This window comes from Amycolatopsis sp. NPDC005232 (assembly GCF_040607795.1).
Taxonomy (GTDB): domain Bacteria; phylum Actinomycetota; class Actinomycetes; order Mycobacteriales; family Pseudonocardiaceae; genus Amycolatopsis.
Genome location: NZ_JBEXHL010000009.1, coordinates 222,677 through 277,739 on the forward strand (window position 1 = coordinate 222,677; position 55,063 = coordinate 277,739).

General features: G+C 70.3%; 59 protein-coding genes (2 of these 59 cut by a window edge). 40 read left to right on the forward strand and 19 right to left on the reverse strand.

Translation table 11 applies throughout. The annotated features are described in order from the left end of the window. The 8 genes from ABZU76_RS19740 to ugpC all read left to right on the forward strand — a co-directional run. Positions 1-825: the 3' portion of an acyl-CoA dehydrogenase family protein gene (locus tag ABZU76_RS19740; protein WP_354871372.1), read on the forward strand. Its footprint begins 372 nt before the window's first position; only the last 825 of its 1,197 coding nucleotides appear in the window; its start codon lies beyond the left edge, outside the window; the stop codon is at positions 823-825. 59 nt (positions 826-884) lie between these two features. Next, positions 885-1,820, forward strand: coding sequence for a sigma-70 family RNA polymerase sigma factor (locus ABZU76_RS19745; protein WP_354871375.1), 936 nt, complete (start codon positions 885-887; stop codon positions 1,818-1,820). Positions 1,821-1,886: 66 nt separating this feature from the next. Further along, positions 1,887-2,771, forward strand: coding sequence for an alpha/beta hydrolase (locus tag ABZU76_RS19750; RefSeq protein WP_354871378.1), 885 nt, complete (start codon positions 1,887-1,889; stop codon positions 2,769-2,771). Positions 2,772-2,867: 96 nt separating this feature from the next. After that, positions 2,868-3,389 carry a general stress protein gene (locus ABZU76_RS19755; protein WP_220247373.1) on the forward strand — a complete coding sequence of 174 codons (522 nt, stop codon included), beginning with the start codon at positions 2,868-2,870 and terminating at the stop codon, positions 3,387-3,389. Between the two features lie 385 nt (positions 3,390-3,774). Further along, positions 3,775-5,091: an ABC transporter substrate-binding protein gene (locus ABZU76_RS19760; RefSeq protein ID WP_354871381.1), complete on the forward strand. Its 1,317-nt coding sequence runs from the start codon at positions 3,775-3,777 to the stop codon at positions 5,089-5,091. Next, on the forward strand, positions 5,088-6,065 hold the full coding sequence (locus ABZU76_RS19765; protein ID WP_354871383.1) for a sugar ABC transporter permease: 978 nt from the start codon (positions 5,088-5,090) through the stop codon (positions 6,063-6,065). The genes ABZU76_RS19760 and ABZU76_RS19765 overlap by 4 nt, the downstream gene beginning before the upstream one ends. After that, complete coding sequence (locus ABZU76_RS19770; RefSeq protein WP_354871386.1) at positions 6,065-6,907, forward strand: carbohydrate ABC transporter permease; 843 nt, start codon at positions 6,065-6,067, stop codon at positions 6,905-6,907. Before ABZU76_RS19765 ends, ABZU76_RS19770 begins: the two co-directional genes overlap by 1 nt. Before the next feature lie 3 nt (positions 6,908-6,910). Further along, the gene (gene ugpC, locus ABZU76_RS19775) at positions 6,911-8,092 is read left to right on the forward strand and encodes a sn-glycerol-3-phosphate ABC transporter ATP-binding protein UgpC (RefSeq protein ID WP_354871389.1); all 1,182 of its coding nucleotides are present in this window, start codon (positions 6,911-6,913) and stop codon (positions 8,090-8,092) included. A 55-nt stretch (positions 8,093-8,147) separates the two neighbouring features. Here ugpC and ABZU76_RS19780 read toward each other — a convergent pair whose 3' ends face one another. Then, a complete protein-coding gene (locus tag ABZU76_RS19780) occupies positions 8,148-9,062 on the reverse strand; it encodes a hypothetical protein (RefSeq protein ID WP_354871391.1) in 915 nt (304 codons plus the stop codon). Positions 9,063-9,287: 225 nt separating this feature from the next. Between ABZU76_RS19780 and ABZU76_RS19785 the strand changes: the two genes are divergently transcribed. Then, complete coding sequence (locus ABZU76_RS19785) at positions 9,288-9,482, forward strand: PspC domain-containing protein (protein WP_354871394.1); 195 nt, start codon at positions 9,288-9,290, stop codon at positions 9,480-9,482. 119 nt (positions 9,483-9,601) lie between these two features. Here the strand turns inward: ABZU76_RS19785 and ABZU76_RS19790 are convergent, their stop codons facing one another. Further along, positions 9,602-10,306, reverse strand: coding sequence for a TetR/AcrR family transcriptional regulator (locus tag ABZU76_RS19790; RefSeq protein WP_354871396.1), 705 nt, complete (start codon positions 10,304-10,306; stop codon positions 9,602-9,604). Between the two features lie 103 nt (positions 10,307-10,409). Here ABZU76_RS19790 and ABZU76_RS19795 point away from each other — a divergent pair, with 103 nt between their 5' ends. Both ABZU76_RS19795 and ABZU76_RS19800 read left to right on the forward strand, forming a co-directional pair. Further along, positions 10,410-10,538 carry a hypothetical protein gene (locus ABZU76_RS19795; RefSeq protein ID WP_354871620.1) on the forward strand — a complete coding sequence of 43 codons (129 nt, stop codon included), beginning with the start codon at positions 10,410-10,412 and terminating at the stop codon, positions 10,536-10,538. A gap of 253 nt (positions 10,539-10,791) precedes the next feature. After that, positions 10,792-11,955, forward strand: a complete 1,164-nt coding sequence (locus ABZU76_RS19800) for an alpha/beta hydrolase family protein (RefSeq protein ID WP_354871399.1) — start codon at positions 10,792-10,794, stop codon at positions 11,953-11,955. A gap of 88 nt (positions 11,956-12,043) precedes the next feature. Here ABZU76_RS19800 and ABZU76_RS19805 read toward each other — a convergent pair whose 3' ends face one another. The 4 genes from ABZU76_RS19805 to corA form a co-directional block, all read right to left on the reverse strand. Continuing rightward, positions 12,044-12,418 (reverse strand): ClpX C4-type zinc finger protein, encoded by a 375-nt coding sequence (locus tag ABZU76_RS19805; protein WP_354871401.1) that lies wholly within the window; start codon positions 12,416-12,418, stop codon positions 12,044-12,046. A 68-nt stretch (positions 12,419-12,486) separates the two neighbouring features. After that, positions 12,487-13,329, reverse strand: a complete 843-nt coding sequence (locus ABZU76_RS19810) for a chromosome partitioning protein ParB (RefSeq protein ID WP_354871403.1) — start codon at positions 13,327-13,329, stop codon at positions 12,487-12,489. Next, positions 13,326-13,976: a metallophosphoesterase gene (locus tag ABZU76_RS19815; RefSeq protein ID WP_354871405.1), complete on the reverse strand. Its 651-nt coding sequence runs from the start codon at positions 13,974-13,976 to the stop codon at positions 13,326-13,328. Before ABZU76_RS19815 ends, ABZU76_RS19810 begins: the two co-directional genes overlap by 4 nt. 207 nt (positions 13,977-14,183) lie before the next feature. Next, positions 14,184-15,272 carry a magnesium/cobalt transporter CorA gene (corA, locus tag ABZU76_RS19820; protein ID WP_220246437.1) on the reverse strand — a complete coding sequence of 363 codons (1,089 nt, stop codon included), beginning with the start codon at positions 15,270-15,272 and terminating at the stop codon, positions 14,184-14,186. A 347-nt stretch (positions 15,273-15,619) separates the two neighbouring features. Between corA and ABZU76_RS19825 the strand changes: the two genes are divergently transcribed. Beyond that, positions 15,620-16,735: a DUF2332 domain-containing protein gene (locus ABZU76_RS19825; RefSeq protein WP_354871409.1), complete on the forward strand. Its 1,116-nt coding sequence runs from the start codon at positions 15,620-15,622 to the stop codon at positions 16,733-16,735. A 243-nt stretch (positions 16,736-16,978) separates the two neighbouring features. On the opposite strand, the gene ABZU76_RS19830 is transcribed toward ABZU76_RS19825, so the two are convergent. Next, the gene (locus ABZU76_RS19830; RefSeq protein WP_354871412.1) at positions 16,979-17,380 is read right to left on the reverse strand and encodes an NUDIX domain-containing protein; all 402 of its coding nucleotides are present in this window, start codon (positions 17,378-17,380) and stop codon (positions 16,979-16,981) included. Between the two features lie 170 nt (positions 17,381-17,550). Here ABZU76_RS19830 and ABZU76_RS19835 point away from each other — a divergent pair, with 170 nt between their 5' ends. From ABZU76_RS19835 to ABZU76_RS19850, 4 genes are read left to right on the forward strand one after another with little or no spacing between them, the layout of a single operon-like run. Next, positions 17,551-17,715, forward strand: a complete 165-nt coding sequence (locus tag ABZU76_RS19835; RefSeq protein ID WP_204091374.1) for a hypothetical protein — start codon at positions 17,551-17,553, stop codon at positions 17,713-17,715. A 19-nt stretch (positions 17,716-17,734) separates the two neighbouring features. Beyond that, positions 17,735-18,295, forward strand: a complete 561-nt coding sequence (locus ABZU76_RS19840; RefSeq protein ID WP_220246440.1) for a PH domain-containing protein — start codon at positions 17,735-17,737, stop codon at positions 18,293-18,295. A gap of 55 nt (positions 18,296-18,350) precedes the next feature. Beyond that, entirely contained in the window at positions 18,351-19,223 is an 873-nt protein-coding gene (locus ABZU76_RS19845; RefSeq protein WP_220246441.1) for a PHP domain-containing protein, read from the forward strand. Position 19,224: 1 nt separating this feature from the next. Next, entirely contained in the window at positions 19,225-19,854 is a 630-nt protein-coding gene (locus tag ABZU76_RS19850) for a MarC family protein (RefSeq protein ID WP_354871416.1), read from the forward strand. On the opposite strand, the gene ABZU76_RS19855 is transcribed toward ABZU76_RS19850, so the two are convergent. Further along, positions 19,835-20,275, reverse strand: coding sequence for a MarR family transcriptional regulator (locus tag ABZU76_RS19855; RefSeq protein ID WP_354871418.1), 441 nt, complete (start codon positions 20,273-20,275; stop codon positions 19,835-19,837). The genes ABZU76_RS19850 and ABZU76_RS19855 overlap by 20 nt on opposite strands. 87 nt (positions 20,276-20,362) lie before the next feature. Between ABZU76_RS19855 and ABZU76_RS19860 the strand changes: the two genes are divergently transcribed. The 4 genes from ABZU76_RS19860 (at position 20,363) to ABZU76_RS19875 (ending at position 23,499) form a co-directional block, all read left to right on the forward strand. Beyond that, complete coding sequence (locus ABZU76_RS19860; RefSeq protein ID WP_354871421.1) at positions 20,363-21,196, forward strand: NAD(P)H-binding protein; 834 nt, start codon at positions 20,363-20,365, stop codon at positions 21,194-21,196. A 70-nt stretch (positions 21,197-21,266) separates the two neighbouring features. Further along, positions 21,267-22,127 (forward strand): PD-(D/E)XK nuclease family protein, encoded by an 861-nt coding sequence (locus tag ABZU76_RS19865; RefSeq protein ID WP_354871424.1) that lies wholly within the window; start codon positions 21,267-21,269, stop codon positions 22,125-22,127. Positions 22,128-22,168: 41 nt separating this feature from the next. Next, positions 22,169-22,726 (forward strand): hypothetical protein, encoded by a 558-nt coding sequence (locus tag ABZU76_RS19870; RefSeq protein ID WP_354871426.1) that lies wholly within the window; start codon positions 22,169-22,171, stop codon positions 22,724-22,726. Continuing rightward, the gene (locus ABZU76_RS19875) at positions 22,717-23,499 is read left to right on the forward strand and encodes a class I SAM-dependent methyltransferase (RefSeq protein ID WP_354871428.1); all 783 of its coding nucleotides are present in this window, start codon (positions 22,717-22,719) and stop codon (positions 23,497-23,499) included. The genes ABZU76_RS19870 and ABZU76_RS19875 overlap by 10 nt, the downstream gene beginning before the upstream one ends. Here the strand turns inward: ABZU76_RS19875 and ABZU76_RS19880 are convergent. Continuing rightward, entirely contained in the window at positions 23,438-24,817 is a 1,380-nt protein-coding gene (locus tag ABZU76_RS19880) for a hypothetical protein (protein WP_354871430.1), read from the reverse strand. The genes ABZU76_RS19875 and ABZU76_RS19880 overlap by 62 nt on opposite strands. A gap of 35 nt (positions 24,818-24,852) precedes the next feature. After that, positions 24,853-26,640, reverse strand: a complete 1,788-nt coding sequence (locus tag ABZU76_RS19885) for a DEAD/DEAH box helicase (RefSeq protein ID WP_354871433.1) — start codon at positions 26,638-26,640, stop codon at positions 24,853-24,855. Between the two features lie 289 nt (positions 26,641-26,929). Here ABZU76_RS19885 and ABZU76_RS19890 point away from each other — a divergent pair, with 289 nt between their 5' ends. After that, the gene (locus tag ABZU76_RS19890; RefSeq protein WP_354871435.1) at positions 26,930-27,583 is read left to right on the forward strand and encodes a ferritin-like fold-containing protein; all 654 of its coding nucleotides are present in this window, start codon (positions 26,930-26,932) and stop codon (positions 27,581-27,583) included. Between the two features lie 97 nt (positions 27,584-27,680). Next, on the forward strand, positions 27,681-27,911 hold the full coding sequence (locus ABZU76_RS19895) for a DUF3107 domain-containing protein (RefSeq protein WP_220246448.1): 231 nt from the start codon (positions 27,681-27,683) through the stop codon (positions 27,909-27,911). A gap of 119 nt (positions 27,912-28,030) precedes the next feature. Here the strand turns inward: ABZU76_RS19895 and ABZU76_RS19900 are convergent, their stop codons facing one another. Then, positions 28,031-28,351: a DUF4873 domain-containing protein gene (locus tag ABZU76_RS19900; protein ID WP_354871438.1), complete on the reverse strand. Its 321-nt coding sequence runs from the start codon at positions 28,349-28,351 to the stop codon at positions 28,031-28,033. Between the two features lie 32 nt (positions 28,352-28,383). Continuing rightward, entirely contained in the window at positions 28,384-29,172 is a 789-nt protein-coding gene (locus tag ABZU76_RS19905; protein ID WP_220246450.1) for a TetR/AcrR family transcriptional regulator, read from the reverse strand. 68 nt (positions 29,173-29,240) lie between these two features. Between ABZU76_RS19905 and ABZU76_RS19910 the strand changes: the two genes are divergently transcribed. Next, entirely contained in the window at positions 29,241-30,149 is a 909-nt protein-coding gene (locus tag ABZU76_RS19910; protein ID WP_354871441.1) for a diiron oxygenase, read from the forward strand. Between the two features lie 44 nt (positions 30,150-30,193). After that, entirely contained in the window at positions 30,194-31,060 is an 867-nt protein-coding gene (locus tag ABZU76_RS19915; RefSeq protein ID WP_354871599.1) for an alpha/beta hydrolase, read from the forward strand. Here ABZU76_RS19915 and ABZU76_RS19920 read toward each other — a convergent pair. Further along, positions 31,023-31,724 (reverse strand): alpha/beta hydrolase, encoded by a 702-nt coding sequence (locus tag ABZU76_RS19920; RefSeq protein WP_354871443.1) that lies wholly within the window; start codon positions 31,722-31,724, stop codon positions 31,023-31,025. The two genes, ABZU76_RS19915 and ABZU76_RS19920, sit on opposite strands and share 38 nt — an antisense overlap. A gap of 5 nt (positions 31,725-31,729) precedes the next feature. Then, entirely contained in the window at positions 31,730-32,356 is a 627-nt protein-coding gene (locus tag ABZU76_RS19925) for a TetR/AcrR family transcriptional regulator (protein WP_354871445.1), read from the reverse strand. Between the two features lie 189 nt (positions 32,357-32,545). On the opposite strand from ABZU76_RS19925, the gene ABZU76_RS19930 reads away from it, so the two are divergent. The 11 genes from ABZU76_RS19930 (at position 32,546) to ABZU76_RS19980 (ending at position 46,772) form a co-directional block, all read left to right on the forward strand. Beyond that, a complete protein-coding gene (locus ABZU76_RS19930; RefSeq protein WP_354871601.1) occupies positions 32,546-33,466 on the forward strand; it encodes an alpha/beta fold hydrolase in 921 nt (306 codons plus the stop codon). 80 nt (positions 33,467-33,546) lie between these two features. After that, complete coding sequence (locus tag ABZU76_RS19935; RefSeq protein WP_354871448.1) at positions 33,547-34,755, forward strand: DUF3152 domain-containing protein; 1,209 nt, start codon at positions 33,547-33,549, stop codon at positions 34,753-34,755. Between the two features lie 123 nt (positions 34,756-34,878). Next, a complete protein-coding gene (gene moeZ, locus ABZU76_RS19940; protein WP_220246455.1) occupies positions 34,879-36,060 on the forward strand; it encodes an adenylyltransferase/sulfurtransferase MoeZ in 1,182 nt (393 codons plus the stop codon). Between the two features lie 153 nt (positions 36,061-36,213). Next, on the forward strand, positions 36,214-37,011 hold the full coding sequence (locus ABZU76_RS19945) for a TIGR02569 family protein (RefSeq protein WP_354871450.1): 798 nt from the start codon (positions 36,214-36,216) through the stop codon (positions 37,009-37,011). Positions 37,012-37,138: 127 nt separating this feature from the next. Next, the gene (locus ABZU76_RS19950) at positions 37,139-39,193 is read left to right on the forward strand and encodes a molybdopterin oxidoreductase family protein (RefSeq protein ID WP_354871453.1); all 2,055 of its coding nucleotides are present in this window, start codon (positions 37,139-37,141) and stop codon (positions 39,191-39,193) included. Continuing rightward, positions 39,190-40,605: an FAD-dependent oxidoreductase gene (locus ABZU76_RS19955; RefSeq protein ID WP_354871455.1), complete on the forward strand. Its 1,416-nt coding sequence runs from the start codon at positions 39,190-39,192 to the stop codon at positions 40,603-40,605. The genes ABZU76_RS19950 and ABZU76_RS19955 overlap by 4 nt, the downstream gene beginning before the upstream one ends. Positions 40,606-40,637: 32 nt before the next feature. Further along, on the forward strand, positions 40,638-41,975 hold the full coding sequence (locus ABZU76_RS19960) for a nitrate/nitrite transporter (RefSeq protein WP_354871458.1): 1,338 nt from the start codon (positions 40,638-40,640) through the stop codon (positions 41,973-41,975). Continuing rightward, complete coding sequence (nirB, locus tag ABZU76_RS19965) at positions 41,975-44,479, forward strand: nitrite reductase large subunit NirB (RefSeq protein ID WP_354871461.1); 2,505 nt, start codon at positions 41,975-41,977, stop codon at positions 44,477-44,479. Before ABZU76_RS19960 ends, nirB begins: the two co-directional genes overlap by 1 nt. After that, positions 44,476-44,814, forward strand: coding sequence for a nitrite reductase small subunit NirD (gene nirD, locus ABZU76_RS19970; protein WP_220246461.1), 339 nt, complete (start codon positions 44,476-44,478; stop codon positions 44,812-44,814). The genes nirB and nirD overlap by 4 nt, the downstream gene beginning before the upstream one ends. Further along, complete coding sequence (locus ABZU76_RS19975) at positions 44,811-45,914, forward strand: uroporphyrinogen-III synthase (protein ID WP_354871464.1); 1,104 nt, start codon at positions 44,811-44,813, stop codon at positions 45,912-45,914. Before nirD ends, ABZU76_RS19975 begins: the two co-directional genes overlap by 4 nt. 21 nt (positions 45,915-45,935) lie before the next feature. Further along, positions 45,936-46,772: a DUF3626 domain-containing protein gene (locus tag ABZU76_RS19980; RefSeq protein ID WP_354871466.1), complete on the forward strand. Its 837-nt coding sequence runs from the start codon at positions 45,936-45,938 to the stop codon at positions 46,770-46,772. 36 nt (positions 46,773-46,808) lie between these two features. Here the strand turns inward: ABZU76_RS19980 and ABZU76_RS19985 are convergent, their stop codons facing one another. Further along, a complete protein-coding gene (locus tag ABZU76_RS19985) occupies positions 46,809-48,008 on the reverse strand; it encodes an FAD-dependent monooxygenase (protein WP_354871469.1) in 1,200 nt (399 codons plus the stop codon). Positions 48,009-48,119: 111 nt separating this feature from the next. On the opposite strand from ABZU76_RS19985, the gene ABZU76_RS19990 reads away from it, so the two are divergent. Then, positions 48,120-48,593 (forward strand): MarR family transcriptional regulator, encoded by a 474-nt coding sequence (locus ABZU76_RS19990; RefSeq protein ID WP_354871472.1) that lies wholly within the window; start codon positions 48,120-48,122, stop codon positions 48,591-48,593. Here ABZU76_RS19990 and ABZU76_RS19995 read toward each other — a convergent pair whose 3' ends face one another. Continuing rightward, complete coding sequence (locus tag ABZU76_RS19995) at positions 48,594-49,712, reverse strand: winged helix DNA-binding domain-containing protein (RefSeq protein WP_354871475.1); 1,119 nt, start codon at positions 49,710-49,712, stop codon at positions 48,594-48,596. Between the two features lie 11 nt (positions 49,713-49,723). After that, positions 49,724-50,122 carry a DUF3224 domain-containing protein gene (locus ABZU76_RS20000; RefSeq protein WP_354871478.1) on the reverse strand — a complete coding sequence of 133 codons (399 nt, stop codon included), beginning with the start codon at positions 50,120-50,122 and terminating at the stop codon, positions 49,724-49,726. 61 nt (positions 50,123-50,183) lie between these two features. Between ABZU76_RS20000 and ABZU76_RS20005 the strand changes: the two genes are divergently transcribed. The 3 genes from ABZU76_RS20005 to ABZU76_RS20015 are packed head-to-tail and all read left to right on the forward strand — an operon-like array spanning position 50,184 to position 52,439. Beyond that, positions 50,184-51,161, forward strand: coding sequence for a YafY family protein (locus ABZU76_RS20005; protein WP_354871480.1), 978 nt, complete (start codon positions 50,184-50,186; stop codon positions 51,159-51,161). Beyond that, the gene (locus ABZU76_RS20010; RefSeq protein ID WP_354871482.1) at positions 51,154-51,948 is read left to right on the forward strand and encodes a uroporphyrinogen-III synthase; all 795 of its coding nucleotides are present in this window, start codon (positions 51,154-51,156) and stop codon (positions 51,946-51,948) included. Before ABZU76_RS20005 ends, ABZU76_RS20010 begins: the two co-directional genes overlap by 8 nt. Beyond that, a complete protein-coding gene (locus ABZU76_RS20015; RefSeq protein WP_354871483.1) occupies positions 51,948-52,439 on the forward strand; it encodes a DinB family protein in 492 nt (163 codons plus the stop codon). The genes ABZU76_RS20010 and ABZU76_RS20015 overlap by 1 nt, the downstream gene beginning before the upstream one ends. 17 nt (positions 52,440-52,456) lie before the next feature. Here the strand turns inward: ABZU76_RS20015 and ABZU76_RS20020 are convergent, their stop codons facing one another. Both ABZU76_RS20020 and ABZU76_RS20025 read right to left on the reverse strand, forming a co-directional pair. Beyond that, positions 52,457-53,278 carry a siderophore-interacting protein gene (locus ABZU76_RS20020; protein ID WP_354871486.1) on the reverse strand — a complete coding sequence of 274 codons (822 nt, stop codon included), beginning with the start codon at positions 53,276-53,278 and terminating at the stop codon, positions 52,457-52,459. 27 nt (positions 53,279-53,305) lie between these two features. Next, positions 53,306-53,632 (reverse strand): MGMT family protein, encoded by a 327-nt coding sequence (locus ABZU76_RS20025; RefSeq protein ID WP_354871488.1) that lies wholly within the window; start codon positions 53,630-53,632, stop codon positions 53,306-53,308. Between the two features lie 139 nt (positions 53,633-53,771). Between ABZU76_RS20025 and ABZU76_RS20030 the strand changes: the two genes are divergently transcribed. Next, positions 53,772-55,063, forward strand: the start of a protein-coding gene (locus ABZU76_RS20030; protein WP_354871603.1) for an ATP-dependent DNA helicase. The gene runs 1,882 nt beyond the window's last position; only the first 1,292 of its 3,174 coding nucleotides appear in the window; the start codon lies at positions 53,772-53,774; its stop codon lies beyond the right edge, outside the window.

Here is a 55,063-nt window from a genome sequence, read left to right on the forward strand (position 1 = left end):
GGCGCGTTCTCGATGTCGGAGCCGGACCTGGGTTCCGACGTCGCCGCGATCAAGACCCGAGCACGTCGCGACGGCGACGACTACGTGATCGACGGCGCGAAGATGTGGCTCACCAACGGCGGCACCTCTAACCTGATCGCGCTGCTGGCAAAAACCGATGAGGGCGCGCCGAAGGCCCACCACAACCTGACGACGTTCCTCGTCGAGAAGCCCGAGGGCTACGGCGAGGTGCTGCCGGGCCTCACCATCCCGGGGAAGATCGAGAAGATGGGTTACAAGGGCGTCGACACCACGGAGGCGGTGTTCGACGGCTTCCGCGTCGGCGCCGACCAGGTGCTCGGCGGCGCGCCCGGCGAGGGCTTCGCGTACATGATGGACGGTGTCGAGGTCGGCCGCGTGAACGTGGCGGCGCGGGCGTGCGGCATCGCGATCCGCGCGTTCGAGCTGGCGGTGGAGTACGCGCAGCAGCGCAAAACGTTCGGCAAGCCGATCGCCGAGCACCAGGCGATCGCGTTCAAGCTCGCGGAGATGGCGACGAAGGTCGAGGCCGCGCACCTGATGATGGTGAACGCCGCGCGGCTCAAGGATTCCGGCGTCCGCAACGACGTCGGGGCCGGCATGGCGAAGCTGCTCGCGTCGGAGTACTGCGCCGAGGTCACGCAGGACGCGTTCCGCATCCACGGCGGCTACGGCTACTCCAAGGAGTACGAGATCGAGCGGCTCATGCGCGAAGCACCCTTCCTGCTGATCGGCGAAGGCACCAGCGAGATCCAGAAGACCATCATCAGCCGTGGTCTGCTGCGCGAGTACAAGTCGAAATCCTGAGCGGCTCCGAGTACCCGGGTTCACACCGAAGTGTGCGAAACCGCTCGTAGGCTGGAGTGGTGAGCGAGCTTTCGGACACCGAGCTGACGCGCGCCGCGCAGTCCGGTGACGTGACGGCGCTCGGCGCGCTGCTCGCGCGCCACGAAGCCGGCATGCGCGGCGTCGCGATCGCGCTGCTCGGCTACACCGCCGAGGCCGACGACGCCGTGCAGGACGCGGCCGTGGTCGCGCTGCGCCGGATCGGCGACGTCCGCGACCCGGCCGCGGTCGGCGCGTGGCTGCGGATGGTGGTGCGCAACGCCTGCCGCGCGCGGCTTCGGTCCACACTCGACATTCCCGTCGCCGACGGCTGGGACCTCACCGCGTCCACGCTCGCCACTCCCGAGCAGCTGCTCGACGACCACGCGCTGCGCGACTGGGTCTCCCACGCCGTCGAACAGCTCTCGCCGCCTGTGCGGCTCGTGATGCTGCTGCGGCACTTCTCGCTCGGCGTGACGTCGTACGAGCAGATCGCGCGGGCGCTCGGCATCCCCGTCGGCACCGTGCGCAGCCGGCTGAACCAGGGCCGCGCCAAGCTCGCCGAAGCCCTGCGCGCCACCGCGGATTCGGCCCACGACGACGCCGGCGCGCTCGTCGCGGGCAGCAAGCTCGACGCGCTGGACACCCTGGCCGCGGCCGAACGCGGCGAGTTCACCCGGGTGCTCGCCGACCGGTGGGCCGAGGACGTCGTGCTCACCGCGGGCGACGTCCGGGGTGTGGGCCACGACTTCCTGCTGCGCGGCATGGAGGGCGACCTCGCCGCCGGCGTGCGCCAGCGGCCGGTGCACATCGTCGCGAGCCGCGAGGTCGTGGTGTGGGAGATGGACCTGCTCAACCCACCCGACAACCCCACGCACTGCCCGCCCGGCGTCGCCTGGCTGATGAGGCTGGACGGCGGCCGCGTCGCAGATCTGCGGCTCCACCACGCGCCTATGGCCGCCGTCACAGCGAACTGATCGAACCAACGGTCGTCGCTGCGCATCGTGCGGGTGTCCAGACACCCGTACGAGACGGAGCACCCCGTGACCGACCACCTCGCCCCCGGCACCCACACCGTCGAGCTCGACGGCCTCGTGCAGCGCTACCACGTCCACGGCTCCGGCCCGGTGTGCGTCGCGCACTCCGGCGGCCCCGGCATCGACTGGGAGTACCTGCGGATGCCGCTCGTGGAAGAGCAGTTCACCGTCGTCTACCCGGAGCCTATCGGCACCGGCGGTTCGAGCCGGCTGGCCACGCACCCCGACGGCTACACGCGCGACCGCTACGTCCGCGCGGTCCTCGCCTTGCTCGATCACCTCGGGCTCGGGAAGACCCTCTTCCTCGGCCACTCCCACGGCGGTTTCGTCGCCCAGCGCCTCGCGCTGAGGCACCCCGAGCGCGTCTCCGGGATCGTGCTCTACGACAGCGCACCCGTCGTCGGGGCGGAGCACGGCGAGGAGCTGATGCGACAGCTGGAGGAGTACGCGGCCCGATCCGAAGGAGACGCCGGTCTGCCCGACGTGCTCGCCGCGTTCCAGTCGCTCGGCTCGCTGTCGTCCGACGAAGACGTGACCAAGGCCGTGCGCGGCATCCTGCCCGCGTACTTCGCCGACTTCCGCGGCCGCTTCGCGGAGTTCGGCGCGCTGCAGGACCAGGTGAGTGGCGGGTACATCTCCGGCCGCGACGCCGACGGCACCCCCGAGCTGTTCGACGACCGCCCGGTGCTGAACACGATCGGGGTGCCGGCACTCGTGGTCGTCGGCCGCTACGACGTGATCTGCGGGGTGCGCTGGGGCCGCGAGCTGCACGACGGGATCCCGGGCTCGCGGCTCGTGGTCCTGGAGCACAGCGGGCACTTCGGCCACCTGGAGGAGCCCGGGCTGTTCGCCGACGCGGTGGTCGGTTTCGCCAAGGGCCTGGACCACTGACGCACCCTGGGTGAACGGCATTCACCAGTACGCGGTTCGCACGGTTCGCCGGTTCTTGACAAGATGGACCCCTCGGACCGGACGAGTACGCAGGTGATGATGGTGAGCAGTCCCTTTGGTGGTGGACGGCCGGCCGGGCCGCCGCGGCTTCCGACGCCGCCCACCGGCTGGCCGATCGGGTCGTACGGTACTTACCGGGAAGCCCAGCGCGCGGTGGACTTCCTGGCGGAGAGCGAGTTCGCGGTCACGGACGTGACGATCGTCGGGGTGGACCTGATGCTCGTGGAGCGCGTGATCGGCAGGCTCACGTGGGGCCGGGTCCTGGGCGCGGGCGCGATGTCGGGCGCGTGGTTCGGCTTGTTCGCCGGGCTGATGCTGGGCCTGTTCGTGAACCAGGGCTTCGCGTTGCAACTGCTCACCGGGCTCGTGCTCGGCGTCCTTTCGGGTCTGTTGTTCGCGGGCATCGGCTACCGCGCGTCCCGTGGGCGCCGTGACTTCTCGTCCGCGAGCCAATTGGTGGCCGGCCGTTACGACGTGCTGTGCCAGCCGCGTTCGGCCGAACAGGGGCGGGAACTGCTCTCGAAGCTGGCGTTGAAGCCGCCGCCCGCCACCGCCTGACACCCGTTTTCGCGCTGCCCGGCGCCGCATCCCGTGGTGCCGGGCAGTGAAGAACAGGGGGCGGATTAGGGGCGTCCTAGGCCGAATTCGGGTTGTGCCGTTGGCGAATTCGTGCTGAGTCACCCGAATGGAAGCAGTGCCGGTCCACAGTTCACCCCGGTAATTCCGGCGTTTCGCGCTGCGCAAGCCTGAATCGTTACGGATACTGCTTGCGGGGTGTGATCGCCGGGCATAGGTTGTCCGACACCAGTCGGGCGGCCGCGTCCTCCAGCGCGACCGGCCGAGCACTGGCACGTCGGGGTGCTGGCGCGACTCGCCTCATCGCGTCGTGATGCCTGGGGGCGTCACGGTAACCGGCGTGCGCGGGTGAGGAGGCTTTTGTTCGATGGGGAAGAAGAGGCTACGGGGTCGCTCGCCCGCCCGAACGGGCGCGCTGCTGGCCGCAGGATTGATGACCACGGGTCTGCTCGCCGCGTGTGGCACGGGCTCGGGACCGATGAAGATCAACGTGTACTACGCGCCCGAGGACAATTTCCAGACCGTTGTGGACAACTGCAACAAAGCCGCGAACGGGCGCTACGAAATCGTCTACAACAAACTCCAGCGTGGTGCCGACGACCAGCGAATCCAGATGGCGCGCCGGCTCGCCGCCGGTGACACGTCGATGGACATCCTCGGTCTCGACGTGACGTGGGTGTCGGAGTTCGCCGAGGCCGGCTGGGCCGAGGAGTGGACGGGGCAGAACAAGGCCGCCGCGTCCGACGGCGTGCTGCAGGGCCCGCTCGAGACAGCCACCTACGAGGGAAAGCTCTACGCCGCACCGAAGAACACCAACGTGCAGTTGCTCTGGTACGACGACCGCATCACCCCGAACCCGCCGAAGACGTGGGACGAGATGATGCAGATGTCGCAGCAGCTCAAGAGCCAGGGCAAGCCGTACAGCATCGTGTTCACCGGTGCGCAGTACGAAGGCCTGGTCGTCATCTACAACACGCTCGTGGAATCGCTCGGCGGCCACATCCTGTCCGACGACGGCAAGTCCGTGGTGATGGACCAGGGCGCGGTGGAGGCGTTGCAGCTGCTCAAGCAGGTCACGTCGTCGGGCATCACGGACCCGTCGCTGACCAACCAGAAGGAGGACGACGTCCGCCAGACGTTCCAGCGCGGTAACGCCGCGTTCGAGCTCAACTGGCCGTTCGTCTACGCCTCCTACGCGGAGGAGAAGCCGCAGGACCTGTCGCACTTCAAGTGGGCGGTGTACCCGGAGGCGAAGGCCGGCATGCCGGCGAAGACGACCATCGGTGGTTACGACCTCGCGGTGAGCACTTACTCGCAGCACAAGCCGGAGGCGTTCGAAGCCGCGTTGTGCTTGCGCAGCGCGGAGAACCAGAAGTTCTCGGCCATCAACGACGGGGTGCCGCCGACCATCGAATCGGTGTACCACAACGACGTTCCGCTCGACCCGTCGAAGCCGGCGTCGAACGACAACCCGAACATGGCCATCAAGTACCCGATGCGCGACACCATCCTCGACGCGTTGAAGACCGCCGCGGTGCGCCCGCTTTCCCCGGCGTACCAGAACGCGTCCACGGTCATGTCGAAGATCCTGTCGCCGCCTTCGGAGATCGACCCGCCCGTGACGGCCCAGCAGCTGCGGGAACAACTCAGTGACGCGCTCCAGTCGAAGGGAGTGATCCCGTGACCGTCCAGGACCCCTCAACCGGCACCGCCGAACCCACCGGCGCGCCGCCCGCGCACGAGGCCGTGAGCCACCGCAAGGGAAAACCCGTTCTCAGCGAGGGGAAGAGGGCCGAACGGCGGCTGGGCCTGTGGCTCTGCGCGCCGGCCTTCATCGTGATGATCGCGGTGACGGGCTACCCGATCGTCTACTCGATCTGGCTTTCGCTGCAGCGCTACGACCTGAGGTTCCCGGCGCAGCAGGAGTTCATCGGGTTCGCCAACTACGGGGCCGTGCTCACGAGCTCCTACTGGTGGACCGCGTTCGGCACCACGATGTTCCTGACCGTGGTGTCGGTGGCGATCGAGTTCGCGCTCGGCATGGCGCTCGCGCTGATCATGCACCGCACGCTCGTGGGCCGTGGGCTCGTGCGCACCGTCGCGCTGATCCCGTACGGCATCGTCACGGTCGTGGCCGCGTTTTCGTGGTACTTCGCGTGGACGCCGGAGACCGGCTACCTCGCGAACGCCCTCGGCGAAGGCGCGGCGCCGCTCACCCAGCAGTGGCCGTCGCTGTTCATCATCATCCTCGCCGAGGTGTGGAAGACCACGCCGTTCATGGCGCTGCTGCTGATGGCCGGTCTCGCGCTGGTTCCGGAGGACCTGCTCAAGGCCGCCGCCATGGACGGCGCGAGCGCGTGGCAGCGGTTCACCAAGGTGATGCTGCCGGTGATGAAGCCCGCGATCCTCGTCGCGTTGCTGTTCCGCACGCTCGACGCGTTCCGCATCTTCGACAACATCTACGTGCTCACGAACGGAGCGCAGGATACGGGATCGGTGTCGATGATGACCTACGACAACCTGGTCAAGGGTCTCAACCTCGGCATCGGGTCCACGATGGCCGTGCTGATCTTCATCACGGTGGCGATCATCGCGTTCCTCTTCATCAAGGTGTTCGGCACGGCCGCACCCGGCACGGACGACGGGGGTAAACGCTGATGGCCATCGGTGGTGCGGTCACGACCGGCCGCAAAGTGAGCTGGGGCCTCATCGACATCCTCGTCGTGGCCTTCGCGCTGATCCCCGTGCTGTGGATCATCTCCCTGTCCTTCAAGACGAAGGACACGCTCAACGACGGCAGCTTCTGGCCCCAGCAGTGGACGCTGAAGAACTACGCCGACATCTTCCAGACGTCGGAGTTCCTGCGGGCCTTGGTGAACTCGATCGGCATCGCGGTGATCTCCACGGTGATCGCGGTGGTGCTGGGCACGATGGCGGCCTACGCCATCGCGCGCCTCGCGTTCCCCGGGAAGCAGCTGCTCGTGGGGCTTTCCCTGCTGATCGCGATGTTCCCGCAGGTCTCGCTCGTCACGCCGCTGTTCAACATCGAGCGCAACCTGGGCCTGTTCGACACGTGGATGGGGCTGATCCTGCCCTACATCACGTTCGCGCTGCCGCTTTCGATCTACACACTCTCGGCGTTCTTCCGGGAGATCCCGTGGGAGCTCGAAAAGGCGGCGAAGATGGACGGCGCGACGCCGGCCCAGGCCTTCCGGAAGGTGATCGCGCCGCTGGCCGCGCCGGGCGTGTTCACCACGGCGATCCTGGTGTTCATCTTCTGCTGGAACGACTTCCTGTTCGCCATCTCGCTGACGTCCACCACGGCGTCGCGCACGGTGCCGGCCGCGTTGTCGTTCTTCACCGGGTCTTCGCAGTTCGAGGACCCGACGGGCCAGGTGAGCGCGGCCGCGGTCGTGATCACCATCCCGATCATCCTGTTCGTGTTGTTCTTCCAGCGTCGCATCGTGGCGGGGCTGACGTCCGGTGCGGTGAAGGGCTGACCCATGGCTGAAATCGTCCTCGACAAAGTTTCGAAGCGTTACCCCGACGGTGCGCTCGCGGTGTCCGAAGTGGACATCACGATCGCGGACGGCGAGTTCATCATCCTCGTCGGCCCGTCCGGCTGCGGGAAGTCGACCACACTCAACATGGTGGCCGGGCTGGAGGACATCTCGTCCGGCGAGCTGCGCATCGACGGCAAGCGCGTGAACGAGCGGGCGCCGAAGGACCGGGACATCGCGATGGTCTTCCAGTCCTACGCGCTCTACCCGCACATGAGCGTGCGCGAGAACATGGCGTTCCCGCTGCGGCTGGCCAAGGTGCCCGACGCGACGGTGCGTGCGAAGGTGGAGGAGGCGGCGAAGATCCTCGACCTCACCGCCCACCTGGACCGCAAGCCGTCCAACCTCTCCGGTGGGCAGCGCCAGCGCGTGGCGATGGGGCGCGCGATCGTGCGCAACCCCAAGGCGTTCCTGATGGACGAACCACTGTCCAACCTGGATGCCAAGCTGCGTGGGCAGATGCGCACGTCGGTGTCGAAGATTCAGAAGCAGCTGGGCACGACCACGCTGTACGTGACCCACGACCAGACCGAGGCCATGACGCTGGGCGACCGCGTGGTGGTGCTGCGGGCCGGGTACGTGCAGCAGATCGGCTCGCCGCAGTTCCTCTACGACAACCCGGCGAACCTGTTCGTGGCCGGGTTCATCGGCTCGCCGTCGATGAACTTCGTGCCTGCGACGCTGGAAAACGGCGAGCTGCACAGCGCGCTGGGCACCACGCCGCTCACCGACCGCGTCCGCCGGATGGCCGAGGCCGCCAACGCCCCACGCGAGGTGATCGCCGGCATCCGGCCGGAGAACTTCGAGGACGCGTCGCTCGTCGACGCCGCCCAGCGCGGCGCCGGTACCACGTTCACCGCGCACATCGACGTGCTCGAGTCAATGGGCTCGGAGAAGTTCGCGCACTTCACCGTGGAAGGCGAGGTGGCCACTTCGGCCGAGCTCGCCGAGCTGGCCGCCGACAGCGGTTCCGCCGACGTGCCGGGCGCCGAGTCGCTCATCGTGGCCCGGCTCTCGGCCGAGTCCCAGGCCGCGGAGAACGCGGATCTGGAGATCTGGTTCGACGCGGACAAGGTCAAGCTGTTCGACCCGAGCAACGGGCGGAACCTGACCTACCAGGAATAGGTTGCCGACACGAGGGCCCCTTCACGCTCAGCTCGGGAAGGGGCCTTCGTCGTGCTCAGGGGATCTTCGCGAACACCAGCGCCGCGACCTGGCTCGCGACCGGGCACGCGGCAGCTCCGCTGGAACCGCTCGTGTCCACCACGCTCACCACCGCCTGCTCGCCGCGCCCCGGGGTGTCCGGCGACGGCTGAGTGGTCGTCAGGTGGCAGAACGCTCCGTCGGTGCTCTGGCGCGCGGTGCGGCCGCCGAGGGTTGTGGTCGCGCCGGTGGGCGCCTGTTTCTGCACGGAGAACGCGACGCTCACCGTGCCGCGGATGCAGGAGTGGCCCGACAACCCGGCCGAGGGCTGCGTGCCGGCGCCGGCGATCGCGTCGAGCTCGTGGACGTTGAGCAGCGCGCACGGGTCGACGCGGCCCCACGAGCGGTCGGGGAACTGGTGGTGGCGCACCTTGCCGCCGCTCGCGGCCGCGAGGACCCCGCCCACCACGGCGTCGGCGTCGGAGCAGCGGTCGGCCGACGCGCCGGCGCCCTCTGCGTCGGTCACGGCGACGTTGAGGCGGATCCCGTCGGCGAACGTCACCACGCGCGAGCAAGTCTTGTCGGGCGTGAAGCCGGCCTGCTGCACGGCGACGCCGTCGGGGAGCGGGCCGGAGTACTCGTACGGCTTCACATTCGGGTCCGCGTCGGCGGCCAGCGGGCCCACGCTCACCGTGTGCTGGCGCCCGCTGCGCACGTAGTCGGTCCGGCAGTCGGTGAACGACGAGTCGGGGTCGTCGGCCGTCGCGCCGCGCAGGCGGGAGACGTCGAGCAGGCTGCAGTAGTCGAGCGTGGTGAAGTCGCCGAGCGCCGCCACGGCCGTCATCGGCGAGGGGGCCTGCGAGACGGGCGCGGGGGCGGCCGCCGAGGAGCAGCCGGCGAGCAGGAGCGCGCCACCGAGCGCGACGACAACGGGTCTTAAGGGGGAGCGCACGGGGTGCAGTATCACCACGAATCGCGCGAAAAATCAGCCCTGACAGGGAAATCCCACACTGCGCTGTGGTGTCGGCGCAGGTCAGCGCCGTGAAATCGGACGCCGGTCCGTGCGTGGCGGGAAGACCGGCTCGGGCCCTTAGGGGTCCGAATCGTCCCGGGGAGCGATGTGCTCGCGGCGCGTTCCTGGTGTCCTTGAGACACGAACCCAACGGGAGGGACCACGATGACCGCACCTGTCACGCAGAGGCTGAGCCGCCCGCGCAACGGCCGCATGATCGGCGGCGTGTGCGCCGGGCTCGCCCGCCGCTTCGGCACCACGCCGGGCAAGGTCCGCGTGCTCGCGCTGCTGTCCTGCCTGCTGCCCGGCCCGCAGTTCGTCGCCTACCTGATCCTCTGGGCCATCATGCCCAGCGAGTGACCTTGCCTTCGTGCGCCCCAATGCGGCGTTCGGTGCGCTGAACGCACCGAACGCCGCATTGGGTGCGTTGGGCGCACCGAACGCCACATTGGGGGTGTTTCGGTGCGGCGGACAGGCCCTTACTGCTTCGTGCGAGGGGCAGGCGGAGTGGCCGGATGCGGGTGGCGCGGCTGGCGCCACGCGCACATCGCCTGGTCGATCTCGGCCTGGTCGAGCCCCGGGTGCGGCAGCTCGGTCGCGCGGCCCGGCTCGGCGCGCAGGCCGTCGAGGATCAGCGCGAGACAGCGGCGCCACAGGTGCGGCTCCACGGCGCTGGTGTACTCGACCGCCGCGCCGACCATCTGGTGGATGAGCGGCAGATCGGTGGGCACGAGGTCCGCCCTCAGCTGCCCGGACTCCTGCGCGCGCTCCATCAGCCGCGTGATGAGTGGCACCATGTGAGCTTTCACCTCGGCCACGTGCTCGTGCCCGAACGCCTTGGACAGCATGATCTCCCGCAGCCCGCGGTCGGCGGAGTGCAGCTCGACCGTGCGCCACACGAAGTCGACGAAACCGTCCCACGGGTCTTCGGCGCCCAGCGCCTGTTCCGCGAGGTCGGCGATGTCCTGCAGCTGCTCGACGAACATCGCCTCGACCAGGTGTTCCTTGCTGGGGAACCGCCGGTAGACGGTGCCGACGCCCAGGCCGGCGTGGTGCGCGACGTCGTCGAGCGTCGCCTCCAGTCCTCGTTTGCCGAAGACGGCGCGAGCGGATTCGAGGATGCGCCGGCGGTTGAGCTCGGCATCACGCCGCAGCGGCCGCGCCGGTGCGGCGTCCGGTGTCATGACGCCCAGGTTACCAAAAGAAGTCGAGGCACCATCTCCGGTTTTTGTGTACCTTGGGCCAAGTAAGGGGAGGGACCTACTCCACATAGCGCCGGAGGCGGCCGTGCACAGCTACACCACGGCGTTCACCTGGGCCGCGGTCATCTTCGCGGTCGGTGCGGTGATCACCGGGCTGCTGCTGCGCCCGGGCGCCCCGCGCGGCGTGGCCGTAGTGCAGGCGGTGCACGTCTGACACTGGGTTGTCTGCCTCGGCTCCGCCGAGGCGGCGAGATCGCCGCAAGCCGGCTTCTTCCCTCCCGATTTTCGTGCGGCCCAGGGGCCGCACGAAAATCGCTCAGTCCAGAAGCCGGCGCGATCTCGCGAGTGGCTGGGTTCACGTCTGACCGCTGATCGGGGTTAACGGTCCCTTCCTGGCTCGGCCGGGAAGGGACCGTTCGTTTTTCAACCCCGGTAACTCGCGCCGCGGCCCACCCGACTCACCGGACATGACGGACCCGGCGAAGGTCTTCTTCAGCGATCCGAGCTACGACGGCCAGTTCGCGCGCACGCTCAACGCCGCGGTGGTGCACGCGGCCGACCTCGGTGAGGCGTTCGCGACCGCGCGCGGCCTCGGCAAGCTCTCCGGCGGCGGCTGGTACGACGCGTGGTCGGCCACCGCGGACCGCGCGCGTGTCGTGGCGGACTCGGCGCTGGCCGCGGGGGACCGCGTGAGCGCGCGCCACGCGTTCCTGCGCGCGAGCGAATACTTCCGGCAGGCGTACTTCTTCATCCGGTCCGATGTGGACGATCCGCGGCTGCAGTCCGCGTACCGCGGTCACGTCGAGGCGTTCGCGGAGGCCGCGAAACTCCTCGAACACCCCGCCGAAGCGGTGCGGATCCCGTACGAGGACACGACTCTGCACGGCTATTTCTTCGCGCCACACGCGTCCAGCACGCCGCGGCCGACCATCGTGCTGCCGTGCGGCTACGACTCCACGGCCGAGTCCGGCTGGCTCGACGTGCCCGGCGCCGTCGACCGCGGCTACAACGTGCTCGTGTTCGACGGCCCCGGGCAGGGCGAGACGCTCTACGTCCAGCACCGTTACCTGCGCCACGACTTCGAAAACGTGCTGACCCCCGTGCTCGACTGGCTGCTCGACCGGCCCGAGGTCGACCCGGCGAAGGTGGTGCTCGTCGGCCGGTCGTTCGCCGGGTACCTCGCGCCGCGCGCGGCGACCGCCGAGCACCGGATCGCCGCGCTCGTGTGCGATCCGGCGCAACCGGACCTCGGCGCGCGGGTGCCGTCCGGCCCGGCCGCGCTGGCGGCCGCGCCCGCGGTGCGGGTGCAGATGCGGCGCAACGCCGACCGCGCGGAGTTCTTCGGTGCCCGCATGGCCGCCCACGGCATCGACTCCGTCCGCGAGTACTTCGCCGAGCTGCGGCGGTTCACCATGCTCGCCGACGCGGCGAACATCACCTGCCCGGCCCTGCTCGTGGAGTCCGAACACGACTTCACGGCCGGCGGCGGCCCAACACTGCGCGAGGCGCTCACCACCAAAGCCCAGGTCGTCCAGCTCACCGCGGCCGAAGGCGTCGACGGCCACTGCGCCGGCCTCGGCCAGCAGGTGTGGACGGGCACCGTCTACCCGTGGCTGTGGAAGACGCTGTGAGATCGCGCCGGCTTCTGGACTGAGCGATTTCCGTGCGGCCCCTTGGCCGCACGGAAATCGGGAGGGAAGAAGCCGGCTTGCGGCGATCTCACCGCCTCGGCGGAGCCGAGGCAGAAGACACTGCTGAAAACCGTTCCCACGCCGATTGCCGCGTCACGCCCAGTGCCTCGCCGATGCGCGCCCACGCGACTCCGCGCGACCGCAGCAGGTCCACCTGGGCCTGGATGCGTGCGTCGGCCTGGGCGCTCACCATGGCCATGCGCGGGATGCTCTGCAGGATCTCGTCGTCGGACTTCCGTTCCCACAGCGTCACTTCCGGCGTGGCCGGCTCGTGTTGCCCGGCGAGGATCTCGCGGCACAGGCCCACGCAGCCGTCGCAGATGTACACACCCGCGCCGGAGATGAGCTTGCTGACCTCGTCGGCGCGCTTGAGGCAGAACGAGCAGTAGCTGTCGTCAGTCATCGAGACCTCCCCAGGAGCATGTCAGGACTCCCCTGACACTAGCCGCGTCAGGGGAGTCCTGACAAGGGTCAGTGGCGACGGGAGCGCAGCGCCTCAATCACGTCGTCGTCCCAGCGGTGGGTGCGGATGAGCCGGTAGCGCTCGGCGGCGACCCACAGGTAGGCCTCGGCGTCGGTGCGGTCGCCGACCAGGTCGGCCTGGCGGAGCATGCCGGTGACGGGCGTGAACTCCTCGTCGAACCAGCGCTGCGCGAGGTTGGCGCGATCGGTGAAGCGGCCCTCGTCCTGCATCAGCCGGAAGCCCCACGCCTCCACGTGCTCGCCGAGGTGCGCGTAGTCCCACGGGTCCGACATGATCACCGACGCTCGCGCGTGGCCGGTCAGCGGCACGCGTTCGAGGAACAGCCGCCGGTAGTCCTTCACGATCAGGTCGCCGCGGTAGCGGATGCCGTTGGGGTTGAGCTTCGTGCGCACCGCGGTGACCTGAGCCTCTATTGTGGACAGACCCTGCGCGTGGGCGACGGACACGCGGTGGTGACCGTCGATGATGAAGTGCAGCTCGCCCACGCGGTACACCTCGATCGGCGGGATCGCCTCCCCGCGGCGGGCCGCGAGCGCGAGCCGCTCCCAGCGTTCGCGCACCCGCCCGGACGTGGGGCGGAAGCGACGGTCGAAGTCGCGGCTGCGGTCCACTGTGCCCACGATCGAGTCCAAAGTGATCACTCGCAGCCCGATGCGCGACTCACCGGCGTAACCCAGCGCGTCGACGACTTCGTGGAACGGCAGCATGATGTTCACGTCGTCGGGCTCGCGGCGCAGCCACGTGGACAGTCGCGAAAGGACCTGGCCGCGGCGGGCGCGCAGGAAGTCGTGTTCGGCGTCGGCGCGCGGGAAACCCGTGGGTCTGGTCATCGCGGGAACTCCATGATCCGGTGGCCCACCACGTTGCGCACGCGGGTGGTGCCGACCACACGGTCGGGCACCGGTTCGCCGTGCGGGTGGATGTGGCCGTGCAGCAGCCAGCGCGGCCGCAGCGTGGCGATCGTGCGGTGCAGGCAGGCGAAACCGCGGTGCGGTGGGTCTTCGCGGTCCCCGAGGTGCAGCGGAGGGGAGTGGGTGAGGAGCACGTCGACCTCGTGCCCGTCGCGGCGGCGCCACTTCGCGCGCCATTCGAGCCCGCGGGCCCGGCGCGACTGCTGGCGTTGAGTCCACTGGTTCGGGCCCTCGTTGTACCGGATCGAGCCGCCGAGCCCGGCGAACCGGAGCCCTGCGACGTCGACCACGCGTCCGTCGGCGTTGATCCCGCCCGCGGGGCCGGGCCATTCGGTGGGGAAACCGTCCTTCATGGACAGTCCGCCGTAACGGGTGTAGCCGCTCAGGTCGGGATCGTGGTTGCCCGGCACGAACACGCACGGCACGTCGAGCGCGCCGGCGAGGAACTCGAGGTAGTCGTAGGGCAGGTCGCCGGCGGCGACCACGAGGTCGACGTCGAGCGAGCGGACCGCACCGGTCCACAGCCGCTCGTCGACCTCGTCGGCCACCACCAGCGCCTTGGGCATGCGCCCAGAGTAAGGCCTGGCAGCGTTACTTCACGCGATCACTTCATGCCGTGAGAGAAACCCGGGTTGAGGGTGATCACGGTGATGATCCCGAGGATCCAGACGATCCCGAGGGTCAGGGCCCAGAACTTGAGGTTGGTCAGCAAACGAGGCATGGGAGTACTCCTGTAGCGCTACCGGGTGAAGGAACGGGGACCGAGTGGCGGCCTAGAGCCAGCCGTTCTTCCGGAATATTCGGTACAGGAGCAGGCAGATCGCGAAGATCACCGTGACCGCGATCGGGTAGCCGAACTTCCAGTGCAGCTCGGGCATGTAGTCGAAGTTCATGCCGTAGATCCCCGCGCCCATCGTGGGCACGGTGATGATCGCGGCCCACGCGGTGATCTTGCGCATGTCGGTGTTCTGCTGCAGCGAGATCTTCGCGACGGTGGCGTCGACCAGGGTGCTCAGCAGCTCGTCGAACGCCGCCACGCGCTCGGACACGGTCACGAGGTGGTCGGCGACGTCGCGGAAGTACGAGCGCACCTCGTCGGGCACCAGCCGCGTGTAGCCCTCGGCCAGGCGCGAGACGGGCGTGGCGAGCGGCAGCACGGCGCGGCGCAGCTCCAGCACTTCCCGCTTCATCAGGTAGATCTGCTCGGCGCTCACCAGCGAGCGCGGCGCGAACACCTGCGCCTCGATCTCGTCGATGTCGGACTCGATGCGGCTCGAGACCTCGAGGTAGTGGTCCACCACGTGGTCGGCGATGGCGTGGACCACCGCGGCCGGGCCGAGGCTCAGGCGCTCCTGGTCGTCGTCCATGTCGCGGCGCAGCCGGGCGAGGCCGGAGTGGTTGCCGTGGCGCACGGTGATCACGAAGTCGCGGCCGAGGAACACCATGAGCTCGCCGGTCTCGACGATCTCGTTGGCCGTGGTCGGCGACTCGTGCTCCACGTAGCGGACGGTCTTGAGCACCAGGAAGAGCGTGTCGTCGTAGCGCTCGAGCTTCGGCCGCTGGTGGGCTTCCAGCGCGTCTTCCACGGCCAGCTCGTGGAGCCCGAACGTGTCGGCGATGCCCTGGATCTGCTCTCCGTCCGGTTCGTGCAGTCCGATCCAGACGAACCCCGCGTGCCGCTTGCGCACCTCTTTGATGGCGTCGGAATGCGTCCAGCGGCCGGGCAAGCGCGCGCCGTCGACGTACACCGCGCAGTCGACGACGTACGCCGACAAGGGCACAGGGATCGGCCGCTCGAGCATCGGCTTGGTGCGGCTGCCGCCGCGGCCGCGAAGGCCTCCGAGGGAGGGGATGGCAGGCATGGGATCTCCTGGGCTGGCGTCGTGGTGGAACACGAAGACGACGGCCAGGCGGACTTCAGCGTCCGTCCGGCATCACCGGCGTTCCCTGTTCGCCGGACCTACCAGGAGAAAAATCGGCCGGCCGGCTCGGCGGGAACGCTGGGACTACTAGGGAGCGGACTATCGCCACTACTCATGGGGCGTTCCTCACCTCCTTCAGGCCGGCGCGATCGTAAGACGCGGAGAGTGGTGGGGCTCGCGTTGACGCACGAACACCAATGGTCGAGGGTACTCCTCACCACCGGTGAGTGTCGCAAGTGGCTCAGGCGGCGTTACCTAGGCACGGAGTTGTTCGAGGAGGAGCACGGGTGGCCATCGCCCTGGAAGAGATCAAGCAGCGGTTGCGCAGGTTCGCCGAGGTCGAGGCGCGCGGCGTCTCGCCGCTGTACGACCACCTCGCCACGCAGTCGGCCGAGGACGACGACGTCGCCGGCCTGCTCACCGACGCTCGCGGCGGCGAGGCCCGCGGCACCCTGCTACTGGCCGCGGCCCACCGCCTCATCCAGGCCGACCCGATCCACCCGCTGTCGCGCTACTACCCGTCACTGGGCGGTTTCGACGGTGTGGACAACGAGACCTGGCCGCTGTTCCGCACCTTCCTGCTGGAGCGCGCGGACAAGGCCCGTCAGATCATTTCGACGCGCTACACCCAGACCAACGAGGTCCGCCGCGCGTCGCTCGTGTACCCCGCGGTCGCGGCGGCCGCGAAGGAAGCGGGCGGCAAGATCGCCCTGCTCGAGGTCGGCTGCAGCGCGGGTCTGCTGCTCGGCCTCGACCGCTTCTCCTACCGCTACCAGTGCGACGGCGGCGAGCAGCTCGTCGCCGGACCCGCCAAGGCCGCCGTCGGCCTGCACTGCGCCCTGGACCTCGCGCCCGGCGCGGTGCTGCCGAAGCTGCCTAAGAGGGTCTCCATCGCCGCGCGCGCCGGTCTGGACCGAGCCCCCGTCGACCTCGCCGACGAAGACGAGCTGGCCTGGCTGGAAGCCTGCGTCTGGGCCGACCAGCCGGACCGCATCCGGCTCCTTCGCACGGCCGCCGCGGAACAGCGCAAGCACGTCCCGCCCCTGATCGCCGGCGACGGCGTGGACGACCTGGCCGCGGCCGCGGCGACGTTGCCGGCCGAGCTGCCGCTGGTGGTCCTCACCAGCCACGCGCTGGCGTACTTCGGCGACCGCCGGGCCGACTTCGTGGCCGCGTTGGCTTCGCTCGCGGCTACGCGCCCCCTGTGGTGGGTCACGGAGGGCTCTTACTCGGCCGGCCTCAAGCTCGTGCTGCCGGATCGCACCGACCTGGACGCCCCGGCGCCCGGCTTGTCGGACCCCTGCGTGCTCGGCCTGGTCTCGTGGTCCGACGGCAAGCCGGTGGCCCGTGCGCTGGCTCGGACCTCGCCGCGCGGGCAGCGCATGACCTGGCTGCCCGCCTGACGGTTCGCGCAGGCGCATCAGCTGCACACTGTGTCACCTGTGTCACATTCACCCCATTGGTCACACTCGCGCACCGCACGCCCATGCGTCGTCACATGCACAGGCACTGATGTGGAATTGCTCAACCCGCATTTCCCGTGCTCATCCGGCGATCGGTGCGGGGATAACACCATTCACCGACGTACGAAATCCACGAACATTCGCGCAAGCAATCGGCGCACCGCGGAAATGCACCGACTTGACTCAGGCTCTCGGTAACGCACCCCAGTCACGCAGCGTGATGAAAAGCAAGTGGACGAGCAGGCCCGAGGCGTCCAGTTCCACCAGTTCGGCCGAGTCGACCCAGCGGGCGTCGTCGGCGTCGTCGCCGGCGGTGAGGGTTCCGGCCGCGACGGTGCACTCGTAGTCCCGGATGTCGTAGGGACCGCGGGCGACCATGCCCACGAATGTGTGCGGTGTCACGTCGAGTCCGGTCTCTTCCCGCAGCTCGCGGACGACAGCTTCGGTGTCCGTTTCGCCCTGTTCGACCCGGCCGCCGGGCAACGACCACAGGCCCTTGCCCGGATCGTGACCGCGCTGGATGAGCAGCAGTCTGCCCTGGTCGTCGAACACGATGCCGCCCACGCAGGGCACTCGGATGGTCATGAGTGTCAACCCCTGGATTCGTCACGCTGTACACGGAGAGTAGCCATACGGTACACTTCGGACGGCCTGCTGACCCATGCGCGGGACTTTCCTGCCGCGTGGGTGGTTGGTGCGGTACAACGTAGAAAGTCAGTTTTCCGGTGCCACGTTTAGAGACGGGATTGATCGCTGTGAACGCGAAGAAGCTTGCGGGTCTCGTGGGTATCGCGTTGGTGCTGTTCTTCGTGATCGCTCAGCCGAACCAGGCGGCAGGACTCGTCGGCAACATCGTCGAATTCCTCCGTAGCTCGGCCGAATCGGTGGTCTCGTTCGTCAGCAACGTGTTCAACGGCTGACGGAGGATAACCTCGAGACATGTTCGCGCCACGCGACCCCGACGAGTACCTGCTCGACACTGAGCGGCGGGTCATCCGCATCCGCCGCCACTGGGCAGTCCTGCTCTGGGACACGTTCGAGGCGGCGGCCCTGCTCGCCGTCTGCGTACTGGTCTCGTACCTGCTGCCACCGTCGTTGTGGGTGGTGCAGAACATCCTCTGGTACGTCGCGCTGCTGGTCGTGCTGCGGTTCGCCTACGCGGTGGTCCAGTGGTGGGTCGAGCGGCTTGTCGTCACGGACAAGCGGTTCGTGCTGACCAAGGGCGTCATCACCACGAAGGTGCTGATGATGCCCATCACGAAGGTCACCGACCTCACCTACGAGCGGCCCGGCTGGGGCCGGGTGCTCGGTTACGGGACGATGGTCGTCGAGTCCGCCGGTCAGATCCAGGCGCTGAACCGCATCGACTACCTGCCTCGGCCCGAGGAGTTCTACGACACGATCTCGGAGCTCGTGTTCGGCGACAAGCAGAAGCAGGCCGAGCGCTTCTCCATGATCAAGGCGCAGCGTGCCGCGAGGGGCAAGAAGCCCGTCGGCTGACCTGCGGGCGTTGTCCCAGGTACCGGCGTCGCTGTGACGCAGCGCATCGTTGAGAATGGTCACGATGCGCATCGACCTGCACGCCCACTCCACTGCCTCCGACGGCACCGACAGCCCTGCCGGGCTCGTCGAAGCCGCCGTCCGGTCCGGCCTCGACGTGGTCGCGATCACCGACCACGACACCACCGCCGGCTGGGCTCCGGCGGCGGCGGCCGTCCCGCCCGGGCTGACTCTCGTCCCCGGCGCCGAGCTGTCCACCGTGTCCGTCGACCCGGAAACGGGCTGGCGGATCAGCGTGCACCTGCTCGCGTACCTCTTCGACCCGACCGCGCCCGCGCTGGTCGCCGAGCAGACGCGCCTGCGGGCCGAACGCCGCACGCGGCTGCGCGCGATGGCGGCCCGCATGGCCGCCGACGGTCTCCCGATCGACGCCGACGAGATCATGGGCCTGCTGCCCGCCGACTCGCCGGCCGGCCGGCCGCACCTCGCGCAGGCGCTCGTGCGCGCCGGGCTGGTGTCGAGCGTCGACGAGGCCTTCGCGGAGTACCTCGGCAGCCGCCGCGGCTACTACGTGCCGCGCCACGACACCCCCGTCGAAGAGGCGATCGACATGATTGTCGCCGCTGGTGGCGTCACGGTGATCGCGCACCCGTTCGCCTACAGCCGCGGCGCGACGATCAGCGAGGACACCCTGCGTGACCTCGCCCGCCGCGGCCTGACCGGCGTCGAGGTGGATCACCCCAACCACGAGCCGGCCACGCGCGTCCGCACGCGTGAGCTCGCCGACGAGCTGGGGCTCATCCGCACCGGGTCGAGCGACTACCACGGCACGAACAAGACGATCGGCCTCGGCCAGGAGACGACCGACCCCGGTCAGTTCGAGCAGCTCGTCGCGCGCGCCACCGGGTCGCAGATCGTGAAGGGCTGAGATGGGCGTCGCGCAGTTCTTCGACGCGAAGCTGTTCATCAGCGCCACCATCACGCTCATCGTGATCATGGACCCGCCGGGCACGGTGCCGGTGTTCCTGAGCCTCGTCGGCCGCAAGCCGATGGCCACGCGCGTGAAGGCGGCGCGCCAAGCGGTGTTGGTTTCGCTGCTGGTCATCACGCTGTTCGCTGTTGCCGGGCAGGCGATCCTCGCGTACCTCGGCATCGGCATCCCCGCTTTGCAGGGCGCCGGCGGCCTGCTGCTCCTGCTCATCGCGCTGCAGCTGCTCACGGGCAAGGGCGGCAACGAACCCGAAGCGACCGACGACGTCAACGTGGCCCTCGTGCCCCTCGGCACGCCGCTGCTCGCCGGCCCGGGCGCCATCGCGGCGACGATCGTGTTCGTCCGCCAGGCCGACGGCCACCTCGGCGCCTACATCGCGCTGGGGTGCGCGATCATCGCCGTGCACTTCGTGATCTACACGTGCATGCGCTTCTCGGGTGTGGTCATCCGGCTGATCAAGGAAAGCGGCATCACGCTCGTCGCGAAGATCGCGGGTCTGCTGCTGGCGGCGATCGCCGTGGAACTGGTGGCGAACTCCGTGAAGGGCTTCATCGCCGGGAACTTCTAGGCTCGGACAGGTCGCTCGCCGCGGCGTGGACCCGGCCGAGCAGGGTCAGCAGCCGCTCTCGCTCGGCGTCACTGAAGCCGGCCGTGAGCTTGGTTTCCAGCTCATGCCGCTCGGCCTCCACCGGCTCCTGCAACGCGCGCCCGGCGTCGGTGAGCCACAGCCGTACCAACCGGTTGTCCTTCTCGTCGCGGCGGCGCGTGAGCAGGCCGGCGGCGGTCATCCGCGTAGCCATCTTCACGACGGTGGGCGTGGTGACCCGCACCTGCGCGGCGATCTCGCCGGGCGTGGCTCCGTCGTGAACCCAGAGCGCGGCGAGCAGCACGTTCTGGCCCTCGTGCAGGCCGTGGGCGCGCATCGCTGCGTCGGAAAGCGCGCGGACCGTTTTGTGCGTCTTGCTGAACAGGTCGAGGAACTCCGGCATCACGCCTCCTCAATCGATTGACGGCTAATCATTTCCCGGCTAACGTTTCTCGTGAAGTCATTAGTCGGCAAACGACTTGGGGAACTCATGCTACTGGTCACCGGAGCCACCGGAAACATCGGTCGTGATCTCGTCCGCGAGCTGGCAGGGACGGACGTCCGTGCACTCACCCGCGATCCCGCTCGCGCGGCAGACCTGCGCGCGGAGGTCGTCGCCGGGGACCTGGAAGACCCGTCGACGCTGCCGGCGGTGTTCGCGGGGGTGGAGAGGTTCTTCCTGCTGACACCCGGGCTGGGCACTTCCGGCGTGGCCAACGCTCTCGCGGCGGCACGCGAGGCCGGCGTACGGCACGTCGTGCACCTGTCGTCGAGCAACGTGCTCGGCCACCCGATGCCGATGATGGGCCGGTGGCACCACGAGCGCGAGGAACTCGTGCGGGCGTCGGGGATCCCGTTCACGATCCTGCGGCCGGGCGGGTTCATGCTGAACGCGTTGGAGTGGCGGGAATCCGTCCGAGAGGGCTACGTGCTGGACGCCTTGGGGCCCGGCCGGTTCGCGCCGATCGACACGGCGGACATAGCGGCGGCGGCGGCTCGGGTGCTGACCTCGGACGGGCACGAGGGCGCCGCGTATGTGCTGGACGGTGGCGAGCTGATGACGGTGGCGGAGCAGGTGGCGGTTCTGTCCAGGGCGCTGGGGCGCTCGATCGAAGTGCGGGAGCCTACTTCGCCGGAGGAGATCGTGCGGTCGCGTTTCCCCGCGGGCGCGCCGCCGGCCCTCGCCGAGGCGTTGCTGGAGACCGCCGCGCTCATGCGCGCCGACGTCGAAGGTTCGCGCACCGACACGGTTTCGCGGCTGCTGGGGCGTGAGCCGCGGACGTTCGCCGCGTGGTGTGAGCGCAATGCGGCGGCGTTCGGTTGAGAGCCGCCCCCGCGCCGGAAAGTGTCGGTGGTGGTGCGTAGCGTGGACGCCGGAACCGAACGGGGGTCGAGTGAAGGAACAGCTGGGGTTCGATTTCGGCGTCGAGCAGCCGCAGCGGCTCACGAAGGTGTCGCCGGCGCGGCTGAGCACGTTCGAGGATTGCCCGCGCCGCTACCGCCTGAGCTACCTGCAGCGCCCCACGCCGCAACGCACCGGCCCGTGGGCGCACAGCACGCTGGGCGCGGTGGTGCACAACGCGTTGCGGGCGTTGTTCGACCTGCCCGCCGCCAAGCGCACCGCGCAGCGCGCGATGGCGCTCGTGGGCGAGTACTGGAAGGACGCGGGGTTCGAGGACGCCGAGCAAGCCGCGCGCTACCGGGCGCGGGCCAAGGGCTGGGTCGGGGAGTACGTGGAGGACCACGACGTCACCGAGGACCCGATCGGCCTCGAGCGCTGGGTGTCCGCGCCGGTTAGCACCACCGGTGGGCAGCCCACGATGATCATCGAGGGCCGCGCCGACCGCATCGACCGGCGCGGCGACGAGCTGGTCATCGTCGACTACAAGACCGGCCGACGCGCTCCCGACGAGTACGAGGCCCGCGCTTCGCAGGCGTTGGCCATGTACGCGGTGGCTTCTTCGCGCACACTTCGCATGCCCTGCACCAAGGTCGAGCTCCACCACCTGCCCACCGGCACGATCGCCGCGGCCGAACACACGCCCGACTCGCTCCGCCGCCAACTCCAACGCGCAGAAGAAACCGCGGGCGACTTACGCCTGGCCACGGATACCCTCGACGCAGGCGCCGACGGCGACGCCCTGTTCCCCGCCCGCCCCGACCGCCGCTGCTCCTGGTGCGACTTCCGCCCGAGCTGCCCGGAAGGCCAGCAGGCCGCGCCCGCGTCCCAACCGTGGGACCTCCTGGCGCCTTGACCGCCCTCCCTTCGAGCCGACGATTGGACGGACCCCCCACCGTGGCCTCACCCGACACCGAGGAACTGACCGCCGCCCCCTTGGCCGCGGCGGACGTCGCCACTCGCGAGGGCACCCCTCCGTCGGACGCCCACGCCGAAGCTCCGCCGGCGGAGGCTGACGAGCACGGTGAGCCCTCGGAACCTGTTGCGGACGCGTCTGTCGCCGAGTCGCCGGCCGTCGACGCCGAGCCCGACCCGACCACGGCGACGCACGCGGCCGAGACGCCGGCCGAGTACGTGCCCGTCGCGGCGCCACAGCGGATCGAGGCCGTCGGCGCGGGGAAGCCGCGCGGGCGGTGGTGGCGGGGGTTCACCGGGTCGATCGCCGCGGGACTGGCCGTGCTGGCGGTGGGTGTGCTGGGTGTCGGCGCGGTCTGCCTCGCCACCGGGGCGCCGGGGCCGAGCGTGCTGTTGCTGGTGGGCCACCCCGTCGCCGCGGTGGTCGCGTTGGTGCTGCAGCGGGTCGCGGATCGGCGCTACGGCCGCGCCGCGGGGCTGGCGGGCATCGCGGTACTGTTGGTCGCGTTCGTGGCGCTCACCGTGTTCTGGTGGTCCTGACCCGGGTGCTGTCCGACGACGAAGCGGCAGAGCTGTACGACGTCCTCAACAGCTGGGGCGACTTCCCCGCGGATCACTTCTACGACGCCCTCGTCGAGCGCGCGCACAACGTCCTCGATATCGGGTGCGGCACCGGCGGCATGCTGCACCACGCCCGCGACCGAGGCCACCGAGGCCGGCTCGTCGGCCTCGATCCCGATCGCGCGGCGCTCGCCCGGGCAGGGCGGCGCACGGACGTCGAGTGGCGGGAAGGAACCGCCGCCACGCTCACCGCCGAAGCCGAGTTCGACCTCGCCACGATGACTGGCCACGCGTTCCAGTGCCTCACCACCGACGAAGACCTGCGCGACTCCCTCACCGCCATCCGTCGCGCGCTACGGCCCGGCGGACGGTTCGCGTTCGAGACGCGCCACCCGCAGGCAAAGGCTTGGGAGGACTGGACTCCCGCTCACCCGGTCACCGTCTCCCAGCCGCGTCGCCTCCGGCTGTGGCACGAGGTCGAGTCGGTCGTCGGCGGCGTTGTCACGTTCACTGAGACCGCCGCCGACCCCGAAGGCACCGTGCGGCGCGTCGACCGCGCGGCGCTGCGGTTCCTCGGCCCGGCCGAGCTGGACGAGTTCCTCGCCGCGGCGGGATTCGTCGTCGAGGAGCGGTTCGGCGACTGGGAAAGCGGCCCCCTGACGGAGCAGAGCCGCGAGATCGTCACGATCGCTAGCGCAGTGCGGCCACCACAGGACCGCGCTGCTCAAGCAGCACCGGCCCCAAAGCCGTAAGCCGCACAACCCCGCGGTACGCCCCACGGTCGACGCCGACCGTGCGGATCGTGGCGCCGTTGGATTCGTTGAGCACGGCCAAACCGCCGTTGATGGGGACGACGAGCTGGCGGGCGAAGGTGATGCCGGGGCCGCGGGTGCTGTCGAGGGTCCAGCGCGGGGTGAGGTCGTCGCGCGACAGGGCGACGGTCTTGGTGCCCGTGAACCAATACACGCCGCTGTCGGTGCGAGTGGTCTGTTCGATGCCGCGCGGCGGGTCGCCCGCCAGGTCGCTCGCGGGCAGGTCCATCGGGTACGCGGAACGCTCGTTGCCGTCCGGGCCGTAGATGACCAGGAGCTTCTGGTCGGGCAGCAGCACGGCCGTGAAGTCGCCGGACATGGCGATCACGCGGGCGCGCGAGCCGGCCAGGATGCTGCTGAAGACGACCTGCGGCTCGTCCTCGTGTTCGGCCGTGGCCTTGTAAACGGTGAGGCGGTCGTGCGGATCGCCGGGGCAGCGCTCGATCACGCCGACCTTCTCGGCGGCCGCGGCGACCGTGCCGTACGTGCAGCCTGTGCGCGGCTGTTTGTTCGGGTTGACCATGAACGGGACCTGGCCGTACTCCATGCTCTTCACGAGGTCATCGCGCCAGGTGTCGAGCAGGTGCTTGCCGGTGGTGGTCACGTGGCTGCCGTCGCTGACGAGCTGGGTGCCGAGCTCCGCGTCGCCGTTGCGCTGGGCCGTGATCTGGCCCGTGGTGGGGTCGAGCTGCGTGACCTCGCTGCAGCCCATTGCCTTGTGGTACACCGCGTTCACGCGGCCCCACGCGGTGTCCACAGTGCACAGTTGCAGGTTCTCGCGCGTGTAGTGCCAGCGGATCTGCCCGGTGAGCGGGTCGCGGCCCGCGACCTCGCCGCCGTCGGCGGTGGTCACGGTGTCGCCCTCGCCGATCGGCACGGGCGTGGCCGAGCTGGGCGCCTGCCACAGCTGCGCCATCGAACCCGGCACGGCCGTGGGCGCCGGCGGCAACGTCGGCGGCGGGGAAACGAGCGCGCGGCTCGTGTGCAGGTTGTCGCTGTTCAACGCGACAACCAGCGCCACGACCACCACGACCACGGCGACCAACGCCGCGATCACGCGGTCCCGCCCGCGGTTCCACGGCGAGCGCCGCACGCGAACGGGAGGCCCCGTCACAGTGCTCGCAGAGCTCTGCGACGGGGGCAAAACATCTTCGGTGCCGAGGGGGCGGTGTGAAACCACCCCGGAGTCCGAAGGCGGTACAAAGGCCGGAACGTCCGGTTCAGACTGGTCCGGTGCGCCGTCTTCGTGGTCGCTCACGTACCTGACTCCCGCCGTCGGCTCCGCTGGTCCCCTCAGTCTGCCGACGCAGGTGTATCAGACGTCGCGGAGGGGCGGCGACGACGGCGCCGACGTGCCGGACGCTCACCCGTTTCTCCGGTTTCGCCCGAAGCCGAGGCCGACGCGGTGGCCGCGCCGGCAGGGCCGGTCGACTCCCCACCGCCACCACCACGGGTGCGGCGACGCGAGCGCGAGCGCTCCTCACCCGAACCCGAACCCGAACCCGACGCAGCGGAGTCGGAGGAAGCAGTAGCGTCCGCCTTCTCGACCGCCTCAGCCGCATTCGCACCACCACGGGTGCGCTTGCGCGGAGCCCGCGTGCGCTTGCGCGGCGCGGCGTCGTCGTCAGAAGCAGAACCGGCGCCCCGGCCACCACGGCCACGGCGCTTGCCACCCAGGTCCTCTTCCTCCTCGGCGGCCAGCCCGGCGCGGGTCCGCTTCGCGAGCGGGAGCCGGCCGGTGGTGCCCTCCGGGATGCCGAGGTCGCTGAACAGGTGCGGCGACGACGAGTACGTCTCCACCGGCTCCGGCTTGTCCAGACCCAGCGTGTCGGAGATCAGCTTCCAGCGGGGCATCTCGTCCCAGTCGACGAGGGTGACCGCGACACCCGTGCGCCCCGCGCGGCCGGTGCGGCCGATGCGGTGCACGTAGGTCTTCTCGTCGTCGGGGCACTGGTAGTTGATGACGTGCGTGACGTCGTCGATGTCGATGCCGCGAGCCGCGACGTCGGTGGCCACCAGCACGTCGACCTTGCCCGAGCGGAACGCGCGCAGCGCCTGTTCGCGAGCGCCCTGGCCGAGGTCACCGTGCACGGCGGCGGCCGCGAAGCCGCGTTCCACCAGGTCGTCGGCCACCTTCTGCGCGGTGCGCTTGGTGCGGCTGAAGATCATGGTGAGCCCGCGGCCCTCGGACTGCAGCACCCGGGCGATGACCTCCGGCTTGTCCATCGAGTGCGCCCGGTAGACGAACTGCGTGGTGCGCTCGTGGATCGCGCTCGCGTCGTTTTCCTCGGCGCGGATGTGCGTGGGCTGACGCAGGAATGTGCGCGCCAGCGTGATGATCGGGCCCGGCATCGTGGCGGAGAACAGCATGGTCTGCCGTTCGTCCGGCACCATCCGCAGGATGCGCTCGATGTCGGGCAGGAAGCCAAGGTCGAGCATCTCGTCGGCCTCGTCGAGCACGAGCCCGCGGACCTTGCCCAGCACCAGGTGCTGCTGCTCGGCCAGGTCGAGCAGGCGGCCCGGGGTGCCGATCACGACGTCGACGCCCTTGCGCAGCGCCTCGATCTGCGGCTCGTACGGCCGCCCGCCGTAGATGGCCAGCGTGCGGATGCCGAGGTGCTTGCCGGCGCCCTTGAGGTCGTTGGCGACCTGGATGCACAGCTCGCGGGTCGGGACCACGACCAGCACCTGCGGGGTGCCGTCGCCGGGCACCTGCACGCGGTGCAGCAGCGGGACGCCGAAGCCCAGCGTCTTGCCCATGCCGGTGCGGGCCTGGCCGATGAGGTCGTCGCCCGCCATGGCCAGCGGCAGCGTGAGCGCCTGGATGGCGAACGTGCGCTCGATGCCGGCCTCGCCCAGCGCCTTCACGATCTCCGGCTTCACGCCGAACGAGGCGAAGGTGGGTGCCTCGGGCTCGACCTCGACGCCCGCCTGCAGCGGGTGCGAGGTGTCGAGCGCGGCCGGGCCGGTCTCGCTGTGCTCCAGCGCGACTGCGGGGGTGGTGGTTTCTTCGGTTGTGGACTGTTCTGCGGTCAGGGTGATCGCCTCTCTCGTGACCAGCGCGCACAGGCCGGTTGTCACTCGACACTCGACCGGGGGGTCTGGGCAGGCACCTTGAGGATCCGGCGCCGCAGCCGCCCTCCCGGGAATGCCGCTGGAGGCGTGCACGCACAATTGCAGCGAGCCCCGGCAGCCCTGGTGGCGCCGGTCGCCCGCCTGTTTCCCGCAGCCAGAAGACGTGCGGAAGCCTTGTCAATTCTTCCGCAGTGTACCTGGTCAGGAGTTTTTCAACACTACCGGGCGCGACGGCGCGGCGTGGGATCGGTCTCTTCACGGCGTCGACCACGGGTTCGGCGATACCCTCGTCGCCGTGACCGACCCGAAAGAGATCAGCGAAGGCGTCGTCGACCTGCTCGGCGTGATCGCCTATCTCGAGCTTTCCGCGTTCGACCGGATGGCCGAGGACGCCCGCACCGCGCCGACGCTCGCCGGCCGCGCCGCGCTCGCCTCCATGGCCGCGGCCGAGATCGGTCACTTCGACATGCTGTCGGCCCACCTCGCCGCCCACGGCGTGTCCGTCGACGACGCCATGCGCCCTTTCGTGGCCCAGGTCGACGCGTGGCACGCCTCGACGCGGCCAAAGTCGTGGCTGGAATCGCTGGTCAAGGCCTACGTCGGCGACGGCCTCGCGGCGGATTTGTACCGCGAGATCGCCAGCTGGCTCGACCCGGAAACGAAGGACCTGGTGCTCACCGTCCTCGCCGACACGGGTCATTCCGCGTTCGCCGAGCGCGAAGTCGCCGCGGGCATCAAGGCCGACCCGAAGGCGCGAGACAAGCTCGCTTTGTGGGGCCGCCGGCTCCTGGGCGAGGCCCTCACACAGGCCCAGTACGTGGTCGCCGAACGCGATGGCCTGGCCGAACTCATCGTCGCGGGCTCCGGCGACCTGTCGGGAATCGCCGGGTTGTTCCGGCGGTTGCAGCAGGGGCACACGAAGCGCATGCAGGCGCTCGGTCTCGGCTGAAGTGCCGGTTCACCACGCGGTGGCGCGACACCGCAGCGCTGCGGTTGGGCTAGCCTTGCCAGGCGTAACGACAACGAATTTCCAGCGGAGGTCCCACGTGGAGGTCAAGATCGGCATCAAGGACACGCCGCGCGAGCTGGTGGTGTCCAGTGGCCAGACCGCCGACGAGGTGGAGAAGCTGGTCGCCGAGGCCCTGACGGCCGGTGACGGGCTCTTCCGCCTCAACGACGAGAAGGGCCGCAAGTACATCGTCCCGTCCGACCGCATCGCGTACGTCGAGATCGCCCCCTCGGACGTCCGCAAGGTCGGCTTCGGCGTCGGCGACTGAGGCTCGCGAGTTCTGGCGGTTCTCGAGTTTTCGCGGTTAACCGAAAAGCCGCCCTGGGCTTTGGCCCGGGGCGGCTTTTTCCTGTCCTGGGGAGCTTTGGCGAGTCGCTGGGCCCCGAATCAGGCAGTCGCCGCTTCGACTTCTTCCAAGCTCGTCGGCACCGAAAACGGCGGCGTGGACGTCCCCGTGATCCGGTACCGCCCCCAGGGGTCCGGATCCGACAGCTCACCGTCGACCGAACGATCCTCCACCGCGACCGTGCAGGCCTTCTTCCGGCCGCCCACCGCCGCGGTCAGCTCGCCCGAGGCGGAAATCCGCCCGTACCAGTGGTAGTACCCGTCGATCGGCTGGAAGTGGCCGCGCAGGTCGACCTGCACAGCCATTTCCATGCCATCGACGACGAGGGTCGCAGTGCCGGCGTAACCGTCTTCGTCGCTCATGAAAGCCTCCCGAACGAAAGAACGAAACGAACTCAGCCCGCGTCGCTGTCCGCCGGGGCGTCGGTCTTGGCACGTCCGAGCTGGACGACCTTGTTCTCCTCCAGCGGCAGGTTCGGGTCGATCACCACGCCGTGCTGGCGGGTGAGCCCGTCGATGGCCGCCCAGATGATCTGCGTGAGGTACTCGACCACGGAGTCGCGGCTCATGGAGCGGCGGTCGAGCCACCACTCGCCGGTGCTCTGGACCATGCCGACGATCCCGTGCGCCCACGGTTCCGCCGCGCCGGAGTCCATGGAGAACATGCGCATGTAGTCGCCGAGCAGGGCGGTCAGCGCGGTGGCGATGACTTCCTTGTCCTCGGCGACGACGTCGGAGTCGCTCACCGTCTTCTCGTGCAGGCCGCCGCGGGCGAGGAGGCGGTAGAGGTTCGGGTGTTCCTCGATCACGGAGAAGAACGCGTCCAGCGCCATCCGGATGCGCGGCACGGGCGCGAGTTCCGCGTTGATCGCCGGGATCAGGCGCTCGAAGAGGATCTCCGTCCCGCGCTGCCCGAGCGCCACGTACAGGTCGGCCTTGTCCTCGAAGTGCCGGTACAGCACGGGTTTCGTGACGCCGGCCTCGGCCGCGACGTCCTCCATGCCCAGGTCCGGACCATGGCTGTCGAGCGCCCGCAGTGCGGCCTCCACGAACTCCGCCCGGCGTGCGATGCGGTGCTTGCGCCACCGGTCCCGCCGGGCGTCACCGGTCGCGGCTTCCCCCGGAGCCGGGTGCTTGCCGGACTGCTTGCTGGAGCGCTTGACACGTTCGATCACCCGGGTCATGCTACCAGAGGTAACTGTTACCTCAAGTTACAGTTATAGGGATGCAGCTATAGGAGAGAGGGCGAGCGATGACGCGGACGCTCAAGGAGACCGACCGGGAGAAGACCGCCGACCGGCTGCTCAAGTCTTCGGCGAACAAGTTCTACGACCCCGATGTCGACATCGACTGGGACGCACCGCTCGTCGACGGCAAGAACTACATCCTCCCCGAGCGTTCGTCGCTCTACGGCACGAAACTCTGGGACGGGCTCACCCCCGAGCAGCGCATCGAGCTCGGCAAGCACGAGGTCGCGAGCGTCGCAACCACCGGCCTGTGGTTCGAGATCCTCTTGATGCAGATGCTGCTCAAGGAGGTCTACGACGAGGACCCCACGAGCTCCCACGCGCAGTTCGCCCTCACCGAGATCGCCGACGAGTGCCGCCACTCCACGATGTTCGCCCGCATGGCCGCGCGCATCGGCTGCCCTGCCTACGGCCCGGTGCCGGCGCTGCGCCAGTTCGCGAAGCTCATGCCCACCATCTCCTACGGCCCCGCCCGCTACGGCGCGATCCTCGTGGCCGAAGAGGTGCTCGACCGCCTGCAGCGCGAGCAGATGGTGGACGAGAACGTGCAGCCGCTGGTGCGCATGGTCAACCGCATCCACGTGCTCGAAGAAGCGCGCCACGTGACCTTCGCGCGTGAAGAAGTCACGCGTGGGATGGCCAAGCTGGGCAAGCACGAGATCGCCTACCAGCAGTTCGTCATCGCGTTGATCTCGTACTTCGTCACGCGCGCGTTCATCAACCCCAACGTCTACAAGGCTGTCGGCATCCGCCCGCGCGAGGGCGTCGAAGCGGCGCTGAACAACCCGCATTGGCGCGCGACGATCGCGTGGGCCGGCGAGAAGATCATGCCGTTCCTCCAGGAGTCGGGCCTGGTCGGCTTGCCGGGCCGCTACTTCTGGAAGAAGTCCTTCCTGCTGCCGGAGGGCAAGTGACCACGCTCGAACGGCTGCGTGATCCGGCGCGCGACCATCGGTTCATGGCCGGCGACGGTGCCGCCCTGCACGTCGAGACGTCCGGTCCGGCAGACGCACCGATCACGCTCGTGCTGGTGCACGGCTGGACGCAGGACCACCGCACGTGGGACGGCGTCGTCCGGCACCTCGGACCGGCCACGCGGGTGTTGCGCTACGACCTGCGTGGCCACGGGGGATCGTCGCCGGCTCGACGGGGGGCGGCGACGATCCCGCGACTCGCGGACGACCTTGCCGAGCTGATCGCCGAACGCGTACCGAACGGACCGCTCGTGCTGGCGGGCCATTCGATGGGCGGCATGACGATCATGGCGCTCGCCGAACGTCATCCGGACCTGGTGAAGGCGCGCGTCGCCGGTGTCGCGTTCGTGGCCACGTCGTCGGGCCAGATGGACCGGATCACGCTCGGCATGCCCGGGCCGGCAGGGGCAATGTCGGCGCGGTTCGAGCGGCGGCTGGCCAAGGCGCTGGCGCACCGCAAGGGCGAACGGCTGCCGTTGAGCCCCGCGATGGTGCGGTCCGGCGCGCGGTTCCTGGTGTTCGGCGACAAACCGAAGCGCGGCGACGTGAACAGCGTCGTCGACCAGCTGCTGTGCGCGCATCCCGCGAGCCTGGGCGAGTTCCAGGACGCGATCTCCGTGCACGACTGCCGCGTGGCCTTGCGCGCGCTGCGGACCGTGCCCGCGGTGGTGCTGGCGGGGGAGAAAGACCGGCTGTGCCCGCTGCCGCACGCGAAGGTGATCGCCGACGAGCTGCCCGACGCCGAGTTCATCCGCTACCCGGGCGCCGGCCACATGCTTCCGCAGGAACGCGCGGCCGAAGTCGCCGCGCGGATCAAGATCCTGCTGGCGGCTGGGATCCTTGCTCCATAAGGGACTTCAACGCCGCGACGGTCGCGGGCACATCCTCGAACACAGGGGTGTGGCCAGTGTCCACTGTGGTCAGTTCCGCGTCAGGCAGGTGCTTCACCAGGTAGCGCGCGTCCGCCACGGACCGAGCCCGGTCGTGGACGCCGTGCAGCACCCGCACCGGACACCGGATCGACGCGAGCTCCGGCGTCAGGTCGAGATCGCGCTGGCTCGTCAGCACCTCCAGCGCGGCCTCCTGCGGCACGCGCGCGGCGTACGCGAGCAGGTCGTCACGCAGCTCCACCGGCAACGGTGAAGCGAACGACCGGTCCAGCACCGCCGCGTGCAGCTCCGGCCCCCAAGCCTGCGAAATCGTCTGAAGGATCCCGTCGACGTCACCGTGGCCCCGCATGTGCGCGCCGGTGTTCGCGAGCAGCAGCCCGGCCACCAGCTCGGGGTGTTTCGCCGTGAGCCGCAACGCGATGCAGCCACCCGTCGAATGCCCCACGAGCAGTACCGGCCGGTCGATCCGCGAAGCGATCCGCTCGGCCACGTCCTCGATCCGCCACGGCCCGGGCGCCGACATCCAGTCCACGGCGTGCACGACGCCCGGCCACGCTCGCGCCAGCGGACCGAAGACCGCCGGGCTGCAGAGCGTGCCGGGGACGGCCACCACGAGCGGGGCCAAGCGCGTCAGCCGTCCTTGAGCGGGAAGCCACCGCCGATGCCGCGCCACGCGAGGTTGGCCGTGAGCGCCACGGCTTCCTCCTGGGACATCGACTGGTTGTGCTGCAGCCAGTAGCGCGCCGAGACCTGCGACATGCCCACCAGGCCCACGGCGAGCAGCCGGGCCTTGTCCTCGTCCAGGCCGGCGTCGGCGGTGATGCTCTCGGTGATGGCCTCGACGCTGGCGGACACCGCGCGGTCCACGGCCTCCTGCACGGCCGGCTCGCCGCGCAGGTCGCTCTCGAAGACCATCCGGAACGCGCCGGCGTCTTCACTCACGAAGTCGAAGAAGGCACCGACCGTGGCCGGCACGCGCTGGCGGTTGTCGCTCGTCGAGTCGAGCGCCCCCTTCACGCGGCTCACCAGGTCGTCGACGTGGCTTTCGAGCAGCGCGATGTAGAGGTCCAGCTTGCCGGGGAAGTGCTGGTACAGCACGGGCTTGCTGACGCCCGCCTCCTCGGCGATCTCGTCCATGGCCGCGGCGTGATAGCCGTTTTCGGCGAAGACGCGTTGCGCGGCCGTCAGCAGCTGGGCGCGGCGTTCGGTCCTGGGCAGCCGAACGCCTCGTTGCTGCAGTCGCGCCATTTCCGTCATTCTTCCTCCCGTCCACGGCTTCGCCGGGCAGTAGCACCGCCGCGTGAAGCGGGTTTGAGATTACTCGCGGGTACGCCCGGAACGCCAAGTGTCGGGCATCCTGAGGTGGTGACCACATCCACGACGCGCCCGGCGACCGCGACGGCGGTGCGCCCGGCTGTGACCCACGTGCCGCTGTCCACGGCGCCGTTGCCGGCGCTCGAGCCGGTGCTGCCGCCCTGGCCTGGCGTTGTCGAGGACGTGGGCGGTGTTTCGCTGAACGTACGCCGCACCCCTGGACCCGAAGGTACCGTCGCCGTCTACGTGCACGGGCTCGGCGGGTCGTCCAGCAATTGGACCGACCTCGCCGCGCTGCTCGCGCCCACCGCGAGCGGCCGCGCGATCGACCTGCCGGGCTTCGGCTTTTCAGAGCCCGCCCCCGGCTTCGACTTCAGTCTCGACGAGCACGCCGAGGTCGTCGCGCGCTACATCGAGGGCCTCGACGCGGGGCCGGTGCACCTGGTCGGCAACTCGATGGGTGGCGCGGTCGTGCTGCTCGTGGCCGCGGCGCGCCCCGAGCTGGTCCGCACGCTCACGCTGATCTCGCCGGCGATGCCCGACCGCCGCCCGGACCCGCGACGGCTGTCGGACCCGCTGATGGCGCTGGCGTACCTGCCGGTGGTGGGCGCGCGCGTGCGCCGCCGGCTGGCCTCGGCGACGGCCCGCGAACGCGCGGCGCAGGTCATCAAGCTGTGCTTCTACGACCTGGCGAAGTTCCCCGAACGCCGGCTCGACGAGCTGACCGAGGAGCACGGCGCCCGCGCGGCGCTGGCCTGGGCCGCGCCCGCGATGGCGCGCAGCACGTTCGGCATCTTCCGGCGTTGGAGCGCCGTCGGCGACGCGTCGCTGTGGTCCGTCGCGGCGCGGGTGAGCATTCCCACACTCGTCGTCTGGGGCCTTCACGACCGGGTGATCTCCGTGCGGCGCGCGCCCCGCACCGCGCGGCTGCTCCGACACGCCCGGCTGCTGGTCCTTCCCCGAACCGGGCACGTGGCTCAGATGGAACGCCCGAATGTCGTAGCGCGGGCGGTTCTGGGGTTGTGGGAGGCCGCCGAAAAGGGCATCTGGTAGTCCGAACGAGTGACAGATCATCTCTCGGTCATCAGCCAGTCGCCGAGAGCAGCACCGTTCGGATATGGCACCCTGGGGCGGTGGACCGGCCGAAGGACGCACGAGGAGACGACCGGCGAGCCTCGTACGCCGGTTCAGCCAGGCGTGCGACGTCGGCCTCGTCAAAGAATTCGTCGAGTAGTTCGTCAACCAGCTCCAGGAACTCACCGCTCACGGACACGGGCTCCCCGCGCGTCGGCCAGTTCCGGCCGTCGAAGCCGCCCGCCCAGCGCGTGGGCGAGGACCGCTACCGCCCCGGCTCCCGGCGCACCAGCGCGGAGCCGCTGAAGGCGTCGTGGCAGCCGAAGGGTGACGAGGAGAAGCCCGCAGCCCGCAGGCCGGCTGCGAAGAAGCGCGGCGTCGGCGGGTTCGTGAAGACCTACGGCTGGCGCGTGTACGCGCTGCCGATCCTGGTCGTCATCACCGCGCTCGTCGTGGTGAACACGGCCACCAGCCCGGCCGAGCCCGGTTCGACCACTACCGCGGGCACCGGCGAATCGGCGGTGGGCGACGCGGCGGCCGGCGCGATCGACGGCGGCCAGGCCATCCCCGAGAACCCCGCCAAGCCGGCGGACGTGAACGTGCCGACGGCCGAGCTGCCCACGGGCGGCAACTACACCGAGAGCGGCAAGGGCACCTGGCACGTCGTGCCGGGCTCCGGCCCGACGGTCGGCAAGAGCGGCAAGCTCTACACCTACACCGTCGAGGTCGAAGACGGCATCGACCCGTCCAGCTACGCCGGCGACGACAGCTTCGCCACGGCCGTGCAAGGCATCCTGTCCGACCCGCGCAGCTGGACGTGGAACGGCAAGATCCGGCTGCAGCGCGTGGACGCGAGCTACCCCGACCCGAGCTTCCGCGTGAGCCTCACCACGCCGAACACCACGCACCGCGCCGACGCGTGCGGGTTCCAGATCAAGTTCGAGGCCTCCTGCTACCGCCGCAGCATGGGCCGCGTGCTCATCAACCTCGCCCGCTGGGTGCGTGGTGCGAAGGCCTACGGCGCGGACATGACGGGCTACCGGCAGTACGCCATCAACCACGAGGTGGGCCACGCGCTCGGCAACATCCACGTCGGCTGTCCCGCGACCGGCGACCCGGCGCCCGTGATGATGCAGCAGTCGTTCGGCGTCGCCGACGACTATGTGGCGATGCTCAACAACATCCCCGGCGGCGACAAGGGCAAGGTGGCCTCCGACCACCACGTCTGCGTGCCCAACGCCTGGCCGAACCCGACGCCGCCCGCGTAGAACCGGTCCCGCCGTACAAAGCAACCCTCGTCCCACGATCCGGACGCCGGGAAGCCCACCTTGCCTGTGGGCGTTGTGGATACTGGGATTGACTACGCGATCCACGCGAGTATGGAGGACCCGATGTCAGACACGGCACTGCCGCCGCTCGTTGAGCCGGCTGCGGAGCTCACGAAGGAAGAGGTGGCCCGGTACAGCCGCCACCTCATCATCCCGGACGTCGGGGTGACCGGGCAGAAGCGGCTGAAGAACGCGAAGGTCCTGGTCATCGGTGCCGGCGGCCTCGGCAGCCCCGCGCTGCTGTACCTCGCCGCGGCGGGTGTCGGCACGCTCGGCATCATCGACTTCGACGTGGTCGACGAGTCGAACCTGCAGCGCCAGGTCATCCACGGGGTGTCCGACGTGGGCAAGCTCAAGGCCGCGTCGGCGCAGGAGTCGATCGCCGAGATCAACCCGCTGGTCAAGGTGTACCTGCACGTCGAGCGGCTGGAGTCGGCGAACGCGCTCGAGATCTTCGAGCAGTACGACCTGATCCTCGACGGCACCGACAACTTCGCCACGCGCTACCTGGTCAACGACGCCGCCGTGCTGCTGGGCAAGCCGTACGTGTGGGGCTCGATCTTCCGCTTCGAAGGCCAGGTCAGCGTCTTCTGGGAAGACGCGCCCAACGGCAAGGGCCTGAACTACCGCGACCTCTACCCGGAGCCGCCGCCTCCGGGCATGGTCCCCTCGTGCGCCGAGGGCGGTGTGCTGGGCGTGCTGTGCGCGTCCATCGGCTCGATCATGGTGACCGAGGCGATCAAGCTCATCACCGGCATCGGTGAGCCCCTGCTCGGGCGGCTCATCAGCTACGACGCGCTGGAGATGAAGTACCGCGAGGTCAAGATCCGCAAGGATCCGGAGACCCCGAAGATCACCGAGCTGATCGACTACGAAGCCTTCTGCGGTGTGGTGTCCGACGAGGCCGCGCAGGCCGCTTCGGGCAGCACGATCACGCCGGCGGAGCTCAAGGCCAAGTTCGACAACGGCGACGACTTCGCCCTCATCGACGTCCGCGAGCCCGGCGAGTACGAGATCGTGAACATCAAGGGCGCGACGCTGATCCCGAAGGACCGCATCCTCTCGGGCGAGGCGCTGGCCGAGCTGCCGCAGGACAAGCCGATCGTGCTGCACTGCAAGTCGGGTGCGCGTTCGGCGGAGGCGCTGGCCGCTCTGCACGCGGCCGGGTTCAAGGACGCCACGCACCTCGGTGGCGGCATCCTGTCCTGGGCCAAGCAGATCGACCCGAGCCTGCCCACCTACTGACGGTTTCCACCCACGATGGCCTTCCCGGTTCGCCGGGGAGGCCATCGTGGCGTTTTGGGCGCGTGGCGCCGGGTGTGTCTGAAATATGAAAGCGGTCCGTGACCAGCGCGTCTTCTCGTTCGTGGCGCGCACAGGCGGGTACCTTCGGTTCTCGTGCGGTCCACTCTCGAACGGCCACCCGAGCGGGTGTGCGCGGCCTTCGGCGGCGACATCGGCCTCGTTTCGGCGTTGCCGGACTCGACGGCCTGGCGCTGCGGCGAGCTGGTGCTGAAGCCGGTTTCCGATCGCTCGCGCACGCTGTGGACCGCCCGCGCGCTGGAGCACGCCGACGACCCGGGCCTGCGGATCGCGAAGCCGGTGCGCGCGAGCGACGGCCGCTGGATCGTCGGCGACTGGTCGGCTTGGCGCTACGTCTCGGGCACGGCCGAGAACCACGTCGACGGCGCCATGCTCGCCGCCGTGAAGCTCCACCGCGCCACGGCCGACCTGCCGCGGCCCGATTTCCTGTCCGCGCGCGACGACCTCGACGCGGTGGCCGACCGCATTGCGTGGGAAGAGCTCGACCGTCCGCTCGACGAGGCCAAGGGCGGCCGCTGGTTCGAGGTGCTCGCGCCGTCTCGCCGGCCGATCAAGCTGCCGTTGCAGGTCGCGCACGGCGAGCTGCTCGCGGGCGTGCTCTTCGACGGTGACGCGGCGCCCGGCATCGTCGACTTCGTGCCGTATTACCGGCCGGGCGAGTGGGGCGCGGCGATCGTGGCCGTCGATGCCCTGGCGTGGGGCGGCGCCACCGGCGAGCTGCTCGACCGCTGGGCTCACCTGCCGGAGTGGCCGCAGCTGCTGCTTCGCGCGGTGCTGTTCCGCTTGGCGGCCAACGCGTTGAACCCGCGTTCGACGGGCGCGGCGCTCGACGGTCTGCGCGCGGCGGCGCGTGAGGTCAGCGCGATCCTCTGAGTTTTTCCGACCTCACCGTGAGGTCGCGGAAAGTGGCGAGTGATGTCAACTGCCTGAAACAATCAGGCATCTCCAGGTAACACGGCGTGCTTAGCGTCGGGGCCATCGCCGACCCCGAGGAGCGCCCGTGCCGCACGTCGACACGCATTGCCCCTACTGCGCACTGCAGTGCGGGATGCGCTTGGCCGGCACGCGCGTCACTCCGCGCGACTTCCCGGTCAACGCGGGTGGCCTGTGCCAGAAGGGCTGGACGTCCGGGGAGCTCCTGCGTTCCGGCGATCGGCTGACCACACCGCTGGTCCGGCGTGACGGTGAGCTGACGCCGGTGAGCTGGGCCGAGGCGCTGGACCTCGTGGCGGCGAAGCTGGGTGAGCTGCGGTCGTCGCACGGGCCCGACTCCGTCGCGGTGTTCGGCGGCGGTGGGCTGACCAACGAAAAGGCTTACCTGCTGGGGAAGTTCGCGCGGGTCGCGCTGGGGACGTCGCAGATCGACTACAACGGCCGGTTCTGCATGTCGTCTGCCGCGGCGGCGGGGCTGAAGGCGTTCGGGGCCGATCGCGGGTTGCCGTTCCCCGTCACGGATCTGGCCGAAGCGGACGTGGTGCTGCTGGCCGGGGCGAACCCGGCGGAGACGATGCCGCCGTTCGTGCAGCACCTGCGAGGTGCCGAGCTGATCGTGATCGACCCGCGGCGCACGCCGACGGCCGAGCTCGCGACCCTGCACCTCGCGCCGGCACCGGGGACGGATCTGGCTTTGGCGTTGGGAATCCTGCACGCGGTGGTCGCCGAGGGGCAGCTCGACAAGTCCTATGTGGATCTTCGGACGGCCGGGTTCGACGAGGCCTGGCGCCTCGCCGCTGCGTGGTGGCCGGAGCGGGCCGAGCGCGTGACCGGGGTTGCGGCGGCCGATCAACGCCGAGCTGCCGAGATGTTGGGTGAGGCGCACAACGCGTACGTGCTGACTGCGCGGGGCACCGAGCAGCACGCGACAGGGACGGCGAACGTCAGCGGGTGGATCAACCTGGCACTGGCGTTGGGGCTGCCCGGTCGCGTCGGGTCCGGGTTCGGCTGCCTCACCGGTCAGGGCAACGGCCAGGGCGGGCGCGAGCACGGGCAGAAGGCTGACCAGCTGCCGGGGTACCGGAAGATCGACGACCCGGCCGCGCGCGAGCACGTCGCCGGAGTGTGGGGTGTCACGCCGGAAAGCCTGCCGGGTCCGGGGCGTTCGGCGACGGAGTTGCTCGAGGCGCTGGGGCAGGAGGGCGGGCCGAAGGCGTTGCTGGTGTTCGGCAGCAACGTCGTGGTGTCGGCGCCGCGGTCGCGCCGCGTCCAAGATCGACTGTCCGCTTTGGACCTCCTCGTGGTCGCCGACTTCGTGCTGTCGGAGACGGCCGAGCGCGCTGACGTCGTGCTGCCCGTGACGCAGTGGGCCGAGGAAGACGGCACGCTCACCAACCTCGAAGGCCGGATCCTGCTGCGCCGCAAGGCCGTCGACGCGCCGGTGGGCGTCCGGTCCGACCTCGACGTGCTGCGGGAGCTCGCGACCCGGCTCGGCCAGCCCGCCGAGCGGTTCCCGGTGGACGCCCCGGCTGTCTTCGAGGAGCTGCGTGCGGCGTCCAAGGGCGGCACGGCGGACTACTCCGGCGTCACCTATGACCGGCTGCGCTCCGGTGAGGCGTTGCACTGGCCGGTGCCTTCCGCGGAGCACCCCGGAACCCCGCGGATGTTCCTCGATCGCTTCGCTCACCCGGACGGCCGGGCTCGGTTCGCCGCCGTCGACCACACCGGGCCCGCGGAGCTTCCCGACGCCGAGTTTCCCTTGCAGGCCACCACGGGCCGGGTGCTCCAGCATTACCAGTCCGGCGCCCAGACGCGCCGGATCCCGGAGCTGGTGGACGTCGTGCCCGAGGTGTTCGTGGAGGTCCACCCCGACACCGCCGCCCGCGCGGGCCTCGCCGAGGGGGAGCGGGCGCTGGTCCGTTCGCGACGCGGGGAGACGGTCGCCCGGGTGCGGTGCGTCGCCTCGCTGCGGCCCGACCTGGTGTTCCTGCCGTTCCACTTTCCGGGCGAGGGGCGCGCGAACCTCCTGACGAACCCGGCGCTCGACCCGGTGAGCCGCATGCCGGAGTTCAAGGTGTGCGCGGTCGCACTGTCCAGAGTGGATGCCGGGGTGGACGCATGAGCGCCCGGCACGTGGTCGTGGCCGGCTACGGCATGGCCGGCGCCCGGCTGGCCGACGAGCTCCGGCGCCGGGACCCGTCGGCGGAGCGGGTACGGCTGACGATCGTCGGTGCAGAGCCGCATCCCGCGTACAACCGGGTGCTGCTGTCGTCCGTGCTCGCGGGCGGGCTGAGCGCGGCGACGGTGCGGCTGCACGACGAGCACTGGGCGGCTCGGGCCTGCGTCGACCTGCGGCTGGCCACGTCCGTGACCGGGGTCGACCGCGCGAACCGTCGGGTGGAGACCACCGACGGCCCGCTGGAGTACGACGCGCTCGTGCTCGCCACCGGCGCCACGCCGTGGCTCCCGCCGGTCGAAGGGCTAGAGCCGGGGCCGGGCGTCGCGATGTTCCGGACCCTCGACGACTGCACCCGAATCCTCGACGCCGCCCGGCCCGGTGCTCCCGTCGTGGTGCTCGGCGGCGGGCTGCTCGGCCTCGAAGCCGCACGGGGCCTGGCCGGGCGGGGCGCGAACGTGACCGTGGTGCACCCGCACGGCCACCCGATGGAACGCCAGCTCGACGCCGGTGCCGGCCGCGTGCTCGCGCGGCGGCTCGCCGAGCTGGGCGTGACCTTCCGCTTCGACGCGACGGCCGCGCGCCACCTGCCCGGCGACGGCGTGAAGCTCGACGACGGCAGTTTCGTCCCGGCCGACCTCGTGGTGGTCGCCGCCGGTGTCCGCCCGGACACGGCGCTGGCCGAGGCCGCCGGGCTCGCGGTGGACCGCGGCGTGCTCGTCGACGACCTGCTGCGCACCAGCGACGGCCGCATTCACGCTCTCGGTGACTGCGCGCGCCACGCACACGCACCGGCCGGGCTCGTGCAACCCGCGTGGGAGCAGGCGGCCGTGCTCGCGGACCTCCTCACCGGCGCCGACACCGCGGCGCGCTACCGAGGCACGAGCGTGGTCACGCGGCTGAAGGCTCGAGGTGTCGACTTGACCGCGCTCGGCGAGACGCACGCGAGTGACGACGCCGACGTGCTCACGATCGACGACCCTTCCGGCGGCCGCTACGGCAAGCTCGTGGTCCGCGACAACCGCGTGACCGGCGCGATCCTGCTCGGCCTGCCCGACGCCGCGGCCACCGTCACGCAGTTCCACGACCGCGGCATCCCGCTGCCCGAAGACCGGCTCGCCGTGCTGCTCGGCCGCGCGCTGCCCGCGGGCGCGCCGGCCGCCGCGAGCCCCGCCGACCTGCCGGCGTCGGCGCTGATCTGCCGGTGCAACGCCGTGACCAAGGGCCGGCTCGTCGACGCGTGGCGCGGAGGCGCCACCGACGTCGCCGCGCTCGCCCGCACCACCCGCGCCACCACCGGCTGCGGCGGCTGCCACGACACCGTGTCGGCCGTCGCGGGCTGGTTGGCGGCGCAGTGAGCACCCGACTCTCTCTTGCCAAGGAGGACGCCGTGAAGAATCGCTGGATCGAGCACTGGACACCCGAGGACGAGACCTTCTGGGAGACGACCGGGAAGCGGATCGCCCGCCGCAACCTGTGGTTCTCCGTGTTCGCCGAACACATCGGTTTCTCGATCTGGACACTGTGGTCGGTTGTCGTGCTGTTCATGGGCCCCGCGTACGGATTCTCGGCGGCGGACAAGTTCCTGCTGGTGTCCACGCCGACGCTCGTGGGCGCGATCATGCGGCTGCCTTACACGTTCGCGGTGGCGAAGTTCGGCGGTCGCAATTGGACGATCTTCAGCGCGGCATTGCTGCTGGTGCCGACGGTGCTGACGGCGATCGTGCTGCACCCCGGAACGTCGCTCGGCACGTTCGTGCTGATGGCCGCGCTGGGCGGCGTCGGCGGCGGGAACTTCGCGTCGTCGATGACGAACATCAACACGTTCTACCCGGAGCGGTACAAGGGCTGGGCGCTCGGCCTCAACGCAGGCGGCGGAAACTTGGGTGTCGCCGTGATCCAGCTGGTCGGCTTGCTGGTGATCGGCACAGTGGGTGCGACCGCGCCGCGGCTGGTGCTGTTCATCTACCTGCCGCTGATCGTGATCGCGGCTTTGTGCGCGGCGCTGTTCATGGACAACCTCGCCACGGTCCGCGGTGACACCAAAGCCATGCGTGAGGTCGTCCGATATGGACACACGTGGGTGATGTCGCTGCTGTACGTCGGCACGTTCGGGTCGTTCATCGGCTACAGCTTCGCGTTCGGGCTGGTGCTGCAGAACCAGTTCGGCCGCACGCCGTTGCAGGCGGCGGCGGTGACGTTCCTCGGGCCGCTTCTCGGTTCGCTGGCACGGCCGCTGGGTGGCCGGCTGTCCGACCGGCTCGGCGGCGGCCGGGTCACGTTCGCGACGTTCGGCTTGATGGCGCTCGCCACGGTGGTGCTGGTGCTGGCTTCGTCGGCGAACTCGCTGGGGTTGTTCACGGTCGCGTTCATCGTCCTCTTCGTCCTGACGGGCATCGGCAACGGTTCGACGTACAAGATGATCCCCGCGATCTTCCAGGTGAAGGCGCGCGCGGCCATCGACCTCGGTGGTGACGAGGCCGCGGAACTGCTCAAGGCCCGTCGCCTGTCGGGTGCGTTGATCGGGCTCGCGGGGGCGATCGGAGCGTTGGGCGGGTTGTTCATCAACCTCGCGTTCCGGCAGTCGTTCGCCGACGCGCACAGCGGGATTCCGGCGTTCGTCGGCTTCCTGGTGTTCTACGCGGTGTGCGTGGGCGTGACGTGGGTGGTGTACCTGCGCAAACCCGCGGTGCGGACGCAGGTCGTGCTGGCCGGGGCGGAGGTCTGATGAGGACACTCGTGGTGGCCGGGCACGGCATGGTCGCGCACCGGCTCGTGGAGGCGCTGCGCGCGGCGGACACGGCCGGCGAGTGGCGGGTCGTGGTGCTGGCGGAAGAGAACCGGCCCGCGTACGACCGGGTGGCACTGACGTCTTATGTGGACACGTGGGATCCGGCCGCGCTGGCCCTGCCGGGTGCGGACTACGCGGACGATTCCCTTGTGGATCTTCGCCTCGGTGACGCCGTGGTGGCGGTGGACCGGGAAGCTCGCACGGTGACGACCTCGGCCGGTCGCGTGCAGGAGTACGACGCTCTGGTGCTGGCCACGGGCTCGCGGCCGTTCGTGCCGCCGGTGCCGGGGCGAGAGCTGCCGGGTGTGTTCGTTTACCGGACGATCGACGACCTGGATGCCATCCGGGTGGCTGCCTCGAAGCCGGGCCGTGGGCGACGGTCCGCGGTGGTGATCGGCGGCGGGCTGCTCGGACTGGAGGCCGCGAAGGCGTTGCGGGACATGGGCTTGTCGCCGCACGTCGTGGAGATGGCGCCTCGGTTGATGCCGTTGCAGGTCGACGAGGGTGGTGGCGCGCTGCTGCGGCGGCTCATCCAGCAGCTCGACGTGACTGTCCACACGGGAACCTCGACGGACGCCCTCGAGGCTGACGGGTCAAGGCTGTTGGCCAAGCTCGGCAACGGTACGGAGCTGGACGTCGACCTCGTGGTGTTCTCCGCGGGTGTCCGCCCACGCGACGACTTGGCGCGTGAGTGTGGCCTGGCCGTGGGCGAACGCGGTGGGGTGCTGGTCGACGCCGAGTGCCGCACCAGCGATCCGGCCGTGTTCGCGATCGGTGAGTGCGCGGCCGTCGAGGGACGGGTGTACGGGATCGTCGCCCCGGGGTACGCGATGGCGGAGGTCGTCGCGGCGCGGCTCACCGGGGGAGCGGCGTCGTTCCCGGAGCCGGACACGGCCACGAAGCTGAAGCTGATGGGTGTCGACGTCGCCAGCTTCGGCGACGCGCACGCGGCAACCGAGGGCGCGCTGGAAGTCGCGGTGAACGACGCCGTGGCCGGGACGTACAAGAAGCTCGTGGTCACCGACGACGGCCGGACGCTGCTCGGCGGCGTGCTCGTGGGCGACGCGGCCGAGTACCACACGCTGCGGGCGCTGGTCGGCCGTCCGTTGCCCGCGGAGCCGGGTGCGCTGCTCGCCCCGGCCGGTGGCGGCGCGGCGGTCGGAGTGGAGGCGTTGCCGGACGAGGCGCAGATCTGTTCGTGCAACGGTGTTTCCAAGGGTGCGCTGACGCGGGCCATCCACGAGGACGGCTGCGACTCGGTCGGCAAGCTCAAGGCGTGCACGCGAGCGGGCACGTCGTGCGGCTCGTGTGTGCCGATGTTGGCGAAGTTGCTGAACGCGTGCGGAGTCGAACAGTCGACGGCGCTTTGCGAACATTTCGCGCAGTCGCGGGCGGAGCTGTTCGAGATCGTGCGGGCCACGCGCATCACCACGTTCAGCGAGCTGGTCAGCCGCTACGGCACGGGTTCGGGCTGCGCGGTGTGCAAGCCGGCCGTCGCGTCGATCCTGGCGACGCTCGGCAACGGCCACATCCTCGGCGGTGAACAAGCGACGCTGCAGGACACGAACGACAAGTTCCTCGCCAACCTGCAGCGCAACGGCAGCTACTCCGTGGTCCCGCGCATCCCCGGTGGCGAGATCACGCCGGAGAAGCTGATGGTGATCGCGCAGGTCGCGAAGGACTTCGGGCTGTACACGAAGATCACCGGTGGCCAGCGGATCGACCTGCTGGGCGCGACGGTGGACCAGCTGCCGGAGATCTGGCGGCGGCTGGTGGACGCGGGGTTCGAGTCCGGGCACGCGTACGGCAAGGCGCTGCGGACGGTGAAGTCGTGTGTCGGGTCGACCTGGTGCCGCTACGGCGTGCAGGACAGCGTCGGCCTCGCGATCGAGCTGGAACTGCGCTACCGCGGGTTGCGTTCGCCGCACAAGATCAAGTCCGGCGTCTCCGGCTGCGCGCGGGAATGCGCGGAGGCGCGCGGCAAGGACTTCGGTGTGATCGCGACCGAGCACGGCTGGAACCTCTACCTGGGCGGCAACGGCGGCGCCACTCCGCGCCACGCGCAGCTGTTCTTGTCCGATGTGGACACCCCGACGTTGATCCGCACGATCGACCGGTTCCTCATGTTCTACATCCGCACAGCCGACCGGCTGCAGCGCACGGCACCGTGGCTGGAGGAGCTCGACGGCGGCCTGGAGCACCTGCGCGCGGTGATCGTGGACGACAGCCTCGACATCTGCGAGGACCTCGACGCCGCGATGGCCAAGCACGTCACGGACTACGAAGACGAGTGGCGGGGCGTGCTGGAGGATCCGGAGAAGCTGGCGCGGTTCAGCTCGTTCGTGAACGCGCCGGGCACGCCGGACCCGTCGATCTCATTCCGGCCGGAGCGCCTCCAACGGGTTCCGGTACTGCTGGGCGTTCCGGAGGTGCGGCGATGACGACATCGATCGAACGGACCTGGACGGCGGTGTGCGCGGTCTCGCGGGTGGGTGACTGCTCCGGCGTGGCGGCGCTGGTGGAGGGCGAGCAGGTGGCCGTGTTCCACGTCGGCTCGCAGTGGTTCGCTCTGTCCAACTGGGATCCGTGCAGTGCAGCGGCGGTGCTGTCGCGCGGGATCGTGGGCGACGCCGGGGGTGAGCCCGTGGTCACGTCCCCGGTCTACAAGGAACGGTTCTCGCTCCACACCGGACAGTGTCTGGACGCGCCGGGTGTTTCCGTGCCGGTCTATCGCGTGCGCGTGCGGGAAGGGATCGTCGAGGTGGGCTCCCCGTGACGGACGTGCTCCCGCTGGCCGGTTTCGTCGCCGGCATCACCGCGGCGCGCCGGGCGGACGAGCTCGGCGCGCTGCTGGTGCGCAAGGGGGCTGCCGTTCGGTACGGCCCGGCCATCCGGATCGTCCCGCTAGCCGACGACACGGAGCTGCACGCGGCCACCGTGCGGCTGCTGGGGTCCACCGTGGATGTAGTGGTCGCCACCACCGGAATCGGCTTCCGCGGCTGGGTGGAGGCCGCCGAGGGCTGGGACCTCGGCGACGCGCTGCTGGCCCACCTCGCCCGCGCCCGCCTCGTCGCCCGTGGCCCGAAAGCCACGGGCGCTCTGCGGGCCGCGGGCTTGTCGGAGGACTATTCCCCACCGTCGGAAAGCAACGCGGGTGTGCTGCAGCACCTGCTGGCGTCCGGTGTGGACGGTTTGACGATCGCCGTCCAGCTCCACGGCGAGCCCCTGCCGTTCTTCACCGAGGCCCTGCGCGCGGCGGGTGCGTCGGTGATCGAGATCCCCGTTTACCGCTGGGTCGGCCCGGCCGACCCGGGCCCGCTCGACCGCCTGGTGGACGCCGTGCTCGACGGCACCGTCGACGCCCTGCCCTTCACGTCCGCGCCGGCCGCCGCGTCGACGCTCGCCCTGGCCCGCCGCACCGGCCGCCTGCCGGCTTTGGTCGACGCCCTGACGTCGCGCGTGGTCGTCGCCTGCGTCGGCCCCATCACGGCCGCACCCCTTGCGGCGCTGGGCATCCCCACCGTCCAGCCCGCTCGCTCCCGCCTCGGCGCCCTCGCCCGCATCGTCGCGGATGCGCTCCTGGTCCGCACCCCGTGCCTCTCCGTCGCCGGCCACGCGCTGGAACTGCGCGGCCACGCCGTCCTCCTCGACGGCGACTGGCACGACATCGCCCCCGCCCCCATGGCCTTGCTCCGCGCCCTGGCCCACTCACCCGGCCGCGTCGTCTCCCGCCGCGAGCTCACCACCTCCCTCCCGGGCGGGGGCGAGGAACACGCGGTGGAGACGGCGATCGGCCGCCTGCGCACCGCCCTCGGCGGCCCGGCTGTGATCCAGACCGTGGTGAAACGCGGCTACCGGCTGGCCGTCGACCGGTGAGGCCGCGCGGATACTGGAGCCATGCCGCAGCCGCACGAGACCGCGATCGCCCACCTGGCAACCCTCGCGACCGGTGGGCCCGCGGACCCGTCGTGGCGAGTGACCCTGCACTTCCACCCGGATCGGCTGGTCGCCGGGACACCGATTCTGGAACTGCTGGCTCGTGACGGGGTGTACCGGTCGCAGTTCGAGACCGGCACGGGCAATGGGGGCCTCACCGCGCACCCCGGCGGCGCCCGCTGGCTCTGGGAGAGCCGGATCTTCGCCGGGTCCTACGACGACGCACCGCCGGCGCAGCGGCCGAAGTACGGTTCGCTGAACTTCCGCCGACGCCGGATCGGTGGCTCACCGCGTTTCGGTTCGGCCCACCTGCGACTGGCCGGGCCGGTTCTGGCTCGCACCACGTTCTGCTACCCCGACAGCTTCTTCGAACCCCGGAGATTCGGCGTCGCGTCGAGCCTGTCGGCGCTGATCGCGGCAGCACTGGCGGACGACCCGGATCCGCTCGACGACTACGTCGAAGCGCACGTCCACGGTGTGCTCGATCTTCACGCCGACGTCGAAGCTGTGGTGCTGGACCCCTGCTACCGCGGCACTCCGATCGAGGCCGCTGCCGCCCGGTTGCCGTGCGCCGTCGAATGGCACGGCGGCTTTGTCCTGGCTACGAGCGAACTGCGTCGGCATCCGGAGTACCGAGGCTCGGAGTTCGTGCGGCTCGGGGAATCGCTGGCCCGCGACGGCCGCCTCGATCCCTGTGTTCTCGGCGACGCGTCGCGCGCCGGCCGGCACGACGAGCAGGCGCTCAAGCGGGTCTGGCACTACGTGGCGAGGTTCGGCTCCGCTGAGCTTCGAGGATGAGCACGCACCGGACTGTCCGAAAAGGACGAAACCTGGTCAGGCGCGGCTACCGGCCGGCCGTCGACCGGTGAAGTCCGGCAGTACCAGCGCACTGTGCTCCGGCCGGCCAGGGCCGACGGGCAGCGTCGTGAGTTCGCGCAGGCCGGCGTTGCGTTCGGCGAGGGCTTCGGGCGTGGCGGGGAACATGGTGGCGTTGCCGACGGTGACGAGGGCCTGGTTTGCCTCGACGAACGGGCGCGCGGTCTGTTCGTAGGCGGCGAACGCCGCGGTGTGGTCGGCGTGCGTGGCCAATTCGCCCGCCAGCACGTAGGCGCCGACGAGCGCGGTGCTGGAACCCTGGCCCGTGAGGAACGACGGCGCGTGCGCGGCGTCGCCGACGAGGGCGACGCGGCCGGAGGACCAGCGCGGCAGGTGGATCTGGCTGACGATGTCGAAGAACAGGTCGTCGGCCGTGCGCATGGCCGCGACGAGGCGCGGGATTTCCCAGCCGTCTCCGGCGAACACCTCGGCGATGAGGTCGCGCTGCGCGGCCGGGTTGCGGAAGGCGTCGAAGGGCGGCTCGGGGCGGGTGAAGTTGAGGAAGCCGAAGATGGTGTCGCTGTCGCCCACGGCGTAGAGGGCGGCGCCGCGGCCCGGGGTGGACCAGAGGACGCCTTCGTGGGCCAGGCCGAAGTCGTTGTGCATCGTGAAGCCGGCGAAGCAGTAGCCGAGGTAGCGGTGGAACTGCTCCTCCGGGCCGAACGCCAGCGCGCGGACGCCCGAGTGCAGGCCGTCGGCGCCGATGACCAGGTCGAACGTGCGGCGCCGGCCGCTGCGGAAGGTCACGTCGACGGCGTCGCCGCGGTCGTCGAGGGCGGCGAGGCTGTCGTTGAAGAGGAACTCGACGTCGTCGCGGATGGTGCTGTAGAGCGACTCGGCGAGGTCGCCCCGGCGGACCTCCAGGTCGCGGCCCTCGACACCGCCGGCGATGGCGTCGGGGCTGAGCGACGCGACCGTGCTGCCGTCTTCGTTGAGGAAGGTGAGCCTGCGGCTGTCGACGTGGGCTTCGCGCAGCCGTGGCATCAGGCCCATGCGCTCGACCACGCCGAGGGCGGTGCCGCGGATGTCGATGGGGTAGCCGCCGCCGCGCAGGGCCTCGGCCTTCTCGACGACGGTGACGTCGAAGCCGTATTCACGCAGCCAGTAGGCCAGTGCGGGGCCGGCGATGCTGGCGCCGGAGATCAGAACGGTGGTCATGGTGTCTCCTCGATAGCTAAGTTAGGTATGCTTCTCGCGAGCGCAACGGGCCTTGGACGACTGCTGCACTCGAGGCAACTATATAGCTAACTTAGGTATGTAAGAGGTGTGATGAGCGACACAGAAGGCCGGCTCGACCCGTTGACGGTGCTGCCGCGCCTGATGCAGCTGAGCACGGTGCTCAACCGCAGCCACCTCGCGGAACGCGCCATGGAGCAGGCCGGCCTCGCTCTCGACCGGCCGGCGCTCACCGTGATCATCACCCTGCAGATGGCGGGCAAGCCGCTGCGCGTCGGCGAGATCGCCACGCGCATGCAGGTCGTCGGCCCGCACGTCACGCGCCACCTGAACGAGCTGGAGAAGCGTGGCCTCATCCGCCGCGTCACCGATCCCGACGACCAGCGCGCCCGGCTCATCGAGCTCACGCCGGACGGCGCAGCCGCGGCCGGGCGCTACCTGCAGACCGTCCTGAGCTGGTTCACCGAGGCCGTGGCCGACTGGTCGATCGAGGACCAGCGGACGTTCGGCACGCTGCTGAACCGGTTCGTCGACGACCTGACGGCCCGGCTGTCCGAAGTGGAGTGACTAGCCCCAGGTGACGGAGAAGTCGGCGTACCCGCGAGCCGTGGCGGCCCGGGAAGCTTCTTCCTCAGCCGCATCCCGATCCGCCGCGCGAAGCGGGTCGAACGCGGTCATCGTGAAGGCCAGGCGTTTGCCCGAACCGCGGGTGCGCCAGACGCCCATCAGCTCGCCGTCCACCAGCAACGCGCCGGGGCTGCCGAGGATCTTCCACACTTCCTTCGCGCGGGCCTTGTCCGGCACCAGCGCGGCTTTGTCACGGGCCTGCGTGAACGGATCCAGCGGCGGCAGCAACCGAACCACCGACGGCGACGGCGGATTCTCCAGCGCGGCCACCTGATCCGCGGGCAGGAACGCCCGGCGACCGTCCACTTTGACCTCGACCAGATCATCAGGCCACGCAGCAGACAGGGCCGTCTTCGCCGTGCCCACGAAACCCGCCGCGTCGCCTTGGGTGGCGGGGCCGTTGGCAACGAGGTAGCCGCGCACCACGCGCGACACGGCCGCCGCGTCGGGCGAAGTGCGCATGCGGCCGCGGTCTTCCAGCGGCGCCAGCGTCGCCGGGGATTGGTCGGCTTCCAGGCGCACGCCGCCGTGGAGGGTGGCCAGGCGCATGAGCTGCTCCTGGATGTGCGTGGAGTTGCAGGGGCGGCACCAGCGGGAGTACTCGGGCGGCAGCTCGCGCGTGGCGGCGGCGCTCACCGCGCCCTTCGACATCGGCTGCGTCACGACCTTGCGGATGGCCCGCGCCGCGGTGAAGAGCACCTCTGACGCGGGTACGCCCGTCGCGCCGATTTCCTTTTTCTGCCACAGCATCCGGGCCAGGGCGTCGGCGTCGTCGAGGGGGATCAGCGACGTTACGAGCTCGCGCAGGTCTTCGCGCCGGTGGAAATGCGGAGCGCCGCGGTGGGACCAGACGAGCACCACGCGCGGATCGTCCACAAGGGACGTCGGCTCCACCGGTGTCGAAGACCGCGCCGAGAGGGCGAGCAGGGCGGTGTCACGCATGCTGTCCTGCAGACCGAGGTCGAACAGCGGCGACGCCACCGGGTCCGCGAAGTCCCGGTGCAGCCCGTGCCGCGCGACCCGGTACGCCATCACCTGCTTGCGTGACACCTCGAGCACAGCGGCCTCCTTCAGCTCAGCGCGTAGTCGAAGGTGTACGACACCGTCGGTTCGCCCATCGTGCCCTTCACCGTGCCCGACCCGGTCAGGCCGGTGAGCTCGCCCGTCGCGGAGCCGGCCACGACGTCGAACTTCGACCAGATGCCCTTCGGGTCGAATCCGCCCTCGTGCCGGACCACGAACGTGCCGCGACGGCCGTCCACGGTCGCGTCGAATCGCTCGAAGCTCGGCGACGTGGTGCCGCCGCCGTCGTAACCCTCGCCCGCGTAGTACAGCAGGTAATCGCAGATCGACTCACCTTCGATCACGCCGCTGTACTCCATCGTGGCGTGCGCGTAGGCCACGCGCGGGCCGCCTTCGCTGCCGCTGGCGAGGTGTTCGTCCCAGTTCTTCATGCTGAACGTGTTCATGGGACCACTCAACCGCCCATACCTGTCAGCTTGTGTCAGGATTTTCGGTCATACTCGATTCATGCGCGCGTCCCGGCTGCTCACGGTGCTGCTCCTGCTGCAGAACCGTGGCCGGATGACGGCCGAGGAGCTGGCCGCCGAGCTGGAGGTCTCCGTCCGGACGGTCTACCGCGACATCGACGCGCTGTCGGCTTCCGGCGTGCCCGTCTACGCCGACCGCGGCCGCACCGGCGGCTACCAGCTGGTCGACGGCTACCGCACGCGGCTGACCGGGCTCACCGAGGAGGAGGCGCAGTCGCTTTCGCTGGCCGGCCTGCCCGTGGCCGCGGCGGAGCTGGGCCTCGGCACGGTGCTGGCGGCGGCGCAGCTCAAGCTGTATGCCGCGTTGCCGAAGGAGCTGCGCAGCCGCGCGGGTCGCGTCGCCGAGCGGTTCTACCTGGACGTGCCCGGGTGGCACCGCGGGATCGAGAGCCTGCCGGTGCTGTCCGCGGTCGCCGACGCCGTGTGGTCGAGCCACCGCGTCCGGATCCGCTACGAACGCTGGGGCCAACGCGAGGTCGAGCGCGTGCTGGAGCCGCTCGGCCTAATTCTCAAGGCGGGAAACTGGTACCTCGCCGGCCGGTGCGAGGGGTCCGATCGCACGTACCGGATTTCCCGGATCCTCGAGCTGACGGACCTCGGTGAGGCCTTCGAGCGACCGGCCGATTTCGACCTGCCTCGTTACTGGCGGGAGTGGTCGGAACAGTTCGAGCGGCGTATGTACCCGCGGCTCGCGACCGTGCGCCTGTCGCCGCGGGCACAGGGTCTGCTGCCGTTCTACGCGGGCAGCGTCGGGGCGCGGGCGCTGCGCGAGGCCCTGGACGGCGGCGCGGTCGCCGATGAGGAAGGCTGGCTCACGATGCGGCTGCCGGTCGAGCCGGGGGAACCCGCGATCGGCGAGCTGCTGCGGTTCGGGCCGCACCTGGAGGTGCTCGAGCCGGCGGACCTGCGGGCGCAGCTCGCGAAGGCGATCAGGGAGATGGGCGCGACCTATGGGTGAGCTGGACGGGGTGCGGATCGGCGTCACGGCCGAGCGCCGCGCCGAGGACCTCATCTCCGCACTGCTCCGCTACGGCGCGCAGGTGAGCCACGCGCCGACGATCACCATCGTGCCTCTCGCCGAAGACCCCGAGCTGCGGCTCAGCACCGAAGCCGTGCTCGCCGCACCGGTTGCTTTCACGGCCGTCACGACCGGTGCCGGCTTCCGCGGCTGGCTTGCCGCCGCCGACGGCTGGGGCCTCAAGAACGACCTGCTCACGACGCTGGGCTCGTCGCGGATCTTCGCGCGCGGCCCGAAAGCCGTGGGCGCCGTGCGGGGAGCGGGGCTGCGCGAGGAGTTCTCGGCGCCGGGGGAGAGCAACGCCGAGCTGTTCGCCGCGTTGGTCTCCGCGGGTGTGGTCGATTCCCGCGTTGCGGTCCAGCTGCACGGCGCTCCACTGCCGGAGTTCACCGGGCAGCTGGTCGGCGCCGAGGTGGTCGCGGTGCAGCCCTACCGCTGGCACTCACCCGCCGACACCGCTCCGGTCCTCTCGCTGGCGCACGACATCCAGGCGGGCGAAGTCGACGCCCTCGTCTTCACCAGCGCCCCGGCCGCCACAAACTTCCTCACCCTGACCGCCGGCACCGGCGCCCTCGACGTGGTGCGCACGGGCCGGATCAAGACCTTCTGCGTGGGCCCGGTGACGGCGGCCCCGCTGGAAGCGCAGGGCATTCCGACGTGCCAACCGGACCGGCAACGGCTCGGTGCTTTGGTGAAGCTGGTGGTTTCGACGCTGGGGAGGGCTTGATGGGTGAGTTCAGGGGTTCGTTCTCGGTGCCGCTGGACGACGAACGCACCCAGCTCGAGGCGTTCATCGAGGAATACCGCGTGGGCATCGAGATGACGCTCGACGGGCTCACCGAGGAGCAGGCCCGCCGTCGGCTCGTGGCGTCGGCGACGACGCCGCTCGGGCTGCTCAAGCACGTCACCTGGATGCAGCGGGTGTGGTTCGAGGAATGCGTCGGCGGCACGTCCCGCGGTGAGCTCGGGCTGGTGCGGAGCCCGGACGAGTCGTTCCGGCTCGCCGACGACGACACCGTCGCCTCGGTCACGGCGGCCTACCGGAAAGCCTGCGCCACGGCCCGGACGGTGGTCGCGGACTTGACGCTGGACGCCGTCGTGACCGGCCACCGGTCCGGCCCGCGCACGGTGCGCTGGGTGTATCTGCAGGTGCTGCGGGAGCTGGCCCACCACTGCGGCCACGCCGACATCCTGCGCGAACAGATCCTGGCCGCCTGAGCTCAGGAAGCCACAGCTCAGGAAATTGCAGCCACTCGCTCGCGCCCGACCGCTTCCTCACTGAGGCCGTGGCGCCAGTAGCCGGTGAAACAGATCATGTCCTTGTCGAAGCCGCGTTCGCGCACGAGGTGGCGGCGGACGCGCTTCACGATGCCGGCCTCGCCCGAAACCCAGGCGTACGGCGCGCCGCCGGGCAGGTTCGCGGCGCGCACGGCATCGAGGAGAGCTTCGCCGTGGGGGCGGGTGCCGCGCACGACCCAGTGCAGCGCGACGGCGCCGGCGGTGTCGAACGTCTGGCGTTCGGCGCGGTCCGGGATCTCGACGTAGATCGAAGTCCGCGCCGAACGCGGCAGGTTCTCCACGATCGCGCCGATCGCGGGCAGCGCCGTCTCGTCGCCGACCAGCAGCTGCCACTCGGCGGTTTCCGGCACCTCGTACAGGCTGTGCGGCCCCACGAACGCGACCCGATCGCCCGCCGCCGTCCGCGCGGCCCACGCCGAGGCCGGGCCCAGCATGTCGTCGTGGAGCACGAAGTCGATGTCCACCTCGCCGAGCGCGGACCGGAACGCGCGCACGGTGTAGGTACGCATCGGCGGCCGGACCTCGTCGGGCATCGCGAGGTAGGACTGGTACCAGGACACCACGTCGCCGCTCGTCGGCGGGGGCGGCAGCTGCGGCTCGTCCTGACCGTCGAGCGGGAAGAACACCTTCAGGTAAGCGTCGGGTCCGAAGCCTTCGGTCGCGGCGAGCGTGGCGCAGTCGAACGTGACCCTGGCCATGTGCGGGGTGACCCGCCGGACCGCGGTGACCCGGCCGCGGTGCGCAGTCAGCAATGCCATTAGGCAAACCTAACCTAAGTGGCGGGGTTAAAACAGACCTTCGGGTTCCTCCTCCTGCGGCAGCCCGTCAGGACGCCAGCGGTACTCGCGCAGGTTCACGCGCTGGCCGTCGGCGAGCACGCCTTCCGCGCGCAGGAGTTCGAGCTGTCGGTGGGCCAGATGCGGCGCCGGAGTGCCGTTGGCGCGCAGGATCCGCTGCCACGGCAGGTCGTGCCCGTCTTCAGCGAGCACGCGCCCGACGAGCCGGGGTGAAGGAGCGCCGCTGAGTGCTGCGATGTCACCGTACGTCGCCACCGTGCCCTCCGGCACGTCGCTGATCACAGCCCGGATCCGTTCGTGAAGTTCGTCGTCCACCCGAGCACTGTGCCGCACGCCACCGACAGTTTCGACCGCCGGTCGCGCAACCGCGTGCCGGTGCGCCACCCGTGCGTGTCAGCGTGCTTCCATCGTAGGCGTGAACGGGCGGAGAACGGCGCAGGGCAGGGCGCGGCTCGTGCGCCCGCCCGCCGTCGGCGCACCCACGTTCACCTGGGACGCAGGCGCGCGCCGGCTGCTGTCCGCACCGGCCGGGTTCCTCCGCGTGCTCGGCGGGCCCGGCACCGGCAAGACGACCTTGCTCGCCACCGCGGCCGCGCGCCGCATCGCCGACGGAGCCGACCCGGAGAGCGTGCTCGTGCTCACCGCGTCACGCCGCGCGGCCGACGCGCTGCGGGCCGACATCACGCGCCGCCTCACGGCCGATCCAGAGCAGTCGTCGGTGTTGCCGCGCACGGTGAGTGAACCGCTCGTGCGCACGGTGCACTCCTACGCGTTTTCGCTGCTTCGCCTCGAAGCCCGCGCCGAAGAGCTGCCGCCGCCGCGGTTGCTGGCCGGCGCGGAGCAGGACGTCGTCGTGCGCGACCTGCTGCAGGGCGATCTCGAAATCGGCGCCCCCGACTGGCCCGACCAGCTCCGTCCGGCACTGCTCGTGCCGGGCTTCGCCGAGGAGTTGCGCGACCTGCTGATGCGCGCGGCCGAGCGCGGGCTCGGCCCCGAGGACCTCGTGGCGCTCGGCCACCGCAAGGACCGCGAGGAGTGGGTGGCGGCCGGGCACTTCTGGGCGCAGTACGAGGAGGTCACGCAGCTGCAGGGCGCGGGCGGCAACGCGCTCGGCGTCCGCAGCGCCCCGGCGCTCGACGCCGCTGAGCTGGTCACCTCCGCCCTGCTCGCCCTCGAAGACGACGAGGAGCTGCGCGAGCGCGAGCGCGGCCGCGTGCGGCACCTGTTCGTGGACGACGCCCACCACCTCGACCCGCTGCAGGTCCAGCTGATCCGCCAGATCGGCCAGACCGCGGCCGAGTTCGTGGTGGCCGGTGACCCCGACCAGTCCGTGTTCTCCTTCCGCGGAGCCGATCCGCGGCTGTTCGCCGACGCGGACTCCGACGGTGATCGCACGGTCAAGCTCACCACCTCCCACCGGCTTGCCCCGGCCGTGCGCGAGGCCGTGACGAAGCTCGGCGCCACGCTGCCGGGTGCGTCGCAGCACCGGAAACTCGTTTCTCCCCCGGGAAAACGCGGAGGCAAAGTCCGCGTCCGGCTGATGCCGACGCCGGCTGCCGAAGCCAGCTGGATCGCCGACCAGCTGCGCCGCGCCCACCTCATCGACGGTGTGCCGTGGTCCGAGATGTCGGTGCTCGTGCGCTCGCCCGCGCGGACTTTCCTGGTGCTGCAACGAGCTTTGCGCGCGGCCGGGGTGCCGATCGGCTCGGCGACGCAAGAGCTGCCGCTGGCCAAGCACTCCGCCGT

What these genes read in the sequence shown, in the direction of transcription:
- ABZU76_RS19805 (WP_354871401.1), bottom strand. Translation starts at nt 12,418, where the DNA reads ATGACTGACGACAGCTACTGCTCGTTCTGCCTCAAGCGCGCCGACGAG.
- ABZU76_RS19915 (WP_354871599.1), top strand. Translation starts at nt 30,194, where the DNA reads ATGGCCGGCGACGGTGCCGCCCTGCACGTCGAGACGTCCGGTCCGGCA.
- ABZU76_RS19910 (WP_354871441.1), top strand. Translation starts at nt 29,241, where the DNA reads ATGACGCGGACGCTCAAGGAGACCGACCGGGAGAAGACCGCCGACCGG.
- ABZU76_RS19985 (WP_354871469.1), bottom strand. Translation starts at nt 48,008, where the DNA reads ATGACCACCGTTCTGATCTCCGGCGCCAGCATCGCCGGCCCCGCACTG.
- ABZU76_RS19905 (WP_220246450.1), bottom strand. Translation starts at nt 29,172, where the DNA reads ATGACCCGGGTGATCGAACGTGTCAAGCGCTCCAGCAAGCAGTCCGGC.
- ABZU76_RS19790 (WP_354871396.1), bottom strand. Translation starts at nt 10,306, where the DNA reads ATGACACCGGACGCCGCACCGGCGCGGCCGCTGCGGCGTGATGCCGAG.
- ABZU76_RS19860 (WP_354871421.1), top strand. Translation starts at nt 20,363, where the DNA reads ATGCTACTGGTCACCGGAGCCACCGGAAACATCGGTCGTGATCTCGTC.
- ABZU76_RS19980 (WP_354871466.1), top strand. Translation starts at nt 45,936, where the DNA reads ATGCCGCAGCCGCACGAGACCGCGATCGCCCACCTGGCAACCCTCGCG.
- ABZU76_RS19855 (WP_354871418.1), bottom strand. Translation starts at nt 20,275, where the DNA reads ATGCCGGAGTTCCTCGACCTGTTCAGCAAGACGCACAAAACGGTCCGC.
- ABZU76_RS20015 (WP_354871483.1), top strand. Translation starts at nt 51,948, where the DNA reads ATGGGTGAGTTCAGGGGTTCGTTCTCGGTGCCGCTGGACGACGAACGC.
- ABZU76_RS19815 (WP_354871405.1), bottom strand. Translation starts at nt 13,976, where the DNA reads ATGCCCAAGGCGCTGGTGGTGGCCGACGAGGTCGACGAGCGGCTGTGG.
- ABZU76_RS19850 (WP_354871416.1), top strand. Translation starts at nt 19,225, where the DNA reads ATGGGCGTCGCGCAGTTCTTCGACGCGAAGCTGTTCATCAGCGCCACC.
- ABZU76_RS20005 (WP_354871480.1), top strand. Translation starts at nt 50,184, where the DNA reads ATGCGCGCGTCCCGGCTGCTCACGGTGCTGCTCCTGCTGCAGAACCGT.
- ABZU76_RS19830 (WP_354871412.1), bottom strand. Translation starts at nt 17,380, where the DNA reads ATGACCATCCGAGTGCCCTGCGTGGGCGGCATCGTGTTCGACGACCAG.
- ABZU76_RS19770 (WP_354871386.1), top strand. Translation starts at nt 6,065, where the DNA reads ATGGCCATCGGTGGTGCGGTCACGACCGGCCGCAAAGTGAGCTGGGGC.
- nirD (WP_220246461.1), top strand. Translation starts at nt 44,476, where the DNA reads ATGACGACATCGATCGAACGGACCTGGACGGCGGTGTGCGCGGTCTCG.
- ABZU76_RS20000 (WP_354871478.1), bottom strand. Translation starts at nt 50,122, where the DNA reads ATGAACACGTTCAGCATGAAGAACTGGGACGAACACCTCGCCAGCGGC.
- ABZU76_RS19755 (WP_220247373.1), top strand. Translation starts at nt 2,868, where the DNA reads ATGATGGTGAGCAGTCCCTTTGGTGGTGGACGGCCGGCCGGGCCGCCG.
- ABZU76_RS19785 (WP_354871394.1), top strand. Translation starts at nt 9,288, where the DNA reads ATGACCGCACCTGTCACGCAGAGGCTGAGCCGCCCGCGCAACGGCCGC.
- ABZU76_RS19800 (WP_354871399.1), top strand. Translation starts at nt 10,792, where the DNA reads ATGACGGACCCGGCGAAGGTCTTCTTCAGCGATCCGAGCTACGACGGC.
- ABZU76_RS19955 (WP_354871455.1), top strand. Translation starts at nt 39,190, where the DNA reads ATGAGCGCCCGGCACGTGGTCGTGGCCGGCTACGGCATGGCCGGCGCC.
- ABZU76_RS19840 (WP_220246440.1), top strand. Translation starts at nt 17,735, where the DNA reads ATGTTCGCGCCACGCGACCCCGACGAGTACCTGCTCGACACTGAGCGG.
- ugpC (WP_354871389.1), top strand. Translation starts at nt 6,911, where the DNA reads ATGGCTGAAATCGTCCTCGACAAAGTTTCGAAGCGTTACCCCGACGGT.
- ABZU76_RS19845 (WP_220246441.1), top strand. Translation starts at nt 18,351, where the DNA reads ATGGTCACGATGCGCATCGACCTGCACGCCCACTCCACTGCCTCCGAC.
- ABZU76_RS19810 (WP_354871403.1), bottom strand. Translation starts at nt 13,329, where the DNA reads ATGACCAGACCCACGGGTTTCCCGCGCGCCGACGCCGAACACGACTTC.
- moeZ (WP_220246455.1), top strand. Translation starts at nt 34,879, where the DNA reads ATGTCAGACACGGCACTGCCGCCGCTCGTTGAGCCGGCTGCGGAGCTC.
- ABZU76_RS19760 (WP_354871381.1), top strand. Translation starts at nt 3,775, where the DNA reads ATGGGGAAGAAGAGGCTACGGGGTCGCTCGCCCGCCCGAACGGGCGCG.
- ABZU76_RS19925 (WP_354871445.1), bottom strand. Translation starts at nt 32,356, where the DNA reads ATGACGGAAATGGCGCGACTGCAGCAACGAGGCGTTCGGCTGCCCAGG.
- ABZU76_RS20020 (WP_354871486.1), bottom strand. Translation starts at nt 53,278, where the DNA reads ATGGCATTGCTGACTGCGCACCGCGGCCGGGTCACCGCGGTCCGGCGG.
- corA (WP_220246437.1), bottom strand. Translation starts at nt 15,272, where the DNA reads ATGCCTGCCATCCCCTCCCTCGGAGGCCTTCGCGGCCGCGGCGGCAGC.
- ABZU76_RS20010 (WP_354871482.1), top strand. Translation starts at nt 51,154, where the DNA reads ATGGGTGAGCTGGACGGGGTGCGGATCGGCGTCACGGCCGAGCGCCGC.
- nirB (WP_354871461.1), top strand. Translation starts at nt 41,975, where the DNA reads ATGAGGACACTCGTGGTGGCCGGGCACGGCATGGTCGCGCACCGGCTC.
- ABZU76_RS19990 (WP_354871472.1), top strand. Translation starts at nt 48,120, where the DNA reads ATGAGCGACACAGAAGGCCGGCTCGACCCGTTGACGGTGCTGCCGCGC.
- ABZU76_RS19900 (WP_354871438.1), bottom strand. Translation starts at nt 28,351, where the DNA reads ATGAGCGACGAAGACGGTTACGCCGGCACTGCGACCCTCGTCGTCGAT.